Below are 57,671 nucleotides of genomic sequence, written 5' to 3'. Positions count from 1 at the left end.
TGAAGAAAAATCAAGAGAGTCAAAATTATTTGAAAAAATGGAGAGTGATTCTCTGACCGGTCTTTATAACAAAGCTGCGACGCAAAATTATATCCATGATATATTATCAAACAGCAAGAATAATAAAGATTATGCATTTTTCATATTTGATATAGATAACTTTAAGAATGTCAACGACACACTTGGGCATGCTGCCGGTGATAAGGTCATATATGATTTTGCAAATGCAATAAAAGACGAATTTAGGGATAATGACATAATAGGTAGGATAGGCGGAGATGAATTTGCAGCCTTTATACCATGTACTGATATGGATATGGTCAAGAAGAAAGCAATGAGTATTCTGGAAAGTTTAAGTTATGAATACACCGATGATAAGAGCAAAGTGAATATATCTTCCAGTATAGGAGTATCTACCACATTTGAAAGCGAAAGAGATTTTGAAAGCCTATATAAAAATGCAGATAAGGCACTTTATAAAACTAAAGAAAACGGAAAGAACGGATTTACTTTGTATGCTGAGATGAAATAATAAAAAAGAAGATACTTTAGAGGTATCTTCTTTTTTATTGTAGTTTTAAATTTATTTTCTGTATTTATTATTTACATAAATCTATAATAAGTTCGTTAAACTTTTTATTCTCACTCCACTGCGGGAAATGACATGATTTTTCAAAAAGAAAAAATTGCTTATCAGTTTCTATGGTATCAAAATAATCTTTGACCAATTTAGATGATACATGTCTGTCGTGTTCTCCCTCAATAAATATAACAGGGACTTCGTATTTTACTAGATTTTCAAAATTTACTTTCATAAGTTCCTGCCATAAATACTTTATGGACTGCAAACTTCCTTTTTGCCGTTTATATAAATCCGGTACTGAATAATATTTTGAAAATAAAAATGGTGTTACCAGTGAGTTATAATTTGTTTTTCCATATAGTGAACCTTTATATTTTACAACCTGTTTTGTGACATACAGTAAATCTTTTAGCCAGTCATCTCCAACATAAGCGCAGTCTATTTTCTTTAGTTTTTCCTTTGTCTTTTCGTCAGCATGTGTAAGTGCATAATCATAAGCATCTTTACATGACTTTCTCATGTTTACTACTTGTCCGCAGCCTATGTACTTTATTACCATTTCAGGGTGCTTTCGTATAAATTTTAGCCCAAGTACAGAACCCCATGAATGACCTAATATATATAATTTTTTTTGGTTAAATCTTTCTGTAAGTAATTTTGATAATTTGTAAATATCTTCTAAAAATATATCAATGGTGATTTCGCTGTTTTTAAAGTCATAATATGATTTACCCGCACCCCTTTGTTCCCAAACTACGACGGTAAAATGACTTTCCAGTTCCTTGTTATACTTTAGAACTAACGGAAGAGCGCTGTCCCCCGGACCTCCGTGAAGATAAAGAAGTAATGGTAAATTTTCTTTCTCGGCTCTTATGGAAACATATTGCTTTTTACCGTTCAGTTCAATTTTTGATTGTTCATTAATATACATTTCTTTCTCGTTTCTTATATTGTAAAACTGATTTTCCATAACATTGAATATTGCTGATATTTCATTTTGACTTATATATATAACTTTTGAATTTCTAAATAAATTTTAATTATTTATAGACATTTATTATTTATATTTAGAAAATCAACTTTAATTTTTAATATCTCTTTTAATGTAAATTCTGCCCTGCAAGATACCCGGTTGAAAATGCAATTTGAAGATTATATCCTCCCGTCGTTGCATGAACGTCTATTACTTCTCCAGCAAAGAAAAGATTTTTTATAAGTCTAGACTCCATTGTGGAAGGATTGATTTCCTTGACGCTTACACCTCCGTTTGTAATGATAGCTTCTTTAAAGCTCCCAAGCCCTGTTATATTCACTTCAAGGTTTTTTATAAGATTTAAGAGTAGCTTTCTTTCTTCTTTTGTTATCTGATTTATTTGCTTTTCTTTGTCGATTTTGCTGAGTTCTATTATTTTTATTGCTAGTGATTTCGGAAGGAGCAAATCAAGAGAACTTTTTACCATTTTGTTATTATTTTTTTCAAAATCTTTGATCATTCTTTTTTCAAGGGTTTTAACGTCAAGAGCCGGTTTTAAATCGATTTTCACCTTAGTATCGTGTATTTTGTTCATATCTATAAAATTACTCAAATAAAGCACCGTAGGTCCAGAAATACCCTTATGCGTAAACAGCATTTCTCCAAACTGAGAATTTTTTACTTTTCCGCCTACTATCAAGCTCACATCGACGTTTTTAAGGGTAAGCCCCATTAATTCATGTACCCAGTTATCATTAGACAACATCTGAACTAGTACGGGAAATGGTTTTATTACTTTATGTCCAAGTTTTTTAGCCAAAGTATATCCGTAACCGTCACTTCCCGTTAAAGGATAGCTCTTTCCACCCGTTGCAATAATAACATTATCGGAATATAATTTACTTCCGTCATCAAGTATCACGCCTTCGGCTTCGCTATTTTCGTTGATTATTATATCTTTTACAGAAGTGTTATATAATATCTCGCTGTTTTTATTTGAATTTATGATACCAAGCAATGTTTTTGTTACGTCACTGGCTTTATCGCTTAGGGGAAATACCCTGTCTCCCCTCTCAACTTTTGTTTTAAGTCCGTTAGAATGTAGAAGTTCGAGAAGTCTGGTATTATCAAAAGTATATAATGCACTGTAAAGAAATTCTTTGTTTTTCATGATATGGTCAAAAAACTCCGATATATCTTTATTGTTTGTTACATTGCATCTCCCTTTTCCCGTTATATAAATCTTTTTTCCCGCTTTTTCGTTCTTTTCTATGAGTGTTACTTTTTTGCCGCATTCTAAAGAGGAGATAGCAGCCATTAAGCCGCTAGCTCCCCCGCCTATTATTATTACATCTTTCTTATTTGTCATTCTTTAAAATTCTTACGGAAGTAACTCCTTCTACCTCTTTCAATGTTTTTTCGATATAATCATTCACATCATTATCTACATCTATCATAGTATAAGCGTTTTCTCCTCTTGACTTGTTTATCATGTTTGCGATATTAACATCGTTGCTTGCTAGAAGAGAAGATATTTGACCTACCATATTAGGTATGTTTTTATGTATGATACAGATCCTTGCGTTTGAAGCCATAGCACCCAAATCGCATTCAGGGAAGTTTACACTGTTTTTGATATTTCCGTTTTCCAAGAAATCTCTGATTTCTTTTCCTGCCATTACTGCACAGTTCGCTTCTGATTCAACAGTTGAAGCACCAAGGTGAGGTATACAGATAACATTTTCTTTGCCTAAAACTTTTTCGTTTGGTATATCTGTTACGTAGTAAGATACACTTCCGTCTTCAACGGCTTTTAATATAGCGTCTTCATCTACAAGACCGCCTCTTGCTAAGTTTAGTACTTTGATTCCGTCTTTTGCGTTTCTTAGAACTTGTTCGTTTACAAGGTTTTTGGTAGATTCAAGTAAAGGAACATGAATAGTAACAAAGTCACATCTTTGGAAAATCCTTTCTATATCATAACTTCTGTTGATGTTTTTGTTTATGCTCCAAGCGTGTTCTATAGATAAGTATGGGTCATATCCGTAAACTTCCATACCGAGTTCATATAAAGCATTTGCGACCAAAACACCGATAGCACCAAGTCCGATTACTCCGACTCTCTTGCCTTGAAGCTCGTTGCCTTTAAAGTTAGATTTTTCTTTTTCAACTGTCTTTGCTACATCTACGTTTTTATCTTTTAAAGTTTGAACCCAGTCTGTTGCTTTGTCAAGGTTTCTCGCAGTCATAATCAAACTTGCGATAACGAGTTCTTTAACCGCATTTGCATTTGCACCCGGAGTATTCATTACTACTATGCCCTTTTCTGTACAGCTATCTACAGGTACGTTGTTTACCCCTGCTCCGGCTCTTACTACTACTTTACAGTTATCAGATAGTTTTTCTTCATGTAAGTTATAGCTTCTTAAAATCACGCCGTCGTAATCTTCGCCTTTGTCAACTCTGATGTTTTCACCTAATTGAGTCAAACCTTCTTTTGCAATCTTGTTAAATGTTTTAATTTTGTACATTCCCTATACTCTCCTTAAATATTGTTTTTTTGATATTTATACATAAAATCGATTAAGTCTTTAACATTGGATAAGGTTACACCATTGTATAAACCTACCCTTATTTCTCCATTCATAGAGGTACTGATATTTATTATATCATTTTCTTTGGCTTTTTGAATAAAGTCTTTATTATTTTTCACATTAAATATTAAAGATGTGACAGATCTGTCTTCTTTTATAATATCGTTTGTGTAAAATTTACTCTCGTCTATAAAGTCGTATAGTAAATTTGATTTTTCTATATTGACTTTTTCAATTTCTTCTACTCCGCCGTTTTCATCCAAGTATTTTAACATTTCATATATTATATATACCGCGAATGTATTCGGGGTAGTAAAGGAATTACCCGAGTTGTAATAATCCCTGTAAGAAAGGATTTTCGGAACACTCTGCGGTATTTCCTTTTCAAGCATATTTTTATTTATTATTACAACGCTTATCCCGCTTGTGCCCATATTTTTTGCGGAACTTGCAAAGGATAATGCGAATTTATTTATATCATATGTTTCACTGAGTAAATTAGACGTCATATCCGCTATTAGCGGTATGTCCCCTATTTCGGGAATTTTATCTTTATTGAATTTAGACCCCGAAGATGTGTTATTCGTACACATAAAGAGATATTTGGAATTTTTATTTATATCATTTAAAGTTATTTGGGGAAGAGGCATTTTATATCCGATAAGATTTATCTCATCTATGGTTGTATGCTTTTTCCCTTCGGTAACAGCATTATTTGTCCATAGGTCACTGTTTATTATTGTTGCTGTATCGTCCTTACCTGAAAAGTTCATGGGAACCATTGCAAAATGCATGCTTCCTCCGCCGTTTATGAATAAAACTTCCATATCATCATTTAAATGAAGAAGTTTTTTTATTATCCTAATCGTATCTTCCATAAGGGAAATAAACAATTCATTCTTATAATTTAGTTCCAGGGCTGAAAATCCCTGGGAATGAAAGTTTAAAACATTTTTATTTATTCTATTGATTACTTCTTTTGGCATTACCGGTGAAGACGCAGAAAAATTAATTCTATTTTCCATATTTTCTTCTCCTGTCCTCTCTCATTTTCATTCTTATTATCTTTTCTTCTTCTTTTTCGCCGATTTTTTTAAGGTGATCATAATCTCTGTAGCCGTAATGTTTGGCTACATTGTCGATCCTCCTCTTATATTTATCCGTAAAAGCTTTAGCATATAGAAAAACTAAGAATATAAATATAAGTCCGGCAAAAACTGCTAAAACCAATTTCATTATTTGTTCCTCGAATTATAGTATGATTTGTTTTACTTCACTCTGTTCTTTATAATCGTTTATGTATCCGTCGTATATGAGTTTGCTGTTCAAAAAACCGCTGAAATCCATGGGTCTTCTTCTTGTATGAGCTTCGTTGAAAGAATAAAGCCCGCTTTCTTCAAAGAGGTAAGACAAAAACTCTGCACAGTAATAATGTTTTTCCCTGCGTATATCAAATCCTACAGCGTTTCCTATAAGCCCTATTATATTGAATTTATATTTCAAATGGTCCATATAAAACTCATCTATTATTTCTTTGATATTGTCATATATCTTTGCGTCTATCTCACATTCGTATACGAGACATGGGATATTATTGAATGTTGCGTGAAATCCCGTTTCCCAGTCTTCCTTGATAAAGCCTGCTATAAAAGGATTTCTGGGTCTTCTTCTCCCGAAACAGTACATTTCATTCAGTTCCCTATCAAGGGATATCGAAACATGATTGTATGGGTTTTTGACCCAGCATCTTATTATTCTCGCTAAAATTGTTCTTGTGCTTGTAAGCACTATATAAATTTTTTTAGTTTCCATTGTCTTTCTCTTTTAAAAATTATTTTAATGCGTTTAGGATTTCTTCCCTATCGGAAAAATAAGTCTTTTTATCTCCGATTTCCTGATAAGTTTCATGGCCTTTCCCTAGGACTAAAACTATTTCATCATCTTTTTTATTTCTAACAGCCTTATTTATGGCTTCTTTCCTGTCATAGATTATCTGTGTATCATTTTTATTTTCTATACCTTTTAATATATCATTTATTATATCTTTGTTATTTTCTTTTCTGGGATTATCCATTGTAAGGATAATATTATCCGCATACTTTTCTGCAAGGCTTCCCATTATAGGTCTTTTACCATGGTCTCTGTTTCCCCCGCAGCCAAAAACAAGAGTTATTTTTTTACTGCTTACTTCTTTTATGAGCTTTAGTATCTTTTCCATTGCGTCGGGAGTATGAGCATAATCTATGAATATATCCTTTTCTACTCGCTCTATCCTTCCGTTGGTACCGTGATACCCTAGTATAGCGTCTTTTATCTTCTCATATCCAATACCTTCTTCAAGAGCTATTATTATAGCCGGGGTAACATTATATATATTAAATTTTCCTATGGAATTGATGACAAAATCATATTCATTGTTTTCTTTTGTAAGGGTAAAAGAAGATTTACTTAATGAAAGTTCTTTTATTGTAATTTTATAGTCACTTTCTTCTTTTTCTCCGAATGAGATGACGTCTTTTTTATCTTCTTTGAGTTCGCTGTAGAGCCTGTGACCGTAATCATCATCAATATTTATTACCGAAAATTTATCTACCATATAATAGAGTTTCTTCTTTGCCTGATAGTATTCTTCCATCGTCTTATGAAAATCCAAATGATCCATTGAAAGGTTGGAAAAAACACCTACATAAAAATTGAGATAACTTACTCTGTCCAAAACAAGCCCATGGGAAGATACTTCAAGAAAGCAATAATCTACATTACTATTTACCATATCACTGAAATCTTTTGTAAGCTCGGTTATTTCGGGAGTAGTCCTTATTATCTGTCCTTCGAGTTTTGTGTTCTTTCTGCCCAAAGTACCTATATAGTCGGTTTTAAAGCCGAGGTTTTCAAAAAGCGTATTTGCTATATCACAAAAAGACGTCTTTCCGTTGGTACCGCTTACTCCAATCAATTTTAGTTTCTTGCTTGGAAAAGAATAAAATCTGTTTGCGAAATATGCAAGAGCATTTCTGGTGTTTTCGCATTTTATATATGTAATATCATCTTTATACTCTTCTAAGTCTTCACAGTGACAAATCACCTTTGCTCCCAGTCTTAGGGCGCTTTCTATATATTTATGTCCGTCTGTTTCATACCCTACAATACAGACAAACATAGAACCTTTTATGCATTTTCTCGAATCAAAAACGATACTATTTATATCTATATTTTGTATATCTTTATTTCCGTTTAAAGAATAAGTATATCCTTTTATAATATCTCCTAATTTCAAATCAAAACTCCTTAGAATTCATCCTTAAAATAATAACACTATTTTATGATAAAATAAATACCTTTAAATAAACTTAATTCAATTATAATAAAAAAGAAGGCTATAGCCTTCTTATGTACACATTTTATTTACTTCTTTTTTCAAATTCGATATTATTCGCTTTTCCAACCTGGAAATGTAAGACTGTGAAATGTTTAGCATATTAGCAAGTTCTTTTTGAGTTTTCTTTTCTTTTCCGTTCAGTCCGAAGCGGTAATTGATTATTTCTTTTTCGCTATCTTTCAACCTGTCCACTGCAAGGAGCATTATCTCCTTGTTTACATCTTTATCTATTTTATCCTTTACCGGATCTCCGTTCGTACCGAGTATATCTGAGAGTAACAGTTCGTTTCCGTCGTAATCTACGTTCAATGGCTCATCAAGGGATATTTCTCCTCTTATCCTGTTTACTTTTCTAAGATGCATAAGGATTTCGTTTTCTATGCATTTTGAAGCATATGTAGCAAGCTTTATGTTCTTTTCGACCTTGAATGTCTTGACCGCTTTTATAAGCCCTATCGTTCCTATTGATATAAGATCCTCGACACTCGCTGAAGATGTATCGAACTTCTTTGCTATGTAGACCACAAGCCTTAGATTACGCTCAATGAGTATGGTTTTCGTAGCATTTGTCTCATCCGATTCAAGATTTTTAAGGACTTCCTGCTCCTCTTCTTTCGTAAGCGGAGGCGGGAGCATATATGAGCCGGAAATATAAAATAATTTATTATTTTTATGCTTCTTCCTTTTTAGAATTTTAAATAAATTAATCATGTAAACCTCCGAGTTATTTTAATATGGATATTGGTATCAAGGCACCTAAAGAGTCTATCCCCAGTATACCTATATATGGGTTATAAACCGTTTTTTCTTTTCTTTTGTTCTTTATCACGATCTTATCGAATTTAAGTATGGGAAGGATCTGTTTTTCTTTTGTGGTGTTATAAAAGGTGTATGAAAGTGAGTCTTTTATGGTTATGGGAAGATTGTTATAAATATGTAAGTAGTCGTTATAGTCTTCTATTTCGTATGAAAGATTTGTATCTAAGATTTTATTTATTATACCGTTATGAACTATTATTACACCTTCTCCGTTTATACCTCTTACCAAATTACCGGTGTCAAGGTATCCTTTAAAAGAAATGCTCTTATCTTTTATATAGAGAGTGCAGATATATTCAAGTCCCAACTTTAAATCATTAATTTTCCTAAGTAATTTATATGCTGCGAACGCAGAAATAATGCTAATAAAAATATTCTTTTTCTTAATCATATCCTTCACCTCTTAATGAGTATTTTATATATAAACCAATACTCAATTTGTCATAAAGAAATTATATGAATATGTTATAAAAGAATATAATTATTTCTCATTTCTAATTATTTACTTCCTATGTATTACAATAAATTTTCCTTTTGTAATGACATATATCATTTATATTAACTTTTAATAAAAATATGACCAAACTTAAAATATTCAAAGCAATTTATATTTTTAAAAGTATAAATGACTTATTGGATTTATTTATAAGATAAAGGAAATATAAATGTAAAAAAATAAGCCCATACAGGCTTATTAAAATTAAATCATATGCTTCTGATACTTATTTCTCCGCTGTTAAAATTTTTTATCTCACCGTCACTTGTTTTTATTTTTATCGAAAAATCCTTATTTAAATCGAGAAGAGTTGCTTTTGTTTTTTCATTCCCCTGGATATATGTTATATCTTCATTTATGTATAACATCTTTTCTTTGTATTCTTTGTAGAGAGAATTCTTATCAAAATTCAGATATTTACTTTCAAACACATTTAAGAATTCGCTTATTATTTTATTTCGGTTCAGGGCTTTTCCGGTAAAGTCCTGAACAAAACCTATAATATCTTTGAATTCTTCGGGAACTTCTTCATTATCGGGTCTGTTTATATTTATACCCACTCCTAAAACTACATTTTCCATACTTCCGCTCTCAAAGCTTATGATACCTTCGGTAAGTATCCCGCATAGTTTAAATCCGTCTTTATAAATATCATTTACCCATTTTATATCACAGTCTATCCCGGCTGTATTTTTAAGGGCTTCTACTACACTCAGCCCGCATATTATTGTTATGATATTAACTTCTTCGATCGGTAGTTTAGGTTTTAATAATAAGCTTAAATACATGCTGCTGTCCTTTGGTGAAAAGAAAGGTCTTCCTCTTCTGCCCTTACCGCTTGTCTGAGAATTGGCTATGATTACTCTGCCTTCTGTTTTTTCTTCTTCTTTTAAGTTTTTTAAATAGTTTATCGTAGAGTCCGTTTCTTCCACTATTTCTATGATATTTCCTATAAATTTAGTATTAAGTCCCTTTTCTATTTCTTTCCTATTTAAATAGCTTATATTGCTGTCAAGCATATATCCTTTGTTTTTGACAGAAACGATATTATATCCTTCTTCTTTTAAAATATTGATATTCTTCCAAACGGCATTTCTGGATATATTTAGTCTCAAAGCTATATATCCCCCCGAAATCACTTTTCCGCTGTTTGCCTTTAATATTTCAAGTATATTATTTTTATTCATTTTAAACTCCTTTATATAAGTAGTTTAAAATAAAAGAAAGAGACTGTCAATTATAAATAATAAAAAGGTTGACAGTCTTATTGTTTAATTTTCTAAGTAAGTTTTTAATACTTCATTTAACTTTTTAACATCTATAGGCTTTGAAAGATGTTCATTCATACCGCTGTCCAGTGCTTTTTTTACATCACTGTCAAAAGCATTGGCGGTCATTGCCACAATGGGGATATTTTTGTAATACTCATTTTTAGCTTTTCTTATTTGCTTAGTGGCTTCATATCCGTTTAATATAGGCATTTGTATATCCATGAGTATCAAATCGTAATATCCGTCCTCATGAACGGCAAGTTTATCCAGAACCTCTTTACCGTTTTCAACGGTATCGATATTCCCCGTTATTCCTTTTATAAGCTCTACTGCTATTTCCTTGTTTAATTCATTATCTTCGGCTATCAGTATCCTTTTACCGGATAAGGATGATTTATTATTTTTATGTACTTCTCTTTTTATATCTTCATCAATTAAACCGTTAAAGAGTTTGATTATATCCGATTTAAATATAGGTCTGTTTGCTACTATATCAAATCCAGCCTTATCTGCATTTATATAATCTTCAGAACCTGCAACGTCAGACAAAATAAGAGTTGGATCATATTTATTTTTCAAAGCCTTTCTCATATTTTTACAAACTTCAATACCATCCATATCTTCCATGTCTAAATCAATTAAAATTACATCATACTGCATAGAATGTTCATATGCTTTTACAGTCATCTCCAAAGCTTTTGCTCCCAAAGTCGTAAAATCATTTTTTATTCCCAGTGAATTTAGTATCAAATTAAGTCTTTTAGCATTTTTTTGACTGTTGTCGGCTATCAGAACTCGAAGGTCTTTAACCGAATCATTGATTCTAGTTTCTTTTATATGATTTAATTTATAAGAAGCATGAACAGTAAAACAAGTCCCTTTCCCAAGTTCGCTCTTTACAAAAATTTTTCCGCCCATCATATCCAGTATACGTTTGGTTATAGTCATTCCAAGTCCTGTACCTTGGATCTTCCCTGACATTTCCTTGTTTTCCCTCTCGAAAGGTTCAAATATATTATCGACAAATTCTTTCGACATCCCTATCCCGTCATCAATAAATTCAAATTTATAATCTGCATATCCGTCCCTTGTTTGGGGAAGTTCATATATATTAATATTGATATTTCCATTGTAATCGGTAAATTTAATGGCATTTGATAGTATATTTATAAATACTTGCTGAAGCCTTAATGAATCGACTATTATATTTTCATGTTCTACATCAATATCAAGGCGGATATGCTGTTTTTTTTCTTTAGCCTGTGACAGGATAATAGTTAAAGTATCATGGAATAAATCCGAGATATTTACGTTTTCTTCTTTTAAAATCAAGTTTCCGCTTTCTATCCTCGACATATCCAAAATGTCATTTATGAGGCTCAATAAATGCTTAGAAGAAACGTCTATCTTATCGAGGCAGTCTTTTATCCTGTCTTCGTTTTTGATACTTTCTTTAGCTACTGTAGTCATGCCGACTATACCGTTCATAGGTGTTCTTATATCGTGTGACATACTTGATAAGAATAAAGATTTTGCTTCATTTGCTTCATTTGCCTTTTTTAAAGCTTTTTCAAGTGCTCTGTTTTGCGCTTCGATCAGTTCTTCCTGTTTTATCTGATCTGTTATATCTCTTATAATAAGGTTTATTCTGTTTCTGTTTTTACCTGAGTTAAATATGGCAGTAGCTTCTATCCACTTGTGTTCGTCTTCTCTTAGTCTGTATTTACATGATATTTTTCTTACATCCGGTTTATCTTCTGCAATACTCCTTAAATTTTTGATACCTAAAGTATTTGCTACGTACTTTGTATCGCGGTGGTCTATATCATGCCTTAACATATGTAGAAACGATCTTTTGTAATTTCCATAGTTTTTCTTGAAATAACTCATTTCAGAGAAATCATTTTCTATGTATTCCCCGGTATTTAAATCTATATCTACCACAACATCATAAGCGGTACGTATTATACCGCTTAGTCTTTCTTCCATTTCAAGTTTTTTTCTGTCGGTAATATCCATCATTACCCTTTGGTTGAGGATATTTCCTTTGGCGTCTTTTACCATTTCGCTTGTTGCATAGACCCAGCGTATTTCACCGTCCGGTCTTTTTATCCTATATTCTTCGCTAAAATTTTCCCCAACATATTTTAAGACATTTATTTTACTTAATATATAATCTCTGTCTTCGTAGTAAATCCTGCTTAAGAACTCTTCCCTGCCGAGTTTCAAACACTCTTCTTCCGTTTCGTATCCCAGTATTTTTAAAGCTTCATTGTTCATCATTATAAATGCAAATTCTCCGCCTACATTATGATAGCGGAGTATCCCGCACATTACGGAATTGTAGATACTATCAAGGAAGTCTTTCTGCTCCGTCACTTTCAAAGTAGACTGCTGAAGTTCATCTATATCTAAAAACAAGCAGTTGATTATATCTTTACCGTCGTGAGACTTACATTTGTATCCGCTGTCTAATATCCATTTTAGAGAACCGTCTTTACAAACGACCCTATATTTGACCGCGTAATTCTTTTTATTTTCTAAAAATGAGGTGTGATAATCTTTAACTGCTTTTACCTTATCGATATAATAAATTAAATTTAGTACATTTCCCTTCGTGATACTTAAAAGTTCTTCTTTTGAGTATCCCAGCATTTTACATAATTCATCGCTGACATAAAGGAAATCATATGTATCGCATTCATAAGAAGCAAGACCTCCGCTTATAGAGGAGAGAATCAATTCTATCTGCTGATTTTTCTTCCTTAATTCTTCGAATGTTTTTCTTTTTGCTTCTTCGGATTTTCTTAAAGCTGCTTCGGCTCTTCTCTTCTCCGTTACATCGGTTACAAGAGCAAAAATGACCGGATTGTTCGTACCCGGATAATCGTCGAGTTTGTGTGCTTTTGCATTTATCCAGTGATACTCATTACTAAAATCTATCACCCTGAGTTTAAATTCCCTTATTTTCCCCGATGTCAAACATTCATTTATTGCTGATGATAGAGTAATTAAATCCTCGGGATGAACTTTATCTTTTATAGGTGAGGTCGTATCATAATTATTTCTGTTATAGCCTATTATATTTAAATACCCCTCGTTTACATATAGCGGAAATAACTCTCCGTTCTTCACTTCATAAAAACAAAGTCCGTCGCTTACATTATCGGCAATATTTTTAACATGATACTCTATTTGATTTATTGAGTTTTGCAAATGATTTATTGTATTCATATTGTAATAATATATTTGGATAAAAGATGTCCCGTCCGGCTTTTCTATCAAAGAAGTTCTCCCGAGAAAATGAACGATATTATTTCTGATATCACTAAAATTCCTGTTCCAGTTTATTATCTTCTTACCATTCTTTATTTTCTTTATATCATTCAATATGTAGTCATACTCTTCTGGGCTTACCAAGTCTTTTAAAGTCAGATTATTTATATTTGTATCATTTTTTATACAAAAAAAAGAAAGAGCCTCTTTATTAATAAATAAAACACGATACGGATAATGATCTTCCAAGGCAAATAATTGCCCTGGCATCGAATCATATAATGTTTTTAACATATCGTTTTCGCTGTTAGCTCTTTCTTTTATTTTAAAGACTTCTTTAATCCCATAGTTTTTCATACTTAACTCCCTGTGAAACAGAGTTTAAGCTATAGCATCGTTGTCTTTGGTTACAAAATTAATAAGAGTGTTAGAAACTTTCTTAAAGCAGTCAAGCAATATAGGATTAAACTGTCCGCATTCCCCGTTTAAAATCATTTCCACCGCAACATTTGGGTCATAAGGCGGTTTATATACCCTTGGGGATATAAGTGCATCAAAGCAGTCTGCTATTGATACTACCTGTGCCCAAATGGGAATGTCTTCTCCTTTTAAACCGTCGGGATATCCTCTTCCGTCCCATTTTTCATGATGCCATCTGCATATCCCGTAGTAATATTCGTAATTTTCATTATCGAAAATATCTTTAAAACTATCGAGCATTTCGCATCCTTTGACCGTGTGTGTCTTCATTATTTCAAATTCCTCATCGGTCAATTTCCCCGGCTTATTAAGTATATTGTCCGGGATAGCTATTTTACCTATATCATGCATAACGGCAGCAATAGATATAGTTTCGATGAGTGCGGGGGTAAATCCGTATTCCGGTTTTACTTTTGAGATTTCACTTAGAAGAAGCTGAGTTATCTGACGAAGTCTTTTAACATGTTCTCCCGATTCCAAATCCCTAAACTCTACTACAGTACTCAAAGAGTCGATTATAGATAAACTTTGTTCTTTTAATTTTTCGTCTTGAAGCTTGATTTCTTCCGATTGCTTAAAAATGGTATCTTCCATTCTGAAACGACGATTGTAAAGCTCTATGGCATTTTTTACACGTCTGGTTATTATATTTGGATTGAAAGGCTTTTGGACTATATCCTGAACTCCCATATCATAACCTTTATTTATCATATCAGCAGCATCTGCGGCGGTTACTAAAAATACCGGGATTCTATCCATCAATCCGGAAGAGTTGAGTTCTTCCAAAACTTCAAAACCATCCACCTTTGGCATGATTATATCCAGAAGTATTATATCGATACTTTCTTTTAACTTATCAATTAAATCTAAAGCTTCTTCTCCGTCTGAAGCCTCGTAGACTATATATTGATCTTTAAATAATTCTTTTAAAATCACTCTGTTCATTTCTATATCATCTACAATTAAAATAACATTTTTATTATTCTTCATAACTTTTCCTCAATAATGAATTAACTACGATAAATTATATCACAATTAAAGAGCCATTACCAATATAAAGTTACTTTTTATGTACTTAATCAATATTTTTAAGTTTAGATATAACATGCGGTGCGTAAAATATTATCACCAACAATATGATGTAATATGAAGAAACTTGTCGAAGAGGTTATATTTTATCATTATTATTTTTATTTAACATTACTTTTGTAACCTTTATATAAATAAAAAGGATATATAAAATTATATTGACATTTTTCTAAAATTTGTTATAATGTAAAAGTGTCAAAAATAGGGGTATAGCTCAGTTGGTAGAGCAATGGTCTCCAAAACCATGTGCCGAGGGTTCAAGTCCTTCTGCCCCTGCCATAAGTAAATTCAAGCTGCTTAATAAGCAGCTTTTTTTTATTTATTTTAAATTTGTTTATTATCTAAATTTAGAAATTTTATTTCATATACTTTATTTTAACCATATCAAAATAAAACTTTACTTAAAATCTATATCTCTTATTGTAGAAAAAGAATGCATAATCGTCACTTAAATACATAAAATAATCCGACATTTTTTTATTCAAGATAGTATTCATAATAGTTTCTATTTTATTTTTTATTTTATCTTTTGAATATCCGACGAAAAAATTATTTAAAATCATGATATCCTTATCTGATAGTATCAGACTATTTATCTCATTGCCTGAAATAAAGCGGCAAATAGTATTGAACAGTACTGGAAAGCAAATATTGTCTAAGTATAAGTTCCTATAATCGTTTAATTTATATTCTAAAAAGTCTATAATTATATCTTTATTGAATAAGCTTAGGAATTCTTTTTCTATCTTTACGGAGTTTAGGTATTCCAAAATCAAATCTATACCGCATTTACTGTTCGGATTTCCTTTTATAATCGGATAATCCAGAGTAAGGATATTATTTTGAGGAAAATGCTTTGGTATATATTTTATAAAAAACATAGGTATACCTTTAAGTATCGTGTCTTTATAATTCCTTACACCATAATCTTCAAAATCATTTATAATATCTTCATATATACCTTTTGCCTCCAATACTTTGTTATTTACTATATCAAGTCCATTCTCATATAAAAACTCAATACTTGCATTCCTATCTAGGATATTGTTATCTTTAAAATTTTCTTCGATACAATATAATATACCTTGTAACAACATCTCTGCTGTTTCATAAGATACGGACGAACTGTCCTTTGAAGTATATTTACCCATTAAATCAATCAAAATAGGAAGGATTTTTTCATAATTATATTTCATTTTAATTCTCCATTTATTCCCAAAATAATTCTTTAATTACACTTTGATATAAATCTTTATCCCATCTTTGTTCTTCACTTAAATTTTCATATATATTTTTACCTTGGGAATAAATATAGTCTAAACTCTCATCTCTTACAGCTTTTGAAAATCTTTCCAAACAAGTATCTCTAAGGTATCCCAAATCTCCGTAACATACATCATCAAACTGTTCTCTCATAAAATTCAAAAGTTCGTCATCTGTGAGCTTATCTTCGGTCTCGTTTTTAAAGTTATAAAATATATCCACGAGGTCTTTTATAGTGTCGATATAATTATTCCTGTCTATATATTCACTGTCTGAGAATATATAGATTATTTTTTCCGTTAAACCGTAGGAAAATTCTATCCTCTTATATTTCTTTAGTGTTTCATTTTTACTGATAATAATTTCTTTTGCTTCTTTCCTTGTGATAGATAAACCAAACCTATTTATATTTACATTTGATTTTTCTATTAAATCAAGTTCTTTCTTTGAGATGTTATAAAGTATCAGATCCATATTTCCAATATTCATAATAGCCTCCTTTTCATTTAAGGACGCAATTATACTCTTTAGGTACGCTCATAACAAGACTTGAAGTTTTCCTGATTTTATGGTATTATAAATACATAAAAAGGAGATAAATTTGATTATTTATCTCCTTTTATATTTAAGTCAGTAAATTTTTATCGATTTGACTCATGTATATTCAAATAATTATTAAGCTTTATTTTTAGAACCGCATACACCTATCAAATGTTTTACCTTATCTTTCATTGTCTTTATCCCCTTTGTGTTATATTCTTTAGGGTCGTAAATATTTCTGTTTTCAAGCCTCATCCTTACGCCGTTTGTAAACGCCATTCTAAGGTCTGTTGCGTAATTTACTTTACATATCCCAAGACTTATTGCCTTTTTAACATCTTCATCATTCGTTCCGCTGGTACCGTGAAGGACAAGAGGTACATCAACCAAGCTTTCTATTTCTTTAAGTCTTTCGAAATCCAGATTCGGTTCTTCTTTATAAGGACCGTGAGCGGTCCCTATTGCAACGGCAAGTGAACTGCACCCTGTCTTTTCAGCGAACTCTTTAGCTTTTATAGGCGAAGTAAATATAGCATCTTTATCCAATACTTCGTTTTCGTCTTCTTTTCCCCCTATTCTTCCAAGCTCACATTCTACCGGTATATCATAATCCAAAGCATAATCCACGACTTCCTTCGATACTTTTATATTATTTTCAAAATCCATTTTTGAGCCGTCTATCATTACTGAAGTATATCCTGCTTTAATACACCTTTTACTTAGCTCAAAGCTTGCTCCGTGGTCCAGGTGAAGTACGATCGGTATTCTCGTATCTTTTGCATAGTATTTAACTATGCTCACAGCTATTTCGGGAGGGATATAATTAAGTGTAGAAGTTGTCGTCTGCATTATAACGGGAGATTTTTCTTCTTCACATGTTTCTATTATCCCTCTTGCCATTTCCATATTTTCAAAATTGAATGCGGGAACAGCATAATTTTCTGACTTTGCTTTTAGTAGTATTTCTTTTGACGTAACAAGTGGCATGACTTTCTCCTTTAAGCTTTATTAAATATTTAAATATTATTATTTTTTAATTTATATTTTCTATTGTTAATAGCTATTTTAATCATAATAAGATAATAATTTCTTTATAGAAAGTTTCCGCTAATTAATATAAAATAGACGTTTTCAAATTACGTAATCGTATTAAAAAGTACACGTAAAATCCTTTTATAAGTAACGCTAAACACTTGTTTAACTATTAGGAACGGTTCATACATTATATTAATAAGATGTACTAAAATAGATTTGATATCAGAATTTGACACTACTTTTTCTTATTTAGCTGAACACGAATTATATTAAACAAATTTGAAAGCAGGGTACAAAAAAGTGCCGAAGCAAGCAGCCAATTATTCTTTTCCTGATCAAACAAAGCTATCAACAAAAAAATAATTCCTGCTATAATCAGACCAACACCGGAAATAAATAATAAAGTATTTACTTTTTTCTTATCCATTTCTAATCTCCATAGCCCCATATTTATCGAATTAATATTATCTTCCTATATAAAAACATCACTGTCTTTTTTAATTTTATATTAATCCTTACTTTTTGCTTCTTTGCTTGTTATAATATTTTTTTCTTTAGTATCTATGTTATTATTTTCGATTTTCAATTCATTCATTGTGTTATCATCATCATTATCTTTGATTTTATGTTTTCTTCTTATTATATATATACCTATAATTCCTGCAAGTATCAGACCGAGACTTACAAACTGAGCTATTCTAAGCCCTAAAAACATTAAAGAGTCTGTTCTGAGCCCCTCAATAAAAAATCTTCCTATGGAATAATAGATAAAATATGAACAAATAAGCTCTCCGTCGAACTTTTTAAATTTCTTATCTATAATAAAATAAAGAAGGAAAAATCCGATCAAATCCCAAATCGATTCGTAAAGGAATGTTGGATGAACCATTATGGAACCAAGTGTCGGATCTATTACATTTATAGCCCATGGTACATTCGTTATACTTCCGTGAGCTTCCATGTTGAAGTAATTTCCCCATCTGCCGACAGCCTGTGCTAAGAGTATACACGGAGCCGCAACATCAAGCATTTTTAGAAAATCGAGTTTGTGATGTCTGCATACCAGATATACCCCGAGGAATGCACCTATAAGACCTCCATGTATTGCAAGTCCTCCGTTCCAAGTCCTGTATATCAAATTGAGATGTTCGCTGTAGTATTCCCATTCGAATGCTACATAATAAAGTCTCGCACATATTATTCCGAGAGGCAGACATACGATTATAAAATCGTAGAGTATATCGGGATCTATACCTATCTTTTTAAGTCTTTTAGCGATAAAGAACAGTGCAAGAAGTATCCCCGTCAAGATACATATTGCATACCATCTTACTTCTATGGAGCCTATAGTAAAAGCTATAGGATTAGGTGTCATTAACATAAATTTCCTCCTTGGTAAATTAAAAGAATTATACCATATATTGTATTTATAATAAATAATTTTATCAATATATTATTCCCTTTTTTGACCAAATATTATATAATAAAATTTAGTTTTAAGATAGGGAGATAAAAAATGTCTATACCATTTACACATTTACATGTACATACAGAATACTCATTATTGGACGGATTTTGTAAGATAAAAGAACTGCCTAAGCTCGTAAAAAATATGGGCATGGATAGTATTGCCATAACCGATCATGGAAATATGTTTGGTGTTATAGAATTTTACAGAGCGTGCAGAAAGGAAGGGATAAAACCTGTCCTTGGATGTGAAATATATATGACTATGGGTGACAGAAAAGGCAGAGATCCGATGAATGACAAGCAGAGCTTTCACTTTATCCTACTTGCGGAAAATGAAATCGGATATAAAAACCTTATGAAAGTCGTATCTATAGCATATACAGAAGGGTTTTACTATAAACCGAGAGCCGATTTTGACTTGCTTGAAAAATACTCCGAAGGACTTATCGCTACAAGTGCTTGTATCGGGGGTATTATACCGAGAAAGATAAACAGCGGAGAAATAGAAGAAGCAAAGAAATATCTTGAGAGATTTATTGATATATATGGAAAAGATAATTTTTTCCTTGAAATCCAAGACCATGGTCTTGAAGAAGAAAAAACAGCAAACGAAGAATTAATAAAAATGGCTGAGGAGTACGGAGTAGGGCTTATTGCCACGAACGACTCCCACTATTTAAGAAAATCCGATTCCGAAGCTCATGATGTCCTTCTTTGCGTACAGACCGCAAGTAACTTAAGCGACGAAAACAGGATGCGTTTTCCTAATGATGAGTTTTATATAAAAACTCCGGAAGAAATGAGTGAGCTTTTTAAATACTGTCCGGAAGCTATTGAAAACACTCATAAAATTGCCGAGAGATGTAATGTAGAAATCGAATTCGGGCATTACCATTTGCCGGTATTCCCTCTTCCCGAAGGAATGACATCTCAGCAGTACCTTAAAAAGCTTTGTATGGATGGCTTACATAAGAAGTACGATAATGTAACAAAAGAATTAACTGAAAGACTTGAATACGAACTTGGCGTAATCAACGATATGGGCTTTAACGATTATTTCCTTATCGTTTGGGATTTCATCAATTATTCAAGAACTCATGATATCCCCGTAGGTCCCGGAAGAGGAAGTGCCGCGGGAAGTATAGTAAGTTATACCCTTGATATAACTCAAATAGACCCGATCAAATACGCACTTATTTTTGAAAGGTTTTTAAATAATGAAAGGGTATCAATGCCCGATATAGATATTGACTTCTGCTACGAAAAAAGGCATGAAGCGATAGAATACGTTATAGAAAAATACGGATTTGACAACGTTAGTCAGATAGTTACCTTCGGAACACTTAAACCTAAAGCGGCTGTTAAAGATATAGCCAGAAGTATGGGGATAAGCTTTGACCAATCCAATAAAATCGCTAAACTCATCCCTGATGAAGCGAAGATAACCATAGAAAAAGCCATTGCAATGAACCCCGAACTTCATCAGATGTACGATGAAGACCCTACGATAAAGAAACTTCTTGATACGGCTAAAGCGGTGGAAGGTATGCCAAGGCATTCATCCACTCACGCGGCGGGGGTCATTATTTCCGACAGAGCCGTTAGTGATTATGTACCTTTGTATTTAAACAAAGACAGTATAGCCGCACAATTCAACATGACCACGGTAGAAGAGCTGGGACTATTAAAAATGGACTTCTTGGGACTAAAAAACTTAACCGTAATCAAGCATACTTTGGATAATATAAAACTATCCAAAGGCATTGATGTGGATATAGATAATATAAGTCTTACGGACCAGAACGTATTCGATACAATAAGCAGAGGCGATACGATAGGTGTATTCCAGCTTGCAAGTCCCGGAATGCAAAGCTTCATGCAAAGACTTAAACCAAATACATTTGAAGATATCATAGCGGGTATTTCGCTTTACCGTCCGGGTCCTATGGACATGATACCTACATATATAGATAACAAACATAACCCTGCTAATATCAGTTATCTTCACCCTTCATTGGAACCCATCCTTAACGTAACATATGGTATCATCATTTACCAGGAACAAGTTATGCAGATAGTTAGGGATTTGGCGGGCTATTCAATGGGGCGTAGTGACCTTATCAGAAGAGCCATGGGTAAGAAAAAGCATGAAGTTATCGCCAAAGAAAGAGAAATATTCCTTCACGGTAATGAAGAAGCCTTTAACAAAGGTGAAGACAAAGAAAAGGTTCATGGCTGTGTAGCTATAGGGATAGATGAAAAAACGGGTAATGAAATATATGACTTGATGGAAAAATTCGCGTCATATGGTTTCAATAAATCTCATGCGGCGGCATACGGAGTCATCTCCTATCAGACTGCATATTTAAAGACTTATTACCCTGCTGAATTCATGGCTGCCCTTATAACTGTTTATATCGGTTCCGATGACAGGATGTTATATATGAACCACTTAAAGGAAAAAGATATCAAACTCCTACCTCCCGATGTAAATAAGAGTTACTCTCGTTTTACGGTTGATGACGGAAGCGTTAGATTTGGTCTGCTTGCCTTGAAAGGACTTGGTGAATCAGCTATCGAAGAGATCATACAGGCAAGAGAAGAAAAAGGAGACTTTACTTCATTCCCTGATTTTGTAAATAAAATTGAATTTCATTCTCTAAATAAAAAAGGAGTGGAAAGCCTCATATTATCGGGAGCCTTTGACAGTCTCGGAAATAACAGAAGAGAGCTTTACTGTGTATATGAAGACTTCTTAAACGATACTTTAAGACAGAGAAAACAAAATATCGCAGGTCAGACCACTCTCCTTGAAATGCTTTCTCAGGAAGAAAACGAACAAATTGAAATGACTATACCTACAATGGCAGAATTTGAAGCAAAAGAAAAGCTTAAATTCGAAAAAGAGGTAATGGGAATGTACATTAGCGGACATCCCCTTGCCGAACATGAAGAAGACCTTGATAAGTATACCAGTATGCAGCTATATGAAGTATATGACAGGTATGGAAACAAGAATTCCGAAGAAGAGGAAGAAGCCGAACCTCAGGTTCCCGTTAATAATAAATATAATAAATTCAATAAAAATAAAAGAGAGCTTATTACGATAGGCGGACTTGTAACATATGTAAAAGTTATATATACGAAAAAAGACAATAAACAAATGGCTTTCATGACGGTTGAAGATTTGACTTCTGATATGGAAATAGTCGTATTCCCAAGAACATTTGACGAATATAAGGATATCTTAAAAGAAGATAATAAGCTTATAATAAAAGGGCAAATAAGCGTTAAAGAAGAAGACGAAGAAAAAAGCGTGTCTATAATCGCAGATAAGATATGGGATATGGAAGATAAAAGGAGCAGACCGCCTGCAATAAGAAAAAAAGATGTGATCCAGCCAAGGATAAAAAAGGCAAAGGAAAAAGCGGTATCTCCCGAAATCAAGAAAGCTAATTCAAAGAAAATAATAGGTAATTCTCTTACATTGGTACTCAATAAAATAAACGAAAGAACTATGAGTGATATAAGACAGCTTTTTGTAAAGTACAAGGGAGATAAAAAAGTCGTACTTTTCTCCCCTGTTTCAAAAAAATCTTATGTTGCAGACAAAAGCATGTGGGTCAAGCTGGAAATCGGGCTTATAGACGAGCTTGCGGAACTTATTGGGAAGAATAATATTATTATTAAATAGTACATCAGGGGCTCTGCCCCTTTAACCCTTTGTAGGGCGCTGCCCTACTACTCGCCAATATTTTTCCAAAGATAAAAATATTGGATAAAAATCTTTCACTCAATTGCCGTGAAGGCTCTTTACGCGGTCGGATTTTCTAAAAATCCCTACCCGGGATTTTTGAAACGACCGCTACCCCAACCTCATAATAAATAAAAAGCATTCATTAGCTGATGAGTGCTTTTATTTTATTTATATCTATATAAAACAAAAGACCGCATATGCGGTCTTTTTAAGTAAGTATTTAATTAGTCTTTGATTATTTCAAGCATATCGCCGTTTTTACATCCTGCGGCATTTCCTTCTTCCAAGTCTATATGCATTTCAAGTCCGCATCTTTCGTTGGATCTGATAAGTACATTTTCAAATATAAGTCCTCTTTCTCCCGGAACTCTTACTTTAACGATATCGCCGTCTTTAACTCCGTATTCTTTTGCCTGAGAAATAGTCATATGAATATGTCTGCTCGCTACGATTACACCTTTATCGATTTCCACCTCACCTTTTGGTCCTCTTAAGATACAGCCCGGTGTTCCGTCCAAATCCCAGGAATCTCTGATAACTTTAGGTACACCAAGCTTAAAAGTATCACTTGCCAAAATTTCGATTTGAGCATGTGGTCTTGCCGGACCTAAAACCCTCATTTTTATTGTACCTTTTGGTCCTACTACATCGACAAATTCTTCCGCAGCAAATTGTCCAGGTTGTGAAATAGGTTTTTTGATCTTTAATTCGTAGCCTTCACCAAATAATGCATCGATATCTTTTCTGCTAAGATGCACATGTTTATTTGAAAGCCCTACAGGTACTCTAGTTTTCATCTATTTAAATTCTCCTTCAATAATTAAATTAATATGTTTACCACGATTATTTTAACACAAATCATATAATTTGTATACAATTTTTACAAAGTTATACTCTTTTTCTTATTAGCTCAAACTCGCTGAGTTCGGTGCCGTCGGTTTGAATAAATAACCTTTCTTTAGGGTGCGGAGTACTGTCGACTTCCTCTCCTTTTTCGTTAAACATTTTTTTAATTTTAAAGGTAATACTTTTTTCTCTCGGTCTGACAAGTTCCAATTCGTCGGAAACGAAAAATTTATTTCTCTGCTCTATTTCATACATACCTTTTTCTTTATTGAATCCGATTACTTGAGCTACAAAATCGTAATTTCTGGTGTAAGAGCTTGTCCCGTAGTTTTGAGTAGAAGAGTCGGCATTCCCGAAGTAAAATCCTTCGGTATACTGCCTATGGCTTACCTTGGTAAGCTCTTTAAATAAGCTTTCATCTATCTTATAATTTTCCCTATCTCTTTCGTAAGCGTTTATAGCGTTCCTATATGCATTTACAACGGTCGAAACGTAGAATATGCTCTTCATCCTTCCTTCTATCTTGAAACTGTCTACTCCCGCTTCAATAAGCTCATGGATGTGATTTATAAGACATAAATCTTTTGAATTAAAAATAAAACTGCCTTCTTTATGCTCTTCTATAGGGAAGTATTCTCCCTCTCTCGTGCTTTCCATAAGAGAGTATTTCCATCTGCATGGCTGTGCACAGTCTCCCCTGTTTGCATCTCTTCCTGTAAGATAATTACTTAGTAAACATCTTCCGGAGTAAGAGATACACATAGCTCCGTGAACGAAAGTTTCTATTTCCATTCCCTCAGGCTTATTTTCACATATGCCTTTGATGTCCTCAAAAGAAAGTTCTCTGGCAAGAACTATCCTGTTTACTCCGTTACGCTTCCAAAATTCCACGCTTTTATAATTCGTTGTGCTGGACTGAGTTGAAAGAGATATTTTCATATCCGGAAGAGTATCTCTTACGGTCATGATAATACCGGGGTCGGCGGCAATTATCCCGTCAACTCCGGCATTATTTAAATCTTTTACATACTTAGCAAGTTCGTTAAAATCATTATTTCTCCCTGAAATATTGATAGTAACATAAACTTTTCCGTTCTTACTGTGAGCAAAATCAGCTCCTTCACGTATTTCATCTATAGTAAAGTTTCCCGCATTCGCTCTCATGGAAAACTTTTTACCACCTAGGTAACAAGCGTCCGCACCGTAAGTAAACGCATATTTTAACTTTTCTAAATCTCCGGCTGGAGCAAGTAATTCACTCATTTTATTTATTCCTTTTCTTTTATAAATCTATTTTTCTTGTCCATCCGAACTTATCTTCAATTTTGCCCCACTGTATACCCGTTAAAGTATCATATAATTTTTGAGTAAGTTCTCCTGTTTTAAAATCATTTATTTCTACAGCTTCGCCTTTATAGCATAGCTCTCCTATAGGAGATATTACCGCTGCGGTACCCGTACCGAATGCTTCCGTCAATTTACCGCTTCTTGCGGCATCCATAAGTTCGTCGATACTTAAATCTCTTTCTTCTACTTCGATTCCCCAGTCTTTTAATATATGGATTATAGAATCTCTGGTAACTCCCGGAAGTACAGAACCGTCAAGGGCTGCTGTAACAACTTTCCCGTCGATAACGAACATTGCATTCATTGTCCCTACTTCTTCAACGTATTTTCTATGTACGCCGTCTAACCAAAGAACTTGAGTATAACCGTTTTCTTCGGCTTTTACCTGTGCCGCGATACTTGCCGCATAGTTTCCCCCGCATTTAGTAAATCCGGTACCGCCTTTTACCGCTCTTACATATTCATCTTCAACCCAAATCTTAACAGGGTTTACTCCTTCGGGATAATAAGCCCCTACAGGAGATAAGATGATTATAAATTTATAAGATTTTGCGGGGTGAACACCTACACTGCTTTCTGAAGCAAATACAAAAGGTCTGATGTATAATGAAGTTTCTTCTTTTGTAGGTACCCAGTCTTTTTCGCATTTAACAAGCTCTTCAACTGCTTTAACGAACATATCTTCCGGTACTCCCGGCATACATATACGCTTATTTGAGTTTATCATACGTTTTGCATTCATTTCAGGTCTGAATAAAAGGATTTCTCCTTTATCGTTTCTGTAAGCTTTAAGCCCTTCAAAAGTTTCCTGTGCATAGTGAAGGACCATAGTTGCAGGGTCGATGGATAAAGGTCCGTAAGGAACTATCCTTGCGTCATGCCATCCTTTTCCTTCGGTATAATCCATTATAAACATATGGTCGGTAAAATAATTACCAAATCCTAAATTGTTTTCATCCGGTTTTTGTTTTCTTTTCTCTACTAATTCATATTTTATATCCATTTTGGTCGTCTCCTTATTATTTTGTTTTATATTTGAAAGTCTCAAACGACTTATTGTCTTTTGGTACCTTTAAAGCACCTGTCGCAATATCTTTTTTACACTCTTCCAAACCTAATGTGATACTGTCTCCTTCTTTAAAGAAGTTTTGATTTAATTTTATATTGACAACGGAATCACCGACACCTAAGTTGTTTACCTTTGTATCAAATGATTCGAATATAACCGAATCACATATAGTCATAGAAGCGTTTTTATAATCCTTATAAATCTCACCGAGCTTTATTTCGTTGTCGGATTTATTATATAGGTCAGAATCAATTACTTTAAGACCCTTTTCTCTTATAACATTATCGACTCCTATAGCTCCCGCACCGCAAACCGTAAAGAAAACATCGGCTTTTTTTGAAATAAGTCCTTCCGCTATCTTACTTCCCGCCTGTGCGTCGATATAAGAGTTTGTAAATGCCTTTTCAACTTTTACTTTTTCATTTGCAGCCTTTACACCGCTCATAAAGCCATATTCATAGTCTTGGTTTTTATTTTCATATGCACCGATATATCCGACAACATTGGTCTTTGTAGTCTTCGCGGCCAAATACCCCGAAAGGAACGCTCCTTCTTCATTTTTGAAAGTAATGCTCATTGAGTTATTTGTTTCATCTCCGTACCCTATAAATCCAAGATTACTTGTCGGGTAATCACCATGGACTGCGAGAAGGGATGAACATACCGCAGGAGAATTTGCAAGGACCAAATCATATTTTGTGGATGATAATAATCCGTTAGCAACGGTTTCGTAATTGTCCGAAGATTTAGGAACTTTTATATCAAAAGAGAAATCGTAATTTTTAAATGATTCATTTACCATTGATGATTTCTTTATTTTTAACATCTTCTTCTCCGTATGTATCCGAAATATATGCTATCTTAAATTTTTTACTGTTGGGATCGGTACTGTCTTTCTTATTTCCGCAGCCGACGACTGTCAGGACAAAAAAGAAAGCTATTAATATACTAAATATTTTCTTCATATCAAACCTCATAAACTTTTATACTTCTATACTGTATAATATATTTATTTTATGCTTTTTTCATATTTTTTTCAAGTTTTTTGTAAAGAAAAAAGCGCTAAATATAATTTAACGCTTTTAATATTCATATAATTCTTATTTATTTTAGTTCGTCTATATATTCTTCGGCACCTGTTGCGCATATAGCGCCGTCAGAAGCCGCTGTAACGACTTGTCTTAAATTCTTCTGTCTTACATCACCGGCAACAAAAAGTCCTTTTACGGACGTCTGAAGAGAATTATCGGTCACGATATATCCCTTTTCATCCACTTCGACCAAGTTTTTAACAAGAGTACTGTTAGGATTATGACCTACGAACATGAAAACACCGTCTGTATTATAATCGTATATTTCACCTGTCTTCTTGTTTTTTACTTTTATCCCCGTTACCATGCCGTTTTCACCTAGTATCTCCACAGGTTCATGGCTTAATAAGAAATGTACTTTATCATTTGCCCTGGCTTTCTTTTCCCAGCTCTTTCCGCCTCTGAACTGGTCTCTTCTATGAATGATAGTTACTTTTTTTGCAAACTTCGTTAGGTATATGGCTTCTTTCAAAGCGGTATCTCCGCCTCCTACCACACATACTTCAAATCCAGTGAAGAAACCTGCATCACAGGTTGCACAGTAAGAAACTCCCATACCTCTGAATTCTCTTTCTCCTTTTATACCGAGTTCTTTAGGAGTAGAGCCTGAAGCGATAATACAAGTTTTTCCTATATATTCTTCCCTGCTTCCTTTAACGTAAAACATCCCGTCGTCTTTTTTTTCAACACTAATCACTTCGTCACTTACTATTTTTGCTCCGAAACTCAAACATTGTTCTTTCATTTTTTCTACAAGCTCCGGTCCCGTAACTTCACTGGCTCCGGGATAGTTTTCGATTTCAGTAGTAGTAGTTATCTGTCCTCCTACCACAGCCTTTTCGATAATCAAAGTATTTAGTGTAGACCTTGATGCGTAAAGTCCTGCGCTCAAACCTGCGGGACCCGCACCGATAATAATTACATCATAATTCATTTTTACCTCCTTATGGAAGCATGTCAAATTGTCTGCGTGATAATAATTCCACGTATTCCTTTACAAAACCTCCAATATGTGCACTGTAATCTCCGATTCTTTCAAGATCGGCTACTATATCAAAGTATACAACACCGGCTTCAGGAGTGCAAGACTTTCTGTTGAGTCTGTCTATGTGTGCTTTTCTAAGTTCATCTTCTTTTTTATCTATTTCTTCTTCCATAAGGTCCGTTTTAACGGCCTTTGTTAAATCTTTTTCTTTAAATGCATCGATAGCAAGTCTTAAATTTTTCCTCACCATTTCATACATCCCGCTTAATTCATTTGTTGCATTTTCACTGAAGACCACGCCGTCGTCTTTTTTATTCTGTGCAATTCTCACCATACTCATACAGTAATCACCTATCCTTTCGATATCGTGAATTACCTGATGAAGATGAACGGTAAAATCCGCACTTTGAATGCTTGCGTCCAAAGCGGAAATCTTTATAACGAACTCTGCAATCCCCGTTTCGTACTTATTGATCAAATTTTCTAAAAGCTCGACCTCTTCGATATTTTCAAATTCATTGTTTATACATGCATTCGAAGCGAGATTTACCGCTTTATAGGCGATTTCCGACATCGTTTCGACTTCGTTTAACGCTTCCGAAACAGCAAATGCGGGATTTTCCAACAAAATATCATTCAATTTGAGTGTAAAATCGCCTTCCTCGTCTTTTTTTTTCACAGGCAGAACTTTCTCTATAAACTTGATGATAGGTTTGCTTAAGAATAATAACAATGACGCATTGATCACGTTGAACATAGTATGGAAGTTAGCGATCTGCTGAGTCGGATCACTTCCCGATATAGATAATATAAAATTAAAAATAAAACTATGTCCGTCTTTTGCAAACGCTCCGGTCAGGAATAATAAAGACATCATCCATATTACTCCGACTGTCTTGGTGATAAGATGAAATACCGCCGCCTGTTTAGCCTCTCTTTCAACACCTATCATAGCTATCATAGCCGTTGCACATGTACCGATATTCATACCTAAAACTATAGGTACGACTACACCAAGGGCTTCATACCCTTCAACTCCCGCAAAAGCACCGCCGATTGCAAGAGCCTGAAGCAAACCGATAGAAGCTGAAGAAGACTGAATAACTGCCGTTACAAAGACGCCTGCAAGAAGACCGAGGATCGGGTAATGTCCCAAACTTACAAGCATATTGGTAAAGAATGGATTGTCTGCAAGAGGTTTTAAAACAGTAGACATAACGCTTATGCCGAAAAACAATATACCAAAACCCAGAATACATTCTGCAACATGTTTTAGTTTATCCTTATTTGCAAACATAAGTATGGCTGAACCGATACCTATAAATAAAGGCGCGTAGTCCGATAGATTAAGAGCAATTATCTGTCCCGTTATCGTAGTACCGATATCCGCCCCTAAAATCACCCCTGCCGCCTGCGCAAGAGTCATAAGATTTGCATTTACAAGACCTACTACAAGCACCGTCGTGGCAGAAGAACTTTGAATTATCATTGTCACAACCGTACCCAAAGCAAGTGCCTTTATGGGGTTACTGGTAACCTTGTTAAGTATGTCCTTTAATTTATTCCCTGCAGCTTTCTTTAGCCCTTCACCCATAAGATCCATTCCGTAAAGGAATAACCCCAGGCCTCCGAAGAGCTGAATCAACATCATAATATCCATATTCTTTCCTCCCCTTTACACCAAAAAAAGGTCAGGCTTAATATAGTTTATTTCATAGATTCGAAATTATGCTGTCTAAGTGCTTCATATAATAGAACTGCCACGCTGTTCGACAGATTTAAACACCTTGCATTTTCTTTCGGTATCATAGGAATCCTAAGCCTTGTACTCGGATATTTTTGGTGAATATAATCCGGAAGCCCTTTCGTTTCGGCTCCGAACATAAAATAATCATTTTCTTCAAATTTAAAATCAGTGTAGTTCTTATCTCCCTTTGTTGTGAGCAAATAAAGATTTTTCACATCATTTTTCATTAGGAAATCTTCAAAATTTTCATATACACTTATTGTTGCCTCATCCCAGTAATCTAAACCGGCTCTTTTTAAGTATTTATCTTTTATACTAAAACCGAGGGGTTTTATAAGATGAAGTTTTGTATCTGTTACTGCACAGGTTCTTACAATATTTCCGGTATTCTGCGGAATTTCAGGATTAAATAAAACAATATTAAACATTTTTCTGCTCCGTTTCTTATTTTTCCTAAATAAAATATAAGAACCGAGATAAATATAACATATATTACATTTACTTTTCTCATATTTTACTTATTGTTTATTTTGATTTTACATAAATTTTACATTATTTTACAAACTAATCAAACTTTTATAATAATATACCTTTATTTGTTTTTTATATCTTTTATTGCAGGTAAATTATTATATCCGAGACTCTTTGCTTTTTTCAAATATTGCTTGGTCTTTTCCTTATCGTTCATCATATCATACGCAATAGCCAAGTTACCGTAAGCATTTGCACAGTCCGGATATATATCTATTGCTTTCTTTGAATATTCAATGGATTTTTTAATCTCGGGAGGATCTTTCTTTAAATATATATTTCCAAGGCTCATATATGCGGTTTCGTTTTTCTCATTTATTTCGATGACTTTTAGGTAATACTCCTCTGATTTCTCAAAATCATCGTTTATATCATATACTCTCGCCAAAGCTATCATATAATCTTCGTTGTTGGGTTTCAGCTCATCAGCTTTTTTAAGAGGTATGAGAGCGGTATCAAATCTCTTAAGCTGCCAGTATGAATATCCTGTCATATAATTTCTGTTTGCTTCTTTATCCTTCTCAAGTTCATTTTCTTCAACTTTATTCAATGTTTCTATAGTGTTATAAAAATCCTGTTCTTTAAAATATTTTTCACCCAAAGCATACAGTTCTTCGGCACTCTCTTTTTTCTGACATCCGTAAAAAGCGGAAATAAAAATAAATAAAGTTAAAAATAAAATACTAAATTTAAATATTCTTTTATTACTTTGTATCATATCAAATTCCTCTTTTGATAATTTTTAAATATTATATCATAAAAAATAATATAAAAATTTCAGATATAAAATGTTAATGATTTTTTAATTATTTAATGTTTAATGAACAAATAAGATAAGTTGTAAAACATCAAAATTTTAATAAAAAAACTCTTTAGGATAAAGTTTATTATTATACTTTAATTTTATTTTAGCAAATGATTATAAAATATAAGTTATGTATTGTGAAAAGTTTTATCTTACCAATATACTACGGCAAATTAAAAGAACGCAGTTTCCCGCGTTCCTTCGTTAGAGATAAGTTTTATTGGAGGAATTTAATATATCCCTTATTATTTTATTAACCTTGATACTTTGGAACTATCCCAACTTCTCTCATCAAATCAAGAGAATCGATTATCATAGGTGCGTCCTGAGTCCCTATAAGCTCTGCTCCCGCCATTAAATAAACATAAGCATTTTGAGGTTTTGGAGCCTTTACACCGGATACTTTTAGTTTAGTCCCCGTTCCCTTTAAACAGTCTCTCATCAAAACAGTCTGTTCCAATGTAGGACCTGCATAATGTCCGGTAGACGATTTTACATAGTTTATACCCGCTTCAACACAAAGTTCACAGGCAATCTTTATTTCTTCATCCGTAAGCATACAGCATTCTATTATCATCTTTGTAATGACTCCGCCCGCCGCATTTACATAATCCTTGAACTCGGATTTTATAGCGTCGTATTTCTTTTCTTTCATGTTTCCTACGTTCATACAGTTATCTAAAACAGTGGCTCCCATTTTGACCGCTTCTTCCGCTTCAAAAGCTTTTACGGCACTCGTTTGCTGTCCGAGAGGGAACCCTATCCCCGCACCTATAAGTAAATCAGTCCCTTCAAGTTCTTCTTTTACCACAGGTGTCCAGTATGAAGAAGAATAACAGAAAGCCTTACAATTATACTTAATAGCTTCCCTACATCCTTTTCTTACTTGTTCTTCAGTCAAGTCCTTAGAAAGACTGGCAAAATCAAAAAGTTTACCTACATCTTTTTTAGTCATTCTTGTAAAATCTACCGACATTTTATATCTCCTTTAAATAAGTTTTTTTAACAGTTCGTTATTTATAAAGTAATCGTAGTCTATCCCGCATTCTCCTATAAACCTGGGATTTACAGGGTCTTTCTTGTGGTCTCCGTGGAAATCGGATCCCCCTGAAATAATTTTGACTTTGTTTGAATATTCTTCTTTTACTTCTTCTATTATATCTTCTTTTTTCATCTTACCGTTATAGCTGGTTTTATCGTAGGTGTAACTTGCCTCGATACCGTCAAGTCCGTTTTCTATAAGATTATCTATATATTCGCTTCTTAAAACCTTCAAACCATTAAGTTCAACTTCATCTGCTATCAAATAAGGATGAGCAAGTACGATTATCCCTCCCGCTTCATGTACTATTTTTATTATATCTATAGGATTTGGTTTTCTTCTTCTGACATCCAGTCTTTTATCTTTCTTTGACATTTTTTTTGCGTCAGACCAAGTCCTTGTATATCCTTTATCAGCCATCAAATTAAAAATGAGTTTTTTCTGCATTTCCTTTTCGTTTCTCTTCTTACCGCCGTAATTAAGTACTTCTTCAAGAGTTATATCGTATCCGAGAGAATTGAGCCTATGTAAAAATTCTTTATAACTTTCAATCTTACTGTCAGCGATATCTTCCATGACTGCTTTGATTTTCTCGTTTTCAAAGTCACATCCGTAAGCTACCATATGTACATCATCTACAAACGTATCACAGGAAAATTCGCATGCTTTAAGGAGCTTAACTCCTTTTGAAGCTGCATATTCTACACTGTCAACTTCTTTCCCGTCAACTTCAACGGTGTTAGGAGGAACCATATCATGATCGGAAATGGTAAGTACTTTCATTCCCGCACCCGCTGCAAGGTCTATGAGTTCTTTTGGAGTACAAAGTCCATCCGAACGAGTTGTATGACAGTGCATATCACATAAATAATTTGGTTTAAAATTATAATCAGTCATCCTCTATGCTCCCCTTTCCTAAGGTAAAGAAATTTATATGCTTAAATGCAAGGGCATATATCCTTTTATATACGTAATCATCGAGTTTAAGAGGATTATTTTCATCTCTGTTAGCGGAAGAATAAGCATACATTCCCTGACAGTAGGCAATTTTTATGGCGGTTGAAATATTTATCTTGCTTGCCCTTAAATCGATAAGCTTTCTGAACATCTCGTCACTAAGCCCGGTACCGCCATGGAGAACAAGAGGTACGGGAGAAATATCATCTATTTCCTTAAATAAATCATAGTTGAGCTTAATCTCTCCTTTATATACTCCGTGAGCAGTTCCGATTGCCGGCGCAAGACAGTCGACACCGGTTTCTTTTAAGTATTTTTCGCAGTCTTCCCTGCTTGCATAAGCTGCGTCATTTTTATGTACCACGATATCATCTTCCACACCCACTATGCTTCCGACTTCTCCTTCGAGAGAAATATCTCTTCCTTTGATGTAATCCTTAACTTCCAAAGTATCTTTTATGTTTTGTTCAAGAAGAGTTTTTGAACCGTCAAACATAATGGAGCTCCACCCTGCGTCCATACATCTTTTTGCGTACTCTTTATCAGTACAATGATCCAAATGAACTGCCACATCTACGTCTGCATTCTCACATATAGGTCTTAAGAATGACATGAACTCTTCAATCCCAAACTGTTTCACGGTCTTTACGGAAGTTTGAAGTATCACCGGGACTTTTAAATCTGAAGCTGCATCTACCACAGCCTTTGCGGTAAGATAATTTACAATATTAAATGCCCCTACGGCATAGTGACCGTCTCTGGCATCATTTAACATTTTCTTCATTGAAACATAAGCCATTTTTTACGCCTCCTTTAAATATTATAACTGGATATATCCAGTTATAACCACTTAATACCAGTATATTTATATATACTGATTTTGTCAATAGAATATCTTAAAATATAATAAAAATATTACTTTATCATCTGATTTTTATTTGCTTTTAAATATTTTAAACTTTACGTTACTTTGTTTATAAAATAATTAATGTAAAATTAATCTAGGGTTAATTCCTATTATATATATACAAAGTAAGATATAATAATAAACCATATTATATAAGAGGTATATAATGAAAAAACTTATATGCATAACACTATTACTTTTAAGTTTATCGTCACTAATCGCATGTACAAACGCTAAAAATACAAAAGATACATTCAATATTTCTATCAAGAATAAAAGCGCTAAAGAGGTTTATGGGCTTCATTATGAATATTTTATTGACGAAAAAGCTGTCGGCGGCGGTAATGTAGAAAATGCAGATAACAGCAGACTGGATAAAAACGAAGTTTTTATAAATGAATTTTATCCCGAGGACTTTCCCAAAAACACTGACCTATCAAAATTTTCCATAAAATATTATGTGATTTTAAGAAACAAGAAAGAAGTACAATGTGATAATATAATAAAACTAAATGTAAAATACAATGAAACATATAAATTGGTACTTATAGATAATGTCCAAGGTGGATTTAAAATGATAAAAAGATAGTAATCAATAAATAAAAAGACGATACCCCTAAAGTATTGTCTTTTTTATAAAACTTTATTTAATTAAATTTGATTTAATATATGGGCTTTTAATTATTAAATTCATATTTGAGTTTGACTTTATCTCCCCTGAAAATCACTTTTGAATATTCATAAGGATTTCCTTCTTCTTCGTACATTACATCTTCAAGGATAAGGAGAGGATAGCCCTTCTCGGTTTCAAATATTTGAGAAACTTCTTCCGTTGTAGTCATAGATTCCAGTGTTTCAAGGACTTTTTTTGGAGTTATACCATATTTATCCTCGATAAGCACGCATAACTGCTCGCTTTCCAGCCTGTCTGAATTATATATTTCCTTGAATTTATCGTAGCTTAGATAAGTATGATGCAGACTTATAGGTTCATTATCTACAAGTCTCAGTCTTTTAATAAACATAACATCGCTGTTTTCCTCTATATTCAAATTAGAACTGATTATCGGAGTGGATCTTATTATACTTTTCTCCATAAGCTTTGTCGTAGTCTCATACCCCATTCTTTCAAGCTGTTCTCTAAATCCCATATACGCAAGAGAAGAAGTCATTATCTTGGGAGATGATACAAAGGTCCCTTTTCCCGCTACCCTGTAAAGTATCCCCTCTTTGACAAGATGATTGCAGGCATTCCTAACGGTAATCCTGCTTAAATCATATTTATTCATAAGCTCCGATTCTGAGGGTATCTTTTCGTCTCTTTTGTAAATCCCTTTTTCTATACTCTCTCTTATGAGCTCTTCAAGCTGAAGATAAAGAGGTTTTGAGTTGTTTCTGTCAATATCATGCATAACATTTGCCTTTCCGATATAACTGGTTATAACTAGATATTACCACATAAAATATATTTTTGTAAAGGTGTAAATATCTTACATAAAATTTTATTTTATAATATATAAAATATTAATTATTGTATATTTAATGATTAATATTAAAAGCCTATCCCTCTGATTTTGGGACAGGCTTTTAATTAATTTGTTATATATCCGCTTTTTTCAAGTAATTCTTTTCCTTCGTCACTTTTAATAAATTCAATCATCTTCTTAACATTTTTATCTTTATTCGACTTAAGTGTCACTGCATAAAAATCGGTTATATAAGGATATTTCCCATTTTTGATATTTTCTTTTGTAGGTTTTATGCCATCAATACTGATACATTTTATTTTACTGTCTGCATGCATTTTATTTATATAATACAAAAACGAATATCCTATTGCCTTATTGGAATTCCTATATTCACTGACATCTCTTATTATTCCCGACATCGTATCGGAAGTTACTGATTCTTCGGCTTTTCTCATTTTTTTATTTTTCATAACAGTCTTTTGCATCGTTGTCTGACTTCCCGAATTCTCAGGTCTTTGATAAGCTTTTATTTCCTCATCTTTTCCGCCTACATCCTTCCAATTATTCACCTTGCCTGAATATATATCTACGATTTGTTCACTGCTTAAATTATTTATGGAACTATTTTTATTATTGATAAATACAAAAGCATCGCTTCCGATTTTTGTCAGCACAAATTCATCTCCCAGCTTTTTAACTTTTTCCAAATGTTCTACGCTCGGTGCCGCACAAAATATTATATCGGCTTTACCATTTATTAAATTCTCGTAAGCCATTGGAGTTTTTGAACATTTAATAATCGATAGCGGATATTTATCACTATTAACAAATTCTTCACCTTCATTTTCTTCAATTAATTGGTTTGACTCATATGAAATTTCATCAAGTCTCTCTTTATCTTTAGATTTCTTATATTTTTCGTTATCTTCATATTCATTTCCATATTTTTTTATGATTTGTCTCTCTAAATTTTCAAACTTCATATTTAGCTTATAAATTTTTTCTTCATTGCCGCCGATAAGACGGTAATAATTTTCTTCCAATTTTAAATACTTTGCCCGCTCTTCATCGCTTAGAATATCGGTAAATGTATAATAACTATCATCGGACACATCCGTATATTTTTCTTCCATTTTATAACTGAAATCATCATAAGCTTTTCTTGCGTCAGCTATCTTTTTTGTATAGTCTTCAAGAGGTTTATATGTATGTCTCACAAAAGCAGAATAAGCGGGATACATTGCCGTAGCCCCGTCAAGGCTGGGAAGTTCATTCATTTTATTGAATGTATAATCTTTATTTTTATTTTTTATTGTAACTATATTTTTGTAATATTCTTCTTTTCCTTCGTAATCGGTAAAAAACGGAGCATACTCAAACAGATTATCTTGAGTCACCTCTTCTACGGCTATCTCTTCCCCTTGTGGTTTCTCCTTCAAAACTTTAAATACGAAACCTCCAAACGAATAATTTATAATACAAAATAAAGCTACAAAAAATATCATTGATACTATGATGATTTTATCACGACCGCTTAATTTCCCTTTCATATTTAATTCCCTCCTTTATATATAAATAATATCATATAAATATTGAAAGGTATTCGTTTTAACGATTATCTAACTGTTTTTTAATGATATTTTAAATATAATAAAGTCATTTAATCAATACATATAATAATAATTGGAAGATATGTAAACGTAGTTATCCATTGACGTTATATACTTGACAATCTCATTCGATTTTATATGTTCTATACAAATCATTTTTTAAAATTAATTTTAATCAGACTTATAAAAAATTTATAAATTAAACAAACTGCATTTCTAAATAAAAATAGCAAATCAATGAGAATAATTATAATAAAATAAATCATTTAAAGTTAAAAAAACATTTAATTATCAACGTTTACATGATAGTGTGATATAATTTAAGATATAAAATGCATGATTGAAACAGGAGGTGCATAAAAAATGGACAATGTATGTGTAGTAACAGGCGGCGGAAGCGGAATGGGTTTAGAGACAGCTAAAATCCTCGGTAAAGACCAAAAAATCATTTTGGTAGGAAGGACAGTATCAAAACTGGATAATGCAATCAAAGAATTAAAAAGTCTCGGGATAGATGCAGAAGCATTTCCTTGCGATGCGTCTGACAGAGAATCGGTAAAGAAGCTGACAGAATACGCAGTAAAACAAGGAAATGTAAAGACGGTAATACATGCGGCGGGGGTTTCTCCTCATATGGCTGACGGTGAAAAGATATTTACTATAAATGCAGTGGGAACGATCAATATCAATGAAGAATTTGCAGAAGTCATGAAAGAAGGAAGCTGTATTTTAAATGTGTCATCCATGTCGGCATATATGCTTCCCGATAGCAACGTACCAAAAGATATTTATAAATTAAGCTTAACAGATATAGATACTTTTAGTGCGGCGGCAAACAGAATGATACAAGCGGTACCGAAGGAACAGCAGGCGGGTATGGCGTATACTATTTCCAAAAACTTCGTTACATGGTATACATCAAGAATGGCTGTGAAAGTTGGAAAGAAAGGTATTCGTATAGTCTCCATATCTCCTGGAACATTTAATACGCCTATGGGAGAGATCGAAGGCGAAGAAGCGGCTTCTTTTGCTCTCAGAGGTGCAATGGGACGTCTCGGTGAACCGGAAGAAATCGCAAAAATGATGGCATTTATGGTAAGCGACGAATGCAGTTATTTATGCGGGGTAGATATACTTTACGACGGAGGATCTGTCGCATCGATGAAAGCAATGCAAGAGGATATGCAGTAAAAAATAAAACAGCACTGTAAATAGGTGCTGTTTTTTATTTATATGATTTCAAATATCATATGTTAATTTATAACCGATTATAAAAAATCATATTAAATTTGTTAATTCCCAATATTTTTATTAATATATAAATAAAACTCATTTATATATTAAAATTTATACCCTTACATATTTTATATTTTAATTTAAACATCAAAAGTTATTATAAAATAAATAATCTTTTATTTAAGTAAACTATTTACAAATTTAACTGGAACATCCATTCTTACGGCTATTTCTTCGTTATTCATACCGCTGTCGGCAAATCTTTTACAAACGTTCTTCATATCTTCCCCTATTTCGATTATATGATTATCAGGGTCGTATATACGAACGACTCTTTGTCCCCACGAATGTTCTTTAACTTTATGAACGTATTTAATATCATTCATGCTATTTAATTTTTCTATGAACTTATCAAATTCTCCCGCTTTATTTTCTTCAAAATAAATCTCAAAATCATTGCCCCCAAATTTAATATCATCCTTTGAGACTTCTATAAATTCTTCATAACTGTCTTTTGTCTGCAGACATAATCCTCCCGTCAGAGTGATATTTGCTCCGAAATCCAAAAGTACTCTAAGTCCCAAAACTTCTTTATAAAACTTCTTGGATCTCTCCATATCTTCAACAACCAGCATAGGGTTTTTTAGTTTCATGTTATTCTATTCCTTTCGACTATTCTTTATAATACTGTTATAAAATATAAGCGAGCAATATAAGCCCGCTAAATATTTAAATTCTAATTTATAATGCCAAATAATTATTTAAAAACAAAGTATTTCTGTCCGTTGTATGTTACTACGTATAAACACATATCGACTACAGCTTTTGCAATATAGACGTTTATACCTATATAATTATGTACCACATTTGTGAAAAAGTAACTTAAAAATGCGACTATGACAACTAGTATATAATATTTAAACATGGTTTTGCCTATATGACTATCATTTTTAAATACGTATTTTCTGTTTAAAGTGTAATTAAACAGTGATGAGATAAGCCTTGCGGTATAAGTTGCAACGAGTAAGGGCAGTCCGAAAAAAGTAAATACGCAAAAGCTTAAATAATCTACAAGTGCTGAAGATGTCGAAGAAATAATATATTTGATTATCCTCTTATATACTCTGAGTGAATCTCTTAAGGTATCATAATGAGAAGATTCATTGTCATCTATGTAAACTACGGCTATAGGTTCTTGTATCACTTCTATATTTCTTTCCTTAAGTTCAAGAAGCATATTCATTTCAAATTCATATCTCTCCCCTTCTATATCTATGATCTCTTTTATCATATCAAGAGAAAAGCCTCTAAGTCCGGTCTGTGTATCTACTATTTCATCTCCGTCGTTTATTACTTTAAAAACTTTTCTGGTTATTGTATTCCCGAGCATACTTCTCATCGGAGTCGTTTCATCAAAGTTTCTAACTCCTAATATCATTTTATCGGGATTTTCATCAAGTACCCTTTCGATGTTCATTATATCTTTTGGAAGATGCTGACCGTCTGCGTCTGCGGTTACGGCACTGTAGTTATGTTCTATACAGTATCTAAACCCTGTCTTTAAAGCTCTTCCTTTGCCTTTATTTATATCATGTTCCAAAACCTCACATCCGAGTTTTCTCGCTTCATCAAATATATCATCAAAGCCACTTCCGCTTCCGTCGTTGACTATTAGTATTTTTTCATCATTTTTTATTAATTCCTTTATAACCTTGATGAGTTTTTCATCCGGCATATATGCGGGAATTAAAACTATGGGATTGATATTTTTATACTTCATCCATATTCCACCTTTTTTTCACATGTTTCCACATTATATATTAACAAAAAAACTATAAAAAGAAAATGAAAAAATAATTATATTTTTCTAAACAATTTTGTTATAATAAAAAAGTATTGTTATTTTAGGAGATTTATATGGAAAAAAGCAGAAAAAACGGAGCGATATACATAGTAATAGCGGCATTTTTATGGAGCCTCAACGGCGTACTGATAAAATATATCCCTTGGCAGCCTATGGCAATAAGCGGGGTTAGAGCATTTTTATCTACAATAACGCTGGTACTTATAAAAGGTGCCTTTGATTTTAAATTCAATAAACATGTGATTTTTGCAAGTCTTTCATATGTGTCCATGGGGATATTGTTTGTATACGCAACTAAGCTTACAACAGCGGCAAACGCAATAATACTCCAGTACACAGCCCCTATCTTCGTAATAATACTAAGTATATTCTTCTTTAAAAAATTTCCGACCAAGAAACAGCTTATAACAGTTGTCATAGCATTCATAGGCGTAATTTTATTCTTTATAGATAAAGTAGGTTCCGGAGCAATGCTTGGTAATATACTTGCGATACTTGCAGGGCTTGGGTATTCCGGAATGTTTATATTTAACTCATACGACGATTCGAGCGCGCTGGATGCAAGCATAATAGGAAACGCTTTGATATTCTTGATTTCCGTTCCTGTACTGCTTCAAGGCAATGAACCAGTCCTTGATATGGCGGGAGTATTTGGGATAATAATACTTGGTATATTTCAAATGGGCATATCTTATGCATTCTTCTCTAAGGGTATCGAAACTACTCCAAGCGTTGATGCTTCACTTATTTCAATGCTCGAAGCTATTTTAAATCCTATTTGGGTAGCTCTTGTTATCGGCGAGATACCAAGCTTCGTTTCCCTAATCGGAGGAGGGCTTGTACTAATCGCAGTGATATTTAATATAATAAGTTCAAAAAATGAGAAAGTCACCCTTGAAAATAATGAAAGTTAATGATATAATCATTTAGTACTTTAAGCCGATGTGGCGAAATTGGCAGACGCACATGACTCAAAATCATGCGGAGAAATCCATGCCGGTTCGAATCCGGCCATCGGCACCATTTTAAAAACTTAGCTGTTTCAAAGGATATCATCCTTTTAGAATGGCTTTTTTGTTTTAGTTATAAAAAATAAAACTACCAACACTTTCTTTTTAGACTTTTACTAATATAGATATTATCAACGGTAAAATCTTTATTAAATTTATTTTGAAACTATTTTTCCGGTTTACTTATCCCTTTTATTGCATCTGTTAAATTATCTAATTTACCATGATTTATTATAACATCTTTTAAAATATCACCGGCAAGATTTTGTTCATCTTCTTTTATTTTTAACTCTAATTTTTTTAATGCTTATATTTTTTGAATATAGTGATTTTTAACTAGCTTTAATACTTGTCCATATTTAACTTTTAAAGCCTCAATTTGATTTTCAAAGTTTTTAATCGATTGTCTGTATCCTAAATACGCAGTACCGATTGATAGGACATATGGTAATAAATCTAAAACATTGATATTCATAATAAACAGCTTTATAATAAGACTTAAATTATATTTCTATAAAATTTTTAAGTTACTTAATGCGCCTAAAAAAGCACCTTTAGGTGCTTTTTATTGTTTATACCAAACCTACTTCTTAAATCTGCTTTTTTCATAATTGTAAGGTATGCTTGTCCCGACAACTACATCTTCGATTTTTTCTATAATGAGCCAATCATCCATATTTCCCTGATGATCAAACTCCAAAGGTTCTATTTCTTCCAAGTTTTCAAATTCTACAAGGCAAAGAAATTTCTTGTGCCATCTTATTTTCTGCTTATCCGATAATTTTAACTTCGGCTGATTTTCTTCAAGAACTCTTGTGATCTCTTCGTCATTAAGCTTTTGGTAATTCTTTACTTCTTTGACTGTAGCCTTTGCACAAATATCCTTTGTACCTTTTTGCATGAAATAAAGAGTCTCCCCTTCAAATACTCTGCTGTGAGGTATTTTTCTTCCAGCAGCACCTCTTACTACCATCGTCTTACTTTCGTTTAAAATCTTGTCTAAAACCTTTTCTCCTTTTTTGCCTGCGTTGTCGCAGTAAACCAAATGTACCATTTTTTATTCCTCCTCTATTATCGGTATCCATATCTTACTTAGATAATCTTCATCGAAAACATTCCCGTCGCTGTACCATTCAAATTCAGGACAGTCGGCATGTTTAAAAGGATAATCTAAAATCCATTCTTCATTCAAGTATTTCCAGCCTTCCTGAATTGACTTCGGTGGAGCACCCCTTAAGTCAAATACAGCCCACGAAGCTTCCGGTACGATAAGTTCTCTAAATCCCTCGGGAAGTTCTTTATCAGAAATCACCATCATCGAATATTCCATTTCATTTTTTTCCTTGTCGTATCCCCCAATAACACCGAACATCCCCTTGTTATGGGCAGTATCCGCTAAAACAAGTTTATGGAATGTCCCGTCCTTTTGAGAATTGCTCCAAATCTCGGGGATTTTCTTATTTATATTCTCATCACAAACGACCTTAATGCTTTTTCCGATAAGCCTAAAAGATTTTAAATGCTCGATCTTCCATAAATATTTTTGCTTAACGGATATCCTCATTTTGGGATATACCTTTAATTTGATACCATTTTTTCTCGCCTCACTGGGAGATACTCCGTGAAACTGCTGAAATGCCTTTGTAAATGAAGTGGGAGAATCGTATCCGTACTTATAACTTAAATCCACGACTTTTATATCGCTGCTCTTAAGATCGTAACCTGCAAGGGTAAGTTTTCTTAAACGGACGTACTCCGAAAAGCTTATATCATTCATATACGAAAATACTTTTTGAAAGAAACCATAAGAACAACCCGCTATTTTTTCTATCTCGTCTCGGTCAATCCTCTCTTCTTTTCTTTGAAGATGCTCTTCCACGTAATCAATTATGATCTGCAATTTTTCATTCCACTGCATGCTTTGCTCCTTAAATATTTTGGCTGATTTATTTTATCATTTATTAAAATTTATTTCAGCTTTTTTTACGTACTGTTAGGATAGCATATTTATAAATATATTTCACAATCCAATTAATGGGATTTTACTTATAACATAGTTACAATTTATAATATTTAAACATTTTGATATAATCCTCTTAAAAGAAATATTTATTGAAGACTTAAAGCGATATAAAAACAATTACCAAATATATAAGATAATTAAAAGAAAATAAAATAACTCTTAAAAAAAGATTATTTGATGAAATAAATATAAGTGTTCTTTGCTAATAATACCATTGATAAAATTAAAGTAAAAAATAATTATAAAAAGAGTTTATTGATTAATTATTTGCTACAGATATGAATTTGAAGTCAAAATCCTTGAAAGAAAAATGAACAATAAACAGTATACATACTAATATATATCTAATAAAAAACTGATTTTTATACTTAAATTAAGTTTAATAATAAAATCAAATTTAATTATTATTTATCGAAGAAACATAATAAACATTTCTAAATTGTTAATAAAACCGTCCTATATTCTAGAACACAATAATAATAAAATATAAGATAACCTATTCATATATTATAAATTATCTTGAAGGACTTTATTATTAGATAAAGATATTTTTAAAGCAAACACATAAAACTTCCTTAGCAAATAATCCATATTTCCTACGCTCTGTTAGCTGAATAAATTCAAGGTAAATAAAACACTTCGCACCCGCATAGCGGATGGTTACCATTTTGCACGCTTTGTGCGCCCAACCGTGTCAAGACCCATAATAAAAAGCATCGGTTTTGCCAATGCTTATAAAATTTACTTAACTCAATTTTTTATGTAAATAACATAATAATAGCTATTTTTTTACTTTACTTTCTCAAATATCTCTCGTGCTATACTTACAGCGTTCAATACTCTTGGAAAGCCTGCATAAGGTATACATTGAATAAATGCTTCAATTATTTTTTCTTTTGAAATCCCCACATTTAAAGCGGCGTTGATATGCACTTTAAGCTGGGGTTCCAAGCCTCCCATAGATAGAAGAGAAGTAATGGTTATAAGTTCTCTTTCTTTTAAATCAAGTCCGTCTCTCATATAAATATCTCCGAAAGCAAATTCAACTATATATCTGCCTAAATCCGGAGCCATATCCTTTAGGGAATTAATTACTTTCTCTCCCCCTTTCCCGTCTATTTTATCAAGCATTTCTTTTTCCTTTTGAAATCTTAAATCATACATTTGAATTATCCTCCTTTTTCTTTTATAATAAGCCTAATACTTAAACCATGGTTTAAGTCAAGTAAAATATCAAGGAAAGTTCATATCATGAAAATATCGCAAATATCAAAGAAAACAAATATCCCTACTTCAACCATAAGGTACTATGAGAATAAAGGCCTAATAAAAATAAACAGAGACGAAAATAATATAAGAATATTCAGCGAAAGCGATGTAGAATGGATAAGGTTCATAGAAAGATTAAAGTGTACTGGAATGCCGCTGAAAAATATAAGAGCGTATTCAAAACTTAGATATATGGGAGACTGCACGATAAAAGAAAGAATGGATATTCTTAAAAAACATAGAACTCACGTATTGAATGAAAAGAAAAAGTGGGAAGAATATCTAAGTAATCTCGATAATAAGATTGAGATATACAAAGATAAATTAAACGAAAGCGGAGGAAAGAAATGAAACTAACTATTTATGGAATGCACAAGTGCATAAACTGCAGAGAAACGATTGAATTATTTAATAGTAAAGAAATCCATTATGACTTTATTGAAATAACAGATTCGACAACTACTATGAAAGAATTTTTAAAGTACAGGGATAATGAAGATTTATTTATAAATGTAAAGAAAGAAAATAAAATCGGGATACCATTTTTCATCTTTGAAGACGGTTTTAAAACTCTCGATATAAATAAAGCCATAAATCATTTAGAAAACAATTAAGAATTATTCTTATTAAATAATGGATTTAAATCCCGATATATGATAAAATTAAAACATTATTTATTAATGGAGAGATCAATGTTTAATATAAATGAAATAGACGAGGATTTAAAAAAGTACGCAGATAATTTAAAAATATTCGATTTTTACAGATTGATAGATATAAATAAATTTAAAGTTTATGACTATCATGATAAAGAACTTATTGATACCGAAACGAATTGTTACGATATATGGGAGAAAGGGACTCCATGTAAAAACTGTTCATCACGAAATGCATGCAAGAATAACAGCGAAATCATAAAACTTGAATATTTAAACGGGAAAATATATCTTATAAATTCAGAGCCTATTACTATCAATGGTAAAGTAATGGTAATAGAATTTATAAAAGATATAACAAATAATCTTCTCGTAAGTGATAAAACCCAGAATAACAATCTGGATATTTCGGATTTGATAGAACAGATGAATGAACTTGTTTTATACGACAGCTTGACCGGGCTTTTTAACAGACGATCGTTTGATCAGGAAATAAACAGATACATTATTAAATATGATAAAGAAATCAAGAGTCTTTTTCTTGCAGTGTTTGATATAGATTGTTTAAAAGATATAAATGATACTTACGGACATGTTATCGGTGATAATGCCATTAAATACATATCTGATGCAATAAAGGAAGTATTAAGCAGTGAAAAAATTAAATCTTTTAGAATAGGCGGAGATGAATTTTATACTATATTTATTGATTTTAAGGATATAGAAGTAAATGACTATTTAGAAAAGTTAAACAACTATATTGAAAATATAGATACTGAGTTCAAATTGTCAGTTAGCGTAGGATACAGTGAGTATAATTCTGAAATGAGCATAAATAAACTCATCGAGATTGCAGATAAAAATATGTATAAAATGAAAAATATAAAAAAATCTCTTAAATAAAAAAGGAACAGCTGACGCTGTCCTTTTTTATTTGATATAATATAAAAATTTTAATATTACAAATGTTTATCTAACATAAAGATTTTACTAAAAAATACATAGCTTATTTATAATAAAAGGTCACTCCCCTGCGGCACTACGCCTGCCTCCGGCAGATTCCGCGCCGCCATACAGCTATTAAAATATAAATCATCCACCTCAAAATTTATCATATACTTAAGTATTTTATAAAAGACATATTATATTATGTTCCACTATTCAAAAAACATCTTTAAATCTTAGTTTTTGATTTAACTCTTACTCCAAATCATCTTTTCTTCTTTCAATTTCACTCATAAATCCGGCAGTAAGTATTCCCGAAGGAAGAGCGATTATGGCAATACCGAGACAGGAAGAAAGTATACTCACTATTTTCCCCGCTTCCGTAACCGGGTATATATCTCCGTAGCCTACGGTGGTAAGAGCTGTAGTTGCCCAGTAAAAAGCATCAAAGAAATTATCAAAATTCCCCGGTTCCACATTAAACATTATAAGAGCAGATATGAATGTATACACGACTGCAAATACTAAAATTGAAATAAGAGGTTCTTTTTCATTTTTTATAACAGTTGAGATAAATTCAAAATTCCTTGAATATCTAAGGCTCTTAAAGAGTCTAAAGGTTTTAAACACTCTAAATAATCTGAAAAGCTTAAAACTGTGACTTATTATGCTTATAGTCGGAAGTATTGAAATAAGGTCAATTATGGCAAAAGGAGTAAACGGATATAGTATAAAAGACATCTTACCCTCATGCAGTTTATAATCCGCAGTGGATATCCTAAAAATATAATCCACGATAAAGATTGCACAAGTCGTATAATCTATAAGATTAAATAATTGGTTATTAAATTTGAAACATAGAGGGATTATGCTTATTACTATCACTATAAGCATAAAAATATCATAGAACCTGCTTAATGAATCCTCTTCTGCAGGCTTTTCCACCATTTCATATATTCTCTCTCGCATACAAATCCCCTTTTAATCTAATAAATATCTCAGATAAAAGTTATATTTCAATATTATTTTTTAATACTAATAATTGAAATCCCTATCGTCTGGTTAAAACATTTTAAAATATAATCATAGATTTAAAATACATAATGAAACTATTATATAAACACAATATTTTAATATTATACCACAAAACAAACAACATTATAAAAGCAAGTTTTTTATATTATTTGATTTTATATTTATAAATATAACTATAATACATATCCTATTATCAGGATTACAATCACGGAGGATAAATATGTCAGAATATAAAATAGTAGGTATTGTCGGTTCTTTTAAAAAGGATTCACTTAATTTAAAATTAGCAAAGACAATAAAAGAATATTTGAAAGATAAAGCGGTATTTGAAATACTCGATTATATGGATGTTCCATTTTTTAATGAAGATATTGAATATCCCGCACCGAAAGCTGTATCAAAAGTAAGGGATAAAATAAAAGAAGCTGACGCAGTTTGGTTCTTTACCCCCGAATATAATCATTACTTCTCGGGTGTACTTAAGAATCTCTTAGACTGGCTTTCAAGACCTATAAGTAAAGATGTACCACAAGTACTTAAAGATAAACCGATATGCGTAAGCGGCATAACACCGGGAATGACGGGAACCGTTGTGGCTCAGGACCATTTAATCAGCGTTCTTAACTTTTTAGATGCTAAGATAATGATGACTTCAAGACTTACTTTTCCAAATGCAATGAAAAGCATGGATGACAAAGGAAACATCGTTAAAGGACTTGAGTTTATTCATGCTCAGGCTGATGACTTTATAAAATTTATAGAACTGAACAAATAAAAAAGAGAGAAAACCTCTCTTTTTTTAATATTTTAAATAACACTACTCAATAACTGATTTTTTATAATTTATTACCGCAACAAGATATAAAGCAGGAAATAATAAACCTATAATGGCATAGATATTAAATCCTGAAGCAGCCATTGAAATAAGGCAGCTGGCAATATCACCTACAAGTAATAATATCCCGCATAACATACAATTCTTCAACACTTCTTTATTTGGGTCTTTTATGCTCTTAAGTCCGAATATACCCGCTCCAAGATGAAATACTCCAAGTAAGGCTGATAATGTAACGGAAGTACCTAGCTGTGTAAAATTAAAAGTATCAGAAGCGGCATTACCGCCGATTGCAACCACTAAACACATTATAAGAGACAGTACCGCACCGATAATAAGAAGAATGCTTAATATTTTAAGCATTCCTGTACCTTTTGATTGATTTTCTATTTTTCTTAATCTCTATTCTAATTATTCTTCTATAGATTGTTTGTTCATATTTACGCCGACAAGGAATAGAATAGGTAACAATAATGCAAATAGTGAAGAAACAGCAAATTGATTCATAATTATAACAAGACCTATATTAACTATAGCTATGACTAATAAAATAATACCCCACGTTTGACATTTCTTTACCGATTCAGCATCTGCATTACCGGCATTCTTAACGCCTACTATACCTGCGATAAGCTGTAATATACCTAGAAGTATACTTATCACACCTAAAATTATAAATAGTCCCCCGGTAAACTCATCTGCACCTGCAGCTACCATAGTACCTCCAAGCATTGTCATTAAACTTAATATAAACGTAACTACCGCACCTATTATAAGTAAAATGCTGACTACTTTTAATAAAGTCTTTCCCTTTGGTTGATTTTCCATATTTTTACTCTCCTTTAATTTGTTTTGTTTCATTTATATATTACAATTTTTTGAGCGAATATTCAATACTAAATCTGTACATATCGTAACAAACATATTATATAACATATTTGTTATATTATTTCTTATTTTATATTAATTTTAAATAAATATGATACAAACTATAATAAAATATAAGATATAACAAAATGTTACAAAAACTACACTTTAACAATAAAATTTTCTATATTATTAACACTTTATAATTATTAAAATAAAAAGAGACATTAATAAAATGTCTCTCAATTATCAAGGAATAAGGTTTGTAAATTTTTTAAATAAATTTTTAAAGTTATAAAAGGTTCCTTTATCTTCTTTTTTTACACTAAGTTCTTCGGAGTAGTTATAAGTCTCATCTCCTGCTTTTATACTGTAGTCGGCTATATAGTTATCACTTCCGGAGTTGTATACTTTACTATACTTGACATCTGCCGTTTCATCACTCTTTAAAGGAAAATACACATCACTTCCCGCAGATAGTTTTATTATACCGTTCTTACTGTCCTTCATTGGAACCGTCTTGACATAATCCCCCTTTTCGATCACCTTTTTCAAAGTGAAGTTATTGAATGCCATATCCAAAAACATCTTGCTTTCCTCATAGTGGTTCTCTGTATGCAAAAGTACTCCCACTACCTGCATATTATTTCTCTTCGCAGCAAGGACAAAGCACTTCCTTGCTTTCTTGGTAAATCCTGTCTTTACTCCGTTTGCACCTTCATAACTCTTTAAAAGTTTATTTTTATTATATATCGTCCTCTGATTGGCTTTTCCTTCATAAGGCATGCTCCATTTTTCATCGTTGATTATCTTTACAAAGTTTTCATTTTTCATCGCATAAGAAGCAAGGAGTGTGAAATCGTAGGCAGTCGTATAGTGATCGTCATCGGGAAGTCCGTTGGGATTTGTAAAATGAGAATTTTTCATCCCAAGTTCTTTTGCCTTTTTATTCATCATCTTAGCAAAATTATCAATAGAACCACCGATATAGCAGGCGATGGAAACCGCCGCATCATTTCCCGAAACAAGCATCATCCCATGAAGCAGATCCTCCAAAGTAAGTTTTTCGCCTTCTTTTAAATATATGCTCGTACCTTCTATCCCCGTCCATTCTTTCTTTATTTCTATTACATCATTTAAATTTCCTTTTTCCAAAGCCAAGACTGCTGTCATTACTTTAGTGGTCGACGCCATTGGAAGTTTTTCATTCATATTGGAACTGTATAATACTCTGTTGCTCCCCGCTTCCATAATGCAGTACGCCTGGGCACTGACATTTGCAGCTTTTATACTGCCAAAAGCAGGCAGATTTATTAATAACATCATTACAATAATAACAGCTATACTTTTTTTCTTCATTATCTATTCTACTCCCGTTTTTCTACTTGTAAAATATATGAGGATATTTATAAAGTATGCAGGGTATAAGAGATGGTATATCTTAAAATAATACTTAAAATATTTTTATAAATATTGGCAGATATTGTTAAAGCCAAATATCACAAGCATTAAAAAAATTTACAAACGACATTAAATGAATCGAAAAAAAGAAAGCATTATTTAATTATATAAAACTAAAGTTATATTTCCAAAAGCCTTAAAAAATTAAAGGTCATTCAAAAAAAGTGAAAATTTTTTATCGAATCACAGCACTGTTCTTAACTTTCATTCCAAGGGAATCTATCTTAATTTATTCTAAAGAAAGATAACCTAATCCTATTAATAGATAGTTACATCTTTTATTGAATATAATAAATATTTTAGTGAATAGCGGATTAATGACTTAAATATGTTGAAGATTTATATTGGAGAAGACTTAATAATACATATTAATGAAGTATTTAACTATTTATCCATTTAAAAATTGGTTGGGTTTTATTAAAAATTAAAATTTACCTTACTACTTTAAATAGCATGATTTATTAGTTTTCCATATAGTTGATTTACATAAGCCATATATATGAATTGCTGATTATCCGACTGTAAACAAGCTTTCGAAGAAAATAAAAAAAGCACTTCATATTATCGTGACTATTTAAAATCTTTTTAAGAAAATTTATAGATTTTAATCAATTAAAATCTATATGTATGAAGTATTCTAAAAAACAAGATTTCGAAGTTATGCTGTGCAGTGAATTTACTCCGGTGAAATTTGCAAATTAGAGCTGACAAAGATTAACGTAGCTTAGTATAACGTCTCATAGTTCATTTTCAAGTGTAAAACCCTTTAATAATTCTTTATGAATAAAAGAAATCAATTTACATTCATAACTTTACTTAAAATACATATCTTTAAATTAAGTGAGGAAATGAATATGTTAGAAAATATTAAACAAAGAGTTATTAGAGAAGCCGAGTATATAGTTAAAGAGGAGTCCACCATACGAAAGTGTGCGAGTGTATTTAAAGTAAGCAAAAGCACAGTACATAACGACTTATCAAAGAGGCTGGAGAAAATCGACAGGGAGTTATATTTAAAGGTAAGGGATATAATAGAAACCAATAAAAAACTTAGACATATCAGAGGCGGGATAGCGACTAAGGAAAAGTATAAGGAATTAAGACATGAAAAGGAAGAAAGCTAGGTTTATATCTGCTTTATTATTAATTGCCTTTTTGTTTTCTTATAAGTTTTTTATAAGAGATTTTTACATAAGCAGATTTATAAACAAAGAAACCACAAAAGCATATCAGGGAATGATTACACTATGGGATAACCCCTCAAGAACAGTAATCGGAAGTAACTATGGATTTATTAAAAACGCAGTGGATAAATTCGAAGATGATAATTCTCTTTTACAAATCGAACTAAGAGAACTTAGTTTTGACGGAGCAAGCAAACTTGCAAACGAAAAAGCGATAAGTAAAAACCATCCCGATATAATGAGTAAGTACGTCGAGAACGATATAATAAAGACTGACAATATAATGTATGACAAAGAATTTGTAAATAAAATGAAAACTACATACACAGTACCTAAGATAGCAGAAGATGAGGAAAGATGTATATTCCCTGTATATGGGTCTTTCAACGTTATTATAGTAAACAAAACCGCATTTAAAGAAATGGGGATTAATTTACCCGAAGAGAACTGGAGTTACAATACCCTTATAAAAACAATTAAGGAAATAAAGAAAAAAGATACAAAGAAAGAAAAAATACCCTTCGATATGGTAGTAAACAAAAACAGCTATGCTTACATGAACTTCATACTGGACAGCGGTTATTCCAACATGAATTACTCAAAACTGGAAAACTTAAAAAAAGAATTAAAAGGGTATAAGTGCTTAAGTAAGAAGAAAAGTGAAGAAAGCGTACATTACGATTTATACAACAGCAAAACAATGATATATGCGGGTGATTTGACCGATGTAAATTATCTTATAAGGACTAAAAACAAAGAAAACAGCTTTGATTATGCAGTGTACCCCTACCCTTACAGCGAACAGCAGGTAAATTTCGTAAGCGGAGTAAAAAGTTATTACTTAATGAACACCGATGATAATTCAAAAAAGGCAGTGCTTCAGGATTTTATAGAATCAATTTATCAAAATGAAGGGATGAATATACTAAATATCCAAGGAAAAGTCCCTTTATTTCATGTAAACTACATAAAGAAGGATTTAAAATATCCTCATTTAAGTAAATATATAAATTTAACAAGTTACTATTCTACCGAGGATAACGGTTTTGTCATGAACAGAAAAGATATATGGGGAAAAGTAAAAGATATATTTAAGTAAAGTTTGATTTAAACGTTTATATGAGTTAAAATATATATAAATAAACTTTAAGGAGAACGTGTATGAATAATTTTAATTTCTACTTACCTACCAATGTATATTTCGGGAAAGGTCAAATCAAACATCTGCCCAAAGTATTAAAAGAATGCGGAAATAAAGTACTTCTTGTTTACGGAGGCGGAAGCATCAAAAGAAGCGGACTTTACGATGAGATAATGAACTTATGTAACGAAAATAACATCGAAGTATTCGAACTTTCGGGAGTAGACCCAAATCCTAGAATAGAATCGGTAAGAGACGGAAGCAAAATATGTAAAGAAAATGATATAGACGTAGTTCTCGCAGCGGGCGGAGGAAGCAGTATTGACTGTGCAAAAATGATTGCGGCAGCGGCAAAAAGCGACCTTGACGCATGGGAACTAGTAATCGACCCAAATAAAATAAAGGATACATTACCTATCGTATCTATCCTTACACTGGCTGCTACAGGCTCTGAAATGGATCCGTTCGCAGTAATAAGCGATATGAATGCTAATATGAAAGCCGGAGTAGGCTGTGATTTATTAAAACCTAAAGCTTCCATAATGGACCCAAGCTATACTTTTTCTGTACCTAAAAAGCAAACTGCCGCGGGTACAGCTGATATAATGTCTCATATATTTGAAAGTTATTTTTCAAATGTAAAAGAAGGATTTATGCAGTCAAGGATCGCTGAAGCACTTCTTAAGACTTGTATCAAATACGGCCCTATAGCATATAACGACCCTGAAAACTATGAAGCTAGAGCCAATTTGATGTGGGCTTCTTCATGGGCAATCAACGGACTTTTGAAAGCCGGAAACGAAGTTGAATGGTGCGTTCATCCTATGGAACATGAACTCAGTGCTTACTATGATATAACTCACGGCGTCGGACTTGCAATACTTACTCCAAGGTGGATGGAATATGTATTAAGCGAAGATACGTTAGATAGATTTGTAGAATATGGAATGAATGTTTGGGGTATTTCTCCTCATAAGGAAAAAGAAGAGATTGCAAAAGAAGCTATAGAAAATACTTATAAATTCTTTGAAAGCCTCGACATACCTATGACGCTTAAAGAAGTTGGAATTGATGAAACTCATCTTGAAAAAATGGCATCCAAGATAGATAAAATAGAAACCGCATACAAACCTTTATATAAAGAAGATATGTTAAAAATTTATAAGATGTCTTTATAAAATAAAAAGAAGACTTAGGTCTTCTTTTTTATTTGTTTTACCATATATAAATTAAAATAAATAAACTTAATTAGATATATAACTCGCTTAATATACGTTAGGGGCGCGGATTCTGCCAAAGGCAGGCGTAGTGCCCCGGTTTGTTAATAAAAATCATTAATATTTTCTAAACAAATTTAAAAGTAATACATCATCTTATTAATTTCTTATTAGGTAACTATTAAAATAGGAAAATTGTATAAATTAAATGATATAATCAATTAAACATATACGGAGGAAATTATGAAAGAAAATTTTCAAATCAAGATTTTGAATAAGAAATTAAAAGAAAGTATTAATAGATTTATACCTACATTCATATTTACCATAATACTATTTTTATGTACTTTAATTACAAGTATTGGTTTATTTAAATATGATATATCAGAATTTATGATGAGTTTAATCCCGGGAATAATTGTATCTGTACTTATCAATATATTTTTTGAGTATAGAAAACAGAGCATTGATAAAACAAAAAATAATATTATATCTATTATAATTTCATCTTTTGTAACAATAATATTTTATATACTTCTTTTAAATACAAAAGGTGGTTACAATGATTTAGTATATTTAGCTTACTACGGTATAATCTCTTGGAGTTTATTTATTATAGTATATATAATGTATACTTCAGGAAATAAAGAAACCTTGTTTACACATTTATTTACTTCATTTCTGCTTACTTTTATTATATCTATGATAATATATTTAGGTCTATCTATATGCTATTCCGCTTTTGAACTTCTTGTGTTTAAATTTAAATATCTAAACATGTTCTTTATTATTGCTTCATTTTCCTTTGCAATAATATTTACAAATTTCTTTTTGACATTTATACCAAAGAAAAACGAAGAAGTAAAAACGCCCAAAATATATACAAATATTATAAAAAAAGTGATAATACCTTTATACACCATACTTATTGGTGTATTGTATCTTTATATTTTTAAAATCATTTTTACAGGAACCATTCCCGTCGGAGAAATGAACCCTTATGCTTCACTGGCGCTTCTCGGATATATATTTTTATATCTAAGTATTGATGATGTAAATAATAAATTTACACTATACTTTAAAAAATATGGTAGTTTTGTACTTATACCTATAATTATCACGCAATTGATTTTTATAAGTATAAGAATAAATGCCTATGGTCTTACTTCTTTAAGACTTCTTTCATTGATACTAATCTTTATAGGGATCATGTTTTTAATTTGTATAATAACAAAAAAGAGTATAAAATACCCTTTTTTGATTGGAGGAATCGTAATTTTAATGTTTACAATATCTCCGTTCAATTTATATAGCATACCGAACAAAACACAGGAAAACAGATTTATAAGAGTGCTTAAAAAAAATGATATGTATAAAGAGGGCATAATAATAAAATCGAGTAAATTAAGTGAAGAAGATAAAAATACTATTGAAAGCTGTCACAATTACTTAATTTCATCCCCCGGTATTAAATCAAATTTAGTAAAATATATATCCGATAAAAAAGATACAAATTATCTATACGGCTTTGCGTTTAAAGAAAATAATGATGAGTACTCGGATATAGCAAATAATGATAAAATCACTTATTCATTTGACTATGATATATACGATAAAGGTTTAAATATAGAAGGTTACAGTAAAATGTTTAAAATAGAAAATAACTCATTAGTTTATAAAAATAAAAATATCAAAGATAAAAATGGAGAAAAAGTAATTTTGGACTTTACTGATTATTTTAATAAATTATATGAAAACAACAAAGAAAATAACAATAAAACAATTAAAATGATATATGATAAAGATAATGTCAAAGTATTATTCACTTATCTGGATTTAACGGTTAAAGATAAAAATATAATAAACTGTTCATACGAAGGCATATTATTTATAAAATAATAAAAGCAGGGTCTTTCCCTGCTTTTTAGTTCTAAAGTTAAATACACAATTTAGTATTTTATTGATTTTAATTAAAAACACGGGGCACTACGCCTGCCTTCGGCAGAATCCGCGCCCCTAACTCACCTCATTCCAAGCTCTTTTAATCTCTTATCATCAAGAAGCTCATTATTTATAATATCATCTAAAAAATTATCTATCCTATCATTTGATTTGATATTTCTTATATAAATAATGGTTTTAGCTATATCATATAGAACCAGTCCCCTGCCGCTTTCTCTGAATATGGTAATATCAATATTTATTAGATAATCCGTTACTTTATCAATAAGCTCCGGATAACAATCTATCCATAAGGGAATTGACTGAATGCACTGTCTAGCAGTGGAGTATTTTTCGTCCTTACAGCACTGAAGATATCTATCTAAAACATATATAAATTTATTGTCGTCATATTTCTTTGAATACTTTGCATTTTCCGCAATCAAGTATACCGCAATATGTTTATGATAAGAATTTCTGCTTGTAAGCATATCCTTAAAAGTATCGAAATAATCATATACATCTTCATAATTTTTGCTTCGCTCCTTAAGAAGCAAAAATGAATTATATCTTAAATTATTATTTTTTTCTTTTAAATTAGAAACCAAGTATTGTATATTTTCCTTGCTTAAAGTGACCGCCAGTTCGGGTATTTCATTTTTATCAAAATCGATTAAGTTCATTTTTACACCATTAAAATTCTATATCAAGCATTACCGGACAGTGATCAGAACCCATTACATCAGAGAATATTTTTACATCTTTGATTTTCTCTTTTATCCTCTGACTTACAATAAAGTAGTCTATCCTCCACCCTGCATTATTCTTTCTTGCGTTAAATCGATACGACCACCATGTATACACCCCTTCGGCATTTGGATATAAATACCTATAACTGTCTACAAAACCTCTTTCTAAAAGGGCGGTCATTTTATCTCTTTCCTCAATTGTAAAACCCGCATTCTTTTTATTTGTCTTTGGATTTTTAAGGTCAATTTCGGTATGAGCCACATTTAAATCTCCGCACATAATAACAGGTTTGGTCTTATCAAGTTCGCATAAATAATCCGCAAAATAATCTTCCCACTCCATACGGTAATCTAAGCGCTTAAGCTCGTTTTGAGAATTTGGAGTATATACATTTACCAAATAAAAATCTTCATATTCGGCGGTTATAACCCTTCCTTCAGTAGAAAATTTTTCTTCGCTAAGTCCTGTCTTGACACTGATAGGTCTGATTTTTGAAAATGTTGCCGTTCCTGAATAACCTTTTTTCTCGGCATAATCCCAGTATTCTTCATATCCTGGGATATCCATTTCTATTTGACCTTCCTGAAGTTTCGTTTCCTGAACACTGAAAATATCAGCGCCTACTTCATTAAAAAAGTCCATAAATCCTTTATTTACACAAGCTCTAAGCCCGTTTACATTCCACGTTACAAGTTTCATAATTGCTCCTTATAAAAGTATTTTATTAAATCAATAATGATTATTAATTATTATTACATGTTTTTATGATACTTTCAATAAGAAATATTTTCTTTTTATTTATTTCA

The 57,671-nt window shown here is 32.2% G+C and carries 55 protein-coding genes and 2 tRNA genes (1 of these 57 running past the window's edge); 15 read left to right on the top strand and 42 right to left on the bottom strand.

Annotated elements, in window-relative coordinates:
• Nucleotides 1–532, top strand: partial view of a sensor domain-containing diguanylate cyclase gene (locus Q0516_RS04565; RefSeq protein WP_294467564.1) — the 3' portion only. 1,388 nt of this gene lie to the left of the window's left edge; the window shows 532 of its 1,920 coding nt (coding positions 1,389–1,920); its start codon lies off the left edge, out of view; the stop codon is at nt 530–532.
• 67 nt (nt 533–599) lie between these two features.
• On the opposite strand, the gene Q0516_RS04560 is transcribed toward Q0516_RS04565, so the two are convergent.
• The 12 genes from Q0516_RS04560 to Q0516_RS04505 form a co-directional block, all read right to left on the bottom strand.
• Nucleotides 600–1,553, bottom strand: coding sequence for an alpha/beta hydrolase (locus tag Q0516_RS04560; RefSeq protein ID WP_299237535.1), 954 nt, complete (start codon nt 1,551–1,553; stop codon nt 600–602).
• 130 nt (nt 1,554–1,683) lie between these two features.
• Nucleotides 1,684–2,925 carry an NAD(P)/FAD-dependent oxidoreductase gene (locus Q0516_RS04555; RefSeq protein ID WP_294467559.1) on the bottom strand — a complete coding sequence of 414 codons (1,242 nt, stop codon included), beginning with the start codon at nt 2,923–2,925 and terminating at the stop codon, nt 1,684–1,686.
• The gene (locus Q0516_RS04550; RefSeq protein ID WP_294467556.1) at nt 2,915–4,087 is read right to left on the bottom strand and encodes a phosphoglycerate dehydrogenase; all 1,173 of its coding nucleotides are present in this window, start codon (nt 4,085–4,087) and stop codon (nt 2,915–2,917) included. Before Q0516_RS04550 ends, Q0516_RS04555 begins: the two co-directional genes overlap by 11 nt.
• 14 nt (nt 4,088–4,101) lie before the next feature.
• Nucleotides 4,102–5,175 (bottom strand): 3-phosphoserine/phosphohydroxythreonine transaminase, encoded by a 1,074-nt coding sequence (serC, locus tag Q0516_RS04545; RefSeq protein ID WP_294467554.1) that lies wholly within the window; start codon nt 5,173–5,175, stop codon nt 4,102–4,104.
• Nucleotides 5,165–5,386, bottom strand: a complete 222-nt coding sequence (locus tag Q0516_RS04540; RefSeq protein ID WP_294467551.1) for a hypothetical protein — start codon at nt 5,384–5,386, stop codon at nt 5,165–5,167. The genes serC and Q0516_RS04540 overlap by 11 nt, the downstream gene beginning before the upstream one ends.
• Before the next feature lie 15 nt (nt 5,387–5,401).
• Nucleotides 5,402–5,962, bottom strand: a complete 561-nt coding sequence (locus Q0516_RS04535; RefSeq protein ID WP_257480300.1) for a hypothetical protein — start codon at nt 5,960–5,962, stop codon at nt 5,402–5,404.
• Between the two features lie 19 nt (nt 5,963–5,981).
• Nucleotides 5,982–7,427 carry a UDP-N-acetylmuramoyl-L-alanyl-D-glutamate--2,6-diaminopimelate ligase gene (locus Q0516_RS04530; protein ID WP_294467548.1) on the bottom strand — a complete coding sequence of 482 codons (1,446 nt, stop codon included), beginning with the start codon at nt 7,425–7,427 and terminating at the stop codon, nt 5,982–5,984.
• A 111-nt stretch (nt 7,428–7,538) separates the two neighbouring features.
• On the bottom strand, nt 7,539–8,240 hold the full coding sequence (sigE, locus tag Q0516_RS04525; protein WP_294467544.1) for an RNA polymerase sporulation sigma factor SigE: 702 nt from the start codon (nt 8,238–8,240) through the stop codon (nt 7,539–7,541).
• Between the two features lie 13 nt (nt 8,241–8,253).
• Nucleotides 8,254–8,739, bottom strand: coding sequence for a sigma-E processing peptidase SpoIIGA (locus tag Q0516_RS04520; RefSeq protein WP_294467541.1), 486 nt, complete (start codon nt 8,737–8,739; stop codon nt 8,254–8,256).
• Nucleotides 8,740–9,053: 314 nt separating this feature from the next.
• Nucleotides 9,054–10,031, bottom strand: a complete 978-nt coding sequence (locus Q0516_RS04515; protein WP_294467539.1) for a biotin--[acetyl-CoA-carboxylase] ligase — start codon at nt 10,029–10,031, stop codon at nt 9,054–9,056.
• 84 nt (nt 10,032–10,115) lie between these two features.
• The gene (locus Q0516_RS04510; protein ID WP_294467536.1) at nt 10,116–13,748 is read right to left on the bottom strand and encodes a PAS domain-containing protein; all 3,633 of its coding nucleotides are present in this window, start codon (nt 13,746–13,748) and stop codon (nt 10,116–10,118) included.
• A 24-nt stretch (nt 13,749–13,772) separates the two neighbouring features.
• Nucleotides 13,773–14,861, bottom strand: a complete 1,089-nt coding sequence (locus tag Q0516_RS04505) for an HD domain-containing phosphohydrolase (RefSeq protein ID WP_294467533.1) — start codon at nt 14,859–14,861, stop codon at nt 13,773–13,775.
• Between the two features lie 302 nt (nt 14,862–15,163).
• Here Q0516_RS04505 and Q0516_RS04500 point away from each other — a divergent pair.
• A tRNA-Trp gene (locus Q0516_RS04500) sits at nt 15,164–15,239 on the top strand.
• A 122-nt stretch (nt 15,240–15,361) separates the two neighbouring features.
• Here the strand turns inward: Q0516_RS04500 and Q0516_RS04495 are convergent.
• The 5 genes from Q0516_RS04495 to lgt form a co-directional block, all read right to left on the bottom strand.
• A complete protein-coding gene (locus Q0516_RS04495) occupies nt 15,362–16,156 on the bottom strand; it encodes a DUF6179 domain-containing protein (protein WP_294467531.1) in 795 nt (264 codons plus the stop codon).
• A 13-nt stretch (nt 16,157–16,169) separates the two neighbouring features.
• Nucleotides 16,170–16,712 (bottom strand): DUF6323 family protein, encoded by a 543-nt coding sequence (locus Q0516_RS04490; RefSeq protein ID WP_294467528.1) that lies wholly within the window; start codon nt 16,710–16,712, stop codon nt 16,170–16,172.
• A gap of 186 nt (nt 16,713–16,898) precedes the next feature.
• Complete coding sequence (locus Q0516_RS04485) at nt 16,899–17,750, bottom strand: class II fructose-bisphosphate aldolase (protein ID WP_294467525.1); 852 nt, start codon at nt 17,748–17,750, stop codon at nt 16,899–16,901.
• A gap of 283 nt (nt 17,751–18,033) precedes the next feature.
• Complete coding sequence (locus tag Q0516_RS04480; protein ID WP_294467522.1) at nt 18,034–18,225, bottom strand: hypothetical protein; 192 nt, start codon at nt 18,223–18,225, stop codon at nt 18,034–18,036.
• Between the two features lie 81 nt (nt 18,226–18,306).
• The gene (gene lgt, locus Q0516_RS04475; RefSeq protein ID WP_294467519.1) at nt 18,307–19,179 is read right to left on the bottom strand and encodes a prolipoprotein diacylglyceryl transferase; all 873 of its coding nucleotides are present in this window, start codon (nt 19,177–19,179) and stop codon (nt 18,307–18,309) included.
• Between the two features lie 135 nt (nt 19,180–19,314).
• On the opposite strand from lgt, the gene Q0516_RS04470 reads away from it, so the two are divergent.
• Nucleotides 19,315–22,962, top strand: a complete 3,648-nt coding sequence (locus Q0516_RS04470; protein WP_294467516.1) for a DNA polymerase III subunit alpha — start codon at nt 19,315–19,317, stop codon at nt 22,960–22,962.
• 287 nt (nt 22,963–23,249) lie between these two features.
• Here the strand turns inward: Q0516_RS04470 and Q0516_RS04465 are convergent, their stop codons facing one another.
• The 12 genes from Q0516_RS04465 to Q0516_RS04410 form a co-directional block, all read right to left on the bottom strand.
• Nucleotides 23,250–23,822 carry a phosphate propanoyltransferase gene (locus Q0516_RS04465; RefSeq protein WP_007049222.1) on the bottom strand — a complete coding sequence of 191 codons (573 nt, stop codon included), beginning with the start codon at nt 23,820–23,822 and terminating at the stop codon, nt 23,250–23,252.
• 91 nt (nt 23,823–23,913) lie between these two features.
• A complete protein-coding gene (locus tag Q0516_RS04460; RefSeq protein ID WP_294467507.1) occupies nt 23,914–25,134 on the bottom strand; it encodes a U32 family peptidase in 1,221 nt (406 codons plus the stop codon).
• Nucleotides 25,135–25,153: 19 nt separating this feature from the next.
• On the bottom strand, nt 25,154–26,221 hold the full coding sequence (locus Q0516_RS04455) for a branched-chain amino acid aminotransferase (RefSeq protein ID WP_257480314.1): 1,068 nt from the start codon (nt 26,219–26,221) through the stop codon (nt 25,154–25,156).
• A 16-nt stretch (nt 26,222–26,237) separates the two neighbouring features.
• On the bottom strand, nt 26,238–27,113 hold the full coding sequence (locus Q0516_RS04450) for a BMP family protein (RefSeq protein WP_294467504.1): 876 nt from the start codon (nt 27,111–27,113) through the stop codon (nt 26,238–26,240).
• Nucleotides 27,079–27,252, bottom strand: a complete 174-nt coding sequence (locus tag Q0516_RS04445; RefSeq protein WP_294467500.1) for a hypothetical protein — start codon at nt 27,250–27,252, stop codon at nt 27,079–27,081. The genes Q0516_RS04450 and Q0516_RS04445 overlap by 35 nt, the downstream gene beginning before the upstream one ends.
• Nucleotides 27,253–27,391: 139 nt before the next feature.
• The gene (gene trxB, locus Q0516_RS04440; protein ID WP_294467497.1) at nt 27,392–28,312 is read right to left on the bottom strand and encodes a thioredoxin-disulfide reductase; all 921 of its coding nucleotides are present in this window, start codon (nt 28,310–28,312) and stop codon (nt 27,392–27,394) included.
• Nucleotides 28,313–28,322: 10 nt separating this feature from the next.
• Entirely contained in the window at nt 28,323–30,023 is a 1,701-nt protein-coding gene (locus Q0516_RS04435) for a Na/Pi cotransporter family protein (protein WP_257480317.1), read from the bottom strand.
• Between the two features lie 47 nt (nt 30,024–30,070).
• Complete coding sequence (gene trmL / locus Q0516_RS04430) at nt 30,071–30,538, bottom strand: tRNA (uridine(34)/cytosine(34)/5-carboxymethylaminomethyluridine(34)-2'-O)-methyltransferase TrmL (RefSeq protein WP_294467492.1); 468 nt, start codon at nt 30,536–30,538, stop codon at nt 30,071–30,073.
• Between the two features lie 164 nt (nt 30,539–30,702).
• The gene (locus tag Q0516_RS04425) at nt 30,703–31,359 is read right to left on the bottom strand and encodes a hypothetical protein (RefSeq protein WP_294467488.1); all 657 of its coding nucleotides are present in this window, start codon (nt 31,357–31,359) and stop codon (nt 30,703–30,705) included.
• A gap of 340 nt (nt 31,360–31,699) precedes the next feature.
• Nucleotides 31,700–32,422: a deoxyribose-phosphate aldolase gene (deoC, locus tag Q0516_RS04420; protein ID WP_294467485.1), complete on the bottom strand. Its 723-nt coding sequence runs from the start codon at nt 32,420–32,422 to the stop codon at nt 31,700–31,702.
• 12 nt (nt 32,423–32,434) lie between these two features.
• Entirely contained in the window at nt 32,435–33,385 is a 951-nt protein-coding gene (locus Q0516_RS04415) for a PHP domain-containing protein (RefSeq protein ID WP_294467483.1), read from the bottom strand.
• On the bottom strand, nt 33,378–34,244 hold the full coding sequence (locus tag Q0516_RS04410; RefSeq protein ID WP_294467479.1) for a class II fructose-bisphosphate aldolase: 867 nt from the start codon (nt 34,242–34,244) through the stop codon (nt 33,378–33,380). The genes Q0516_RS04415 and Q0516_RS04410 overlap by 8 nt, the downstream gene beginning before the upstream one ends.
• Before the next feature lie 274 nt (nt 34,245–34,518).
• Here Q0516_RS04410 and Q0516_RS04405 point away from each other — a divergent pair, with 274 nt between their 5' ends.
• On the top strand, nt 34,519–34,941 hold the full coding sequence (locus tag Q0516_RS04405) for a hypothetical protein (RefSeq protein WP_294467475.1): 423 nt from the start codon (nt 34,519–34,521) through the stop codon (nt 34,939–34,941).
• Nucleotides 34,942–35,029: 88 nt separating this feature from the next.
• On the opposite strand, the gene Q0516_RS04400 is transcribed toward Q0516_RS04405, so the two are convergent.
• Entirely contained in the window at nt 35,030–35,764 is a 735-nt protein-coding gene (locus Q0516_RS04400) for a GntR family transcriptional regulator (protein WP_257480324.1), read from the bottom strand.
• Nucleotides 35,765–35,943: 179 nt separating this feature from the next.
• On the bottom strand, nt 35,944–37,371 hold the full coding sequence (locus tag Q0516_RS04395; RefSeq protein ID WP_294467470.1) for a substrate-binding domain-containing protein: 1,428 nt from the start codon (nt 37,369–37,371) through the stop codon (nt 35,944–35,946).
• A gap of 423 nt (nt 37,372–37,794) precedes the next feature.
• Between Q0516_RS04395 and Q0516_RS04390 the strand changes: the two genes are divergently transcribed.
• Nucleotides 37,795–38,622, top strand: coding sequence for an SDR family oxidoreductase (locus tag Q0516_RS04390; RefSeq protein ID WP_294467467.1), 828 nt, complete (start codon nt 37,795–37,797; stop codon nt 38,620–38,622).
• A 221-nt stretch (nt 38,623–38,843) separates the two neighbouring features.
• Here the strand turns inward: Q0516_RS04390 and Q0516_RS04385 are convergent, their stop codons facing one another.
• Both Q0516_RS04385 and Q0516_RS04380 read right to left on the bottom strand, forming a co-directional pair.
• Nucleotides 38,844–39,320: a VOC family protein gene (locus Q0516_RS04385; RefSeq protein ID WP_294467464.1), complete on the bottom strand. Its 477-nt coding sequence runs from the start codon at nt 39,318–39,320 to the stop codon at nt 38,844–38,846.
• A 104-nt stretch (nt 39,321–39,424) separates the two neighbouring features.
• Nucleotides 39,425–40,447 carry a bifunctional glycosyltransferase family 2/GtrA family protein gene (locus Q0516_RS04380; protein WP_294467459.1) on the bottom strand — a complete coding sequence of 341 codons (1,023 nt, stop codon included), beginning with the start codon at nt 40,445–40,447 and terminating at the stop codon, nt 39,425–39,427.
• A 137-nt stretch (nt 40,448–40,584) separates the two neighbouring features.
• Here Q0516_RS04380 and Q0516_RS04375 point away from each other — a divergent pair, with 137 nt between their 5' ends.
• Both Q0516_RS04375 and Q0516_RS04370 read left to right on the top strand, forming a co-directional pair.
• A complete protein-coding gene (locus Q0516_RS04375; protein ID WP_294467456.1) occupies nt 40,585–41,445 on the top strand; it encodes a DMT family transporter in 861 nt (286 codons plus the stop codon).
• Between the two features lie 24 nt (nt 41,446–41,469).
• Nucleotides 41,470–41,554, top strand: a tRNA-Leu gene (locus Q0516_RS04370).
• Nucleotides 41,555–42,124: 570 nt separating this feature from the next.
• Here the strand turns inward: Q0516_RS04370 and Q0516_RS04365 are convergent.
• The 3 genes from Q0516_RS04365 to Q0516_RS04355 all read right to left on the bottom strand — a co-directional run bounded on the left by Q0516_RS04365 (nt 42,125) and on the right by Q0516_RS04355 (nt 44,728).
• A complete protein-coding gene (locus Q0516_RS04365; protein WP_294467453.1) occupies nt 42,125–42,595 on the bottom strand; it encodes a hypothetical protein in 471 nt (156 codons plus the stop codon).
• Nucleotides 42,596–42,598: 3 nt separating this feature from the next.
• Nucleotides 42,599–43,459 carry an AraC family transcriptional regulator gene (locus Q0516_RS04360; protein ID WP_294467451.1) on the bottom strand — a complete coding sequence of 287 codons (861 nt, stop codon included), beginning with the start codon at nt 43,457–43,459 and terminating at the stop codon, nt 42,599–42,601.
• Nucleotides 43,460–44,353: 894 nt separating this feature from the next.
• Nucleotides 44,354–44,728: a carboxymuconolactone decarboxylase family protein gene (locus Q0516_RS04355; RefSeq protein WP_294467449.1), complete on the bottom strand. Its 375-nt coding sequence runs from the start codon at nt 44,726–44,728 to the stop codon at nt 44,354–44,356.
• Nucleotides 44,729–44,815: 87 nt separating this feature from the next.
• Between Q0516_RS04355 and Q0516_RS04350 the strand changes: the two genes are divergently transcribed.
• The 3 genes from Q0516_RS04350 to Q0516_RS04340 all read left to right on the top strand — a co-directional run bounded on the left by Q0516_RS04350 (nt 44,816) and on the right by Q0516_RS04340 (nt 46,392).
• A complete protein-coding gene (locus Q0516_RS04350; protein WP_294467446.1) occupies nt 44,816–45,184 on the top strand; it encodes a MerR family transcriptional regulator in 369 nt (122 codons plus the stop codon).
• A complete protein-coding gene (locus Q0516_RS04345) occupies nt 45,181–45,447 on the top strand; it encodes a hypothetical protein (RefSeq protein WP_294467444.1) in 267 nt (88 codons plus the stop codon). The genes Q0516_RS04350 and Q0516_RS04345 overlap by 4 nt, the downstream gene beginning before the upstream one ends.
• 78 nt (nt 45,448–45,525) lie before the next feature.
• Entirely contained in the window at nt 45,526–46,392 is an 867-nt protein-coding gene (locus Q0516_RS04340; protein ID WP_294467441.1) for a GGDEF domain-containing protein, read from the top strand.
• A gap of 297 nt (nt 46,393–46,689) precedes the next feature.
• On the opposite strand, the gene Q0516_RS04335 is transcribed toward Q0516_RS04340, so the two are convergent.
• Nucleotides 46,690–47,403 carry an ion transporter gene (locus Q0516_RS04335; protein WP_257480334.1) on the bottom strand — a complete coding sequence of 238 codons (714 nt, stop codon included), beginning with the start codon at nt 47,401–47,403 and terminating at the stop codon, nt 46,690–46,692.
• A 286-nt stretch (nt 47,404–47,689) separates the two neighbouring features.
• Between Q0516_RS04335 and Q0516_RS04330 the strand changes: the two genes are divergently transcribed.
• On the top strand, nt 47,690–48,244 hold the full coding sequence (locus tag Q0516_RS04330; RefSeq protein ID WP_294467436.1) for an NADPH-dependent FMN reductase: 555 nt from the start codon (nt 47,690–47,692) through the stop codon (nt 48,242–48,244).
• Nucleotides 48,245–48,286: 42 nt separating this feature from the next.
• Here the strand turns inward: Q0516_RS04330 and Q0516_RS04325 are convergent, their stop codons facing one another.
• The 3 genes from Q0516_RS04325 to Q0516_RS04315 all read right to left on the bottom strand — a co-directional run bounded on the left by Q0516_RS04325 (nt 48,287) and on the right by Q0516_RS04315 (nt 50,530).
• Nucleotides 48,287–48,667, bottom strand: coding sequence for a hypothetical protein (locus Q0516_RS04325; protein ID WP_294467431.1), 381 nt, complete (start codon nt 48,665–48,667; stop codon nt 48,287–48,289).
• 48 nt (nt 48,668–48,715) lie between these two features.
• The gene (locus Q0516_RS04320; RefSeq protein ID WP_257480337.1) at nt 48,716–49,132 is read right to left on the bottom strand and encodes a hypothetical protein; all 417 of its coding nucleotides are present in this window, start codon (nt 49,130–49,132) and stop codon (nt 48,716–48,718) included.
• 288 nt (nt 49,133–49,420) lie between these two features.
• Nucleotides 49,421–50,530 (bottom strand): D-alanyl-D-alanine carboxypeptidase family protein, encoded by a 1,110-nt coding sequence (locus Q0516_RS04315; protein ID WP_294467428.1) that lies wholly within the window; start codon nt 50,528–50,530, stop codon nt 49,421–49,423.
• Nucleotides 50,531–51,486: 956 nt separating this feature from the next.
• Here Q0516_RS04315 and Q0516_RS04310 point away from each other — a divergent pair.
• From Q0516_RS04310 to Q0516_RS04295, 4 genes are all read left to right on the top strand, one after another.
• Nucleotides 51,487–51,756, top strand: coding sequence for a sporulation transcriptional regulator SpoIIID (locus Q0516_RS04310; protein ID WP_307983409.1), 270 nt, complete (start codon nt 51,487–51,489; stop codon nt 51,754–51,756).
• The gene (locus tag Q0516_RS04305) at nt 51,737–52,915 is read left to right on the top strand and encodes an extracellular solute-binding protein (RefSeq protein ID WP_294467422.1); all 1,179 of its coding nucleotides are present in this window, start codon (nt 51,737–51,739) and stop codon (nt 52,913–52,915) included. Before Q0516_RS04310 ends, Q0516_RS04305 begins: the two co-directional genes overlap by 20 nt.
• Nucleotides 52,916–52,977: 62 nt before the next feature.
• Complete coding sequence (locus Q0516_RS04300; RefSeq protein WP_294467417.1) at nt 52,978–54,135, top strand: iron-containing alcohol dehydrogenase; 1,158 nt, start codon at nt 52,978–52,980, stop codon at nt 54,133–54,135.
• A 282-nt stretch (nt 54,136–54,417) separates the two neighbouring features.
• On the top strand, nt 54,418–56,073 hold the full coding sequence (locus Q0516_RS04295) for a DUF4153 domain-containing protein (RefSeq protein ID WP_294467416.1): 1,656 nt from the start codon (nt 54,418–54,420) through the stop codon (nt 56,071–56,073).
• Nucleotides 56,074–56,195: 122 nt separating this feature from the next.
• On the opposite strand, the gene Q0516_RS04290 is transcribed toward Q0516_RS04295, so the two are convergent.
• Nucleotides 56,196–56,798: a hypothetical protein gene (locus Q0516_RS04290; RefSeq protein ID WP_294467412.1), complete on the bottom strand. Its 603-nt coding sequence runs from the start codon at nt 56,796–56,798 to the stop codon at nt 56,196–56,198.
• Nucleotides 56,799–56,808: 10 nt separating this feature from the next.
• Nucleotides 56,809–57,564, bottom strand: a complete 756-nt coding sequence (locus tag Q0516_RS04285; protein ID WP_294467408.1) for an exodeoxyribonuclease III — start codon at nt 57,562–57,564, stop codon at nt 56,809–56,811.
• Nucleotides 57,565–57,671 lie beyond the last annotated feature (107 nt).

The sequence above is a fragment of the uncultured Anaerofustis sp. genome (assembly GCF_938029165.1).
Taxonomy (GTDB): Bacteria; Bacillota; Clostridia; order Eubacteriales; family Anaerofustaceae; genus Anaerofustis.
This window is presented reverse-complemented; position numbering and strand designations above follow the sequence as displayed.

Coding starts and splice junctions, on each gene's coding strand:
- Q0516_RS04560 (WP_299237535.1), bottom strand. CDS start 1,553: ATGGAAAATCAGTTTTACAATATAAGAAACGAGAAAGAAATGTATATT.
- Q0516_RS04555 (WP_294467559.1), bottom strand. CDS start 2,925: ATGACAAATAAGAAAGATGTAATAATAATAGGCGGGGGAGCTAGCGGC.
- Q0516_RS04550 (WP_294467556.1), bottom strand. CDS start 4,087: ATGTACAAAATTAAAACATTTAACAAGATTGCAAAAGAAGGTTTGACT.
- serC (WP_294467554.1), bottom strand. CDS start 5,175: ATGGAAAATAGAATTAATTTTTCTGCGTCTTCACCGGTAATGCCAAAA.
- Q0516_RS04540 (WP_294467551.1), bottom strand. CDS start 5,386: ATGAAATTGGTTTTAGCAGTTTTTGCCGGACTTATATTTATATTCTTA.
- Q0516_RS04535 (WP_257480300.1), bottom strand. CDS start 5,962: ATGGAAACTAAAAAAATTTATATAGTGCTTACAAGCACAAGAACAATT.
- sigE (WP_294467544.1), bottom strand. CDS start 8,240: ATGATTAATTTATTTAAAATTCTAAAAAGGAAGAAGCATAAAAATAAT.
- Q0516_RS04520 (WP_294467541.1), bottom strand. CDS start 8,739: ATGATTAAGAAAAAGAATATTTTTATTAGCATTATTTCTGCGTTCGCA.
- Q0516_RS04515 (WP_294467539.1), bottom strand. CDS start 10,031: ATGAATAAAAATAATATACTTGAAATATTAAAGGCAAACAGCGGAAAA.
- Q0516_RS04510 (WP_294467536.1), bottom strand. CDS start 13,748: ATGAAAAACTATGGGATTAAAGAAGTCTTTAAAATAAAAGAAAGAGCT.
- Q0516_RS04505 (WP_294467533.1), bottom strand. CDS start 14,861: ATGAAGAATAATAAAAATGTTATTTTAATTGTAGATGATATAGAAATG.
- Q0516_RS04495 (WP_294467531.1), bottom strand. CDS start 16,156: ATGAAATATAATTATGAAAAAATCCTTCCTATTTTGATTGATTTAATG.
- Q0516_RS04490 (WP_294467528.1), bottom strand. CDS start 16,712: ATGAATATTGGAAATATGGATCTGATACTTTATAACATCTCAAAGAAA.
- Q0516_RS04485 (WP_294467525.1), bottom strand. CDS start 17,750: ATGCCACTTGTTACGTCAAAAGAAATACTACTAAAAGCAAAGTCAGAA.
- Q0516_RS04480 (WP_294467522.1), bottom strand. CDS start 18,225: ATGGATAAGAAAAAAGTAAATACTTTATTATTTATTTCCGGTGTTGGT.
- lgt (WP_294467519.1), bottom strand. CDS start 19,179: ATGTTAATGACACCTAATCCTATAGCTTTTACTATAGGCTCCATAGAA.
- Q0516_RS04470 (WP_294467516.1), top strand. CDS start 19,315: ATGTCTATACCATTTACACATTTACATGTACATACAGAATACTCATTA.
- Q0516_RS04465 (WP_007049222.1), bottom strand. CDS start 23,822: ATGAAAACTAGAGTACCTGTAGGGCTTTCAAATAAACATGTGCATCTT.
- Q0516_RS04460 (WP_294467507.1), bottom strand. CDS start 25,134: ATGAGTGAATTACTTGCTCCAGCCGGAGATTTAGAAAAGTTAAAATAT.
- Q0516_RS04455 (WP_257480314.1), bottom strand. CDS start 26,221: ATGGATATAAAATATGAATTAGTAGAGAAAAGAAAACAAAAACCGGAT.
- Q0516_RS04450 (WP_294467504.1), bottom strand. CDS start 27,113: ATGTTAAAAATAAAGAAATCATCAATGGTAAATGAATCATTTAAAAAT.
- Q0516_RS04445 (WP_294467500.1), bottom strand. CDS start 27,252: ATGAAGAAAATATTTAGTATATTAATAGCTTTCTTTTTTGTCCTGACA.
- trxB (WP_294467497.1), bottom strand. CDS start 28,312: ATGAATTATGATGTAATTATTATCGGTGCGGGTCCCGCAGGTTTGAGC.
- Q0516_RS04435 (WP_257480317.1), bottom strand. CDS start 30,023: ATGGATATTATGATGTTGATTCAGCTCTTCGGAGGCCTGGGGTTATTC.
- trmL (WP_294467492.1), bottom strand. CDS start 30,538: ATGTTTAATATTGTTTTATTTAATCCTGAAATTCCGCAGAATACCGGA.
- Q0516_RS04425 (WP_294467488.1), bottom strand. CDS start 31,359: ATGATACAAAGTAATAAAAGAATATTTAAATTTAGTATTTTATTTTTA.
- deoC (WP_294467485.1), bottom strand. CDS start 32,422: ATGTCGGTAGATTTTACAAGAATGACTAAAAAAGATGTAGGTAAACTT.
- Q0516_RS04415 (WP_294467483.1), bottom strand. CDS start 33,385: ATGACTGATTATAATTTTAAACCAAATTATTTATGTGATATGCACTGT.
- Q0516_RS04410 (WP_294467479.1), bottom strand. CDS start 34,244: ATGGCTTATGTTTCAATGAAGAAAATGTTAAATGATGCCAGAGACGGT.
- Q0516_RS04405 (WP_294467475.1), top strand. CDS start 34,519: ATGAAAAAACTTATATGCATAACACTATTACTTTTAAGTTTATCGTCA.
- Q0516_RS04400 (WP_257480324.1), bottom strand. CDS start 35,764: ATGCATGATATTGACAGAAACAACTCAAAACCTCTTTATCTTCAGCTT.
- Q0516_RS04395 (WP_294467470.1), bottom strand. CDS start 37,371: ATGAAAGGGAAATTAAGCGGTCGTGATAAAATCATCATAGTATCAATG.
- Q0516_RS04390 (WP_294467467.1), top strand. CDS start 37,795: ATGGACAATGTATGTGTAGTAACAGGCGGCGGAAGCGGAATGGGTTTA.
- Q0516_RS04385 (WP_294467464.1), bottom strand. CDS start 39,320: ATGAAACTAAAAAACCCTATGCTGGTTGTTGAAGATATGGAGAGATCC.
- Q0516_RS04380 (WP_294467459.1), bottom strand. CDS start 40,447: ATGAAGTATAAAAATATCAATCCCATAGTTTTAATTCCCGCATATATG.
- Q0516_RS04375 (WP_294467456.1), top strand. CDS start 40,585: ATGGAAAAAAGCAGAAAAAACGGAGCGATATACATAGTAATAGCGGCA.
- Q0516_RS04365 (WP_294467453.1), bottom strand. CDS start 42,595: ATGGTACATTTGGTTTACTGCGACAACGCAGGCAAAAAAGGAGAAAAG.
- Q0516_RS04360 (WP_294467451.1), bottom strand. CDS start 43,459: ATGCAGTGGAATGAAAAATTGCAGATCATAATTGATTACGTGGAAGAG.
- Q0516_RS04355 (WP_294467449.1), bottom strand. CDS start 44,728: ATGTATGATTTAAGATTTCAAAAGGAAAAAGAAATGCTTGATAAAATA.
- Q0516_RS04350 (WP_294467446.1), top strand. CDS start 44,816: ATGAAAATATCGCAAATATCAAAGAAAACAAATATCCCTACTTCAACC.
- Q0516_RS04345 (WP_294467444.1), top strand. CDS start 45,181: ATGAAACTAACTATTTATGGAATGCACAAGTGCATAAACTGCAGAGAA.
- Q0516_RS04340 (WP_294467441.1), top strand. CDS start 45,526: ATGTTTAATATAAATGAAATAGACGAGGATTTAAAAAAGTACGCAGAT.
- Q0516_RS04335 (WP_257480334.1), bottom strand. CDS start 47,403: ATGCGAGAGAGAATATATGAAATGGTGGAAAAGCCTGCAGAAGAGGAT.
- Q0516_RS04330 (WP_294467436.1), top strand. CDS start 47,690: ATGTCAGAATATAAAATAGTAGGTATTGTCGGTTCTTTTAAAAAGGAT.
- Q0516_RS04325 (WP_294467431.1), bottom strand. CDS start 48,667: ATGCTTAAAATATTAAGCATTCTTCTTATTATCGGTGCGGTACTGTCT.
- Q0516_RS04320 (WP_257480337.1), bottom strand. CDS start 49,132: ATGGAAAATCAACCAAAGGGAAAGACTTTATTAAAAGTAGTCAGCATT.
- Q0516_RS04315 (WP_294467428.1), bottom strand. CDS start 50,530: ATGAAGAAAAAAAGTATAGCTGTTATTATTGTAATGATGTTATTAATA.
- Q0516_RS04310 (WP_307983409.1), top strand. CDS start 51,487: ATGTTAGAAAATATTAAACAAAGAGTTATTAGAGAAGCCGAGTATATA.
- Q0516_RS04305 (WP_294467422.1), top strand. CDS start 51,737: ATGAAAAGGAAGAAAGCTAGGTTTATATCTGCTTTATTATTAATTGCC.
- Q0516_RS04300 (WP_294467417.1), top strand. CDS start 52,978: ATGAATAATTTTAATTTCTACTTACCTACCAATGTATATTTCGGGAAA.
- Q0516_RS04295 (WP_294467416.1), top strand. CDS start 54,418: ATGAAAGAAAATTTTCAAATCAAGATTTTGAATAAGAAATTAAAAGAA.
- Q0516_RS04290 (WP_294467412.1), bottom strand. CDS start 56,798: ATGAACTTAATCGATTTTGATAAAAATGAAATACCCGAACTGGCGGTC.
- Q0516_RS04285 (WP_294467408.1), bottom strand. CDS start 57,564: ATGAAACTTGTAACGTGGAATGTAAACGGGCTTAGAGCTTGTGTAAAT.